Source organism: Vibrio sp. MEBiC08052 (assembly GCF_001506075.1).
Classification (GTDB): Bacteria; Pseudomonadota; Gammaproteobacteria; order Enterobacterales; family Vibrionaceae; genus Vibrio.
The window spans coordinates 2,022,870-2,080,540 of the sequence record NZ_KQ947475.1; the positions used below are offsets into that span (position 1 = coordinate 2,022,870).

The 57,671-nt window shown below is 45.1% G+C and carries 50 protein-coding genes (2 of these 50 cut by a window edge); 10 read left to right on the plus strand and 40 right to left on the minus strand.

The annotated features are described in order from the left end of the window. On the plus strand, positions 1-584 hold the 3' end of the coding sequence (locus tag VRK_RS08805; protein ID WP_059121011.1) for an ABC-F family ATPase. Its footprint begins 1,012 nt before the window's first position; 584 of the gene's 1,596 nt are visible here — the last part of the coding sequence; its start codon lies beyond the left edge, outside the window; its stop codon occupies positions 582-584. A gap of 67 nt (positions 585-651) precedes the next feature. Here VRK_RS08805 and VRK_RS08810 read toward each other — a convergent pair whose 3' ends face one another. From VRK_RS08810 to VRK_RS08850, 9 genes are all read right to left on the minus strand, one after another. Beyond that, positions 652-921, minus strand: coding sequence for a DUF1883 domain-containing protein (locus VRK_RS08810; protein ID WP_059121012.1), 270 nt, complete (start codon positions 919-921; stop codon positions 652-654). Positions 922-1,312: 391 nt separating this feature from the next. Beyond that, on the minus strand, positions 1,313-1,786 hold the full coding sequence (locus tag VRK_RS08815; protein ID WP_059122720.1) for a DUF1203 domain-containing protein: 474 nt from the start codon (positions 1,784-1,786) through the stop codon (positions 1,313-1,315). A gap of 32 nt (positions 1,787-1,818) precedes the next feature. Further along, a complete protein-coding gene (locus tag VRK_RS08820; RefSeq protein WP_059121013.1) occupies positions 1,819-3,255 on the minus strand; it encodes a S41 family peptidase in 1,437 nt (478 codons plus the stop codon). A gap of 225 nt (positions 3,256-3,480) precedes the next feature. Next, the gene (locus tag VRK_RS08825) at positions 3,481-3,978 is read right to left on the minus strand and encodes a DUF6653 family protein (protein ID WP_059121014.1); all 498 of its coding nucleotides are present in this window, start codon (positions 3,976-3,978) and stop codon (positions 3,481-3,483) included. 78 nt (positions 3,979-4,056) lie between these two features. Beyond that, the gene (locus VRK_RS08830) at positions 4,057-5,646 is read right to left on the minus strand and encodes an ATP-binding protein (protein ID WP_059121015.1); all 1,590 of its coding nucleotides are present in this window, start codon (positions 5,644-5,646) and stop codon (positions 4,057-4,059) included. 273 nt (positions 5,647-5,919) lie between these two features. Continuing rightward, positions 5,920-7,227 (minus strand): serine--tRNA ligase, encoded by a 1,308-nt coding sequence (serS, locus tag VRK_RS08835; RefSeq protein ID WP_059121016.1) that lies wholly within the window; start codon positions 7,225-7,227, stop codon positions 5,920-5,922. Between the two features lie 161 nt (positions 7,228-7,388). Next, a complete protein-coding gene (locus tag VRK_RS08840) occupies positions 7,389-8,738 on the minus strand; it encodes a replication-associated recombination protein A (protein ID WP_059122721.1) in 1,350 nt (449 codons plus the stop codon). A 78-nt stretch (positions 8,739-8,816) separates the two neighbouring features. Continuing rightward, on the minus strand, positions 8,817-9,428 hold the full coding sequence (lolA, locus tag VRK_RS08845) for an outer membrane lipoprotein periplasmic chaperone LolA (protein ID WP_059121017.1): 612 nt from the start codon (positions 9,426-9,428) through the stop codon (positions 8,817-8,819). A 143-nt stretch (positions 9,429-9,571) separates the two neighbouring features. Further along, on the minus strand, positions 9,572-10,189 hold the full coding sequence (locus VRK_RS08850; protein WP_059121018.1) for a YecA family protein: 618 nt from the start codon (positions 10,187-10,189) through the stop codon (positions 9,572-9,574). A gap of 140 nt (positions 10,190-10,329) precedes the next feature. On the opposite strand from VRK_RS08850, the gene dusC reads away from it, so the two are divergent. After that, entirely contained in the window at positions 10,330-11,289 is a 960-nt protein-coding gene (dusC, locus tag VRK_RS08855) for a tRNA dihydrouridine(16) synthase DusC (protein WP_059121019.1), read from the plus strand. A gap of 28 nt (positions 11,290-11,317) precedes the next feature. Here dusC and VRK_RS08860 read toward each other — a convergent pair whose 3' ends face one another. The 6 genes from VRK_RS08860 to yfbV all read right to left on the minus strand — a co-directional run bounded on the left by VRK_RS08860 (position 11,318) and on the right by yfbV (position 17,172). Then, on the minus strand, positions 11,318-12,778 hold the full coding sequence (locus VRK_RS08860; protein WP_059121020.1) for a sensor domain-containing diguanylate cyclase: 1,461 nt from the start codon (positions 12,776-12,778) through the stop codon (positions 11,318-11,320). Between the two features lie 207 nt (positions 12,779-12,985). Then, a complete protein-coding gene (locus VRK_RS08865; RefSeq protein ID WP_059121021.1) occupies positions 12,986-13,507 on the minus strand; it encodes a hypothetical protein in 522 nt (173 codons plus the stop codon). A 218-nt stretch (positions 13,508-13,725) separates the two neighbouring features. Next, positions 13,726-14,520: an ABC transporter ATP-binding protein gene (locus VRK_RS08870; protein ID WP_059121022.1), complete on the minus strand. Its 795-nt coding sequence runs from the start codon at positions 14,518-14,520 to the stop codon at positions 13,726-13,728. Continuing rightward, a complete protein-coding gene (locus tag VRK_RS08875) occupies positions 14,517-15,413 on the minus strand; it encodes an ABC transporter permease (RefSeq protein ID WP_059121023.1) in 897 nt (298 codons plus the stop codon). Before VRK_RS08875 ends, VRK_RS08870 begins: the two co-directional genes overlap by 4 nt. A gap of 61 nt (positions 15,414-15,474) precedes the next feature. Then, positions 15,475-16,440 (minus strand): ABC transporter substrate-binding protein, encoded by a 966-nt coding sequence (locus tag VRK_RS08880; RefSeq protein WP_059121024.1) that lies wholly within the window; start codon positions 16,438-16,440, stop codon positions 15,475-15,477. A gap of 279 nt (positions 16,441-16,719) precedes the next feature. After that, positions 16,720-17,172, minus strand: a complete 453-nt coding sequence (gene yfbV / locus VRK_RS08885; protein ID WP_059122722.1) for a terminus macrodomain insulation protein YfbV — start codon at positions 17,170-17,172, stop codon at positions 16,720-16,722. Positions 17,173-17,512: 340 nt separating this feature from the next. On the opposite strand from yfbV, the gene VRK_RS08890 reads away from it, so the two are divergent. Beyond that, a complete protein-coding gene (locus tag VRK_RS08890; RefSeq protein ID WP_059121025.1) occupies positions 17,513-18,709 on the plus strand; it encodes an acetate kinase in 1,197 nt (398 codons plus the stop codon). A gap of 133 nt (positions 18,710-18,842) precedes the next feature. Further along, positions 18,843-20,981 (plus strand): phosphate acetyltransferase, encoded by a 2,139-nt coding sequence (gene pta / locus VRK_RS08895; RefSeq protein ID WP_059121026.1) that lies wholly within the window; start codon positions 18,843-18,845, stop codon positions 20,979-20,981. 119 nt (positions 20,982-21,100) lie between these two features. Here pta and VRK_RS08900 read toward each other — a convergent pair whose 3' ends face one another. After that, positions 21,101-22,048: a glutathione S-transferase family protein gene (locus VRK_RS08900; RefSeq protein WP_059121027.1), complete on the minus strand. Its 948-nt coding sequence runs from the start codon at positions 22,046-22,048 to the stop codon at positions 21,101-21,103. A 514-nt stretch (positions 22,049-22,562) separates the two neighbouring features. On the opposite strand from VRK_RS08900, the gene VRK_RS08905 reads away from it, so the two are divergent. Continuing rightward, on the plus strand, positions 22,563-23,486 hold the full coding sequence (locus VRK_RS08905) for an aminoimidazole riboside kinase (RefSeq protein ID WP_059121028.1): 924 nt from the start codon (positions 22,563-22,565) through the stop codon (positions 23,484-23,486). Positions 23,487-23,542: 56 nt separating this feature from the next. On the opposite strand, the gene VRK_RS08910 is transcribed toward VRK_RS08905, so the two are convergent. Continuing rightward, positions 23,543-25,171, minus strand: a complete 1,629-nt coding sequence (locus tag VRK_RS08910; RefSeq protein ID WP_059121029.1) for a glycoside hydrolase family 32 protein — start codon at positions 25,169-25,171, stop codon at positions 23,543-23,545. Positions 25,172-25,298: 127 nt separating this feature from the next. Further along, positions 25,299-26,285 carry a LacI family DNA-binding transcriptional regulator gene (locus VRK_RS08915; RefSeq protein ID WP_059121030.1) on the minus strand — a complete coding sequence of 329 codons (987 nt, stop codon included), beginning with the start codon at positions 26,283-26,285 and terminating at the stop codon, positions 25,299-25,301. Between the two features lie 270 nt (positions 26,286-26,555). On the opposite strand from VRK_RS08915, the gene VRK_RS08920 reads away from it, so the two are divergent. After that, a complete protein-coding gene (locus VRK_RS08920) occupies positions 26,556-27,995 on the plus strand; it encodes a sucrose-specific PTS transporter subunit IIBC (RefSeq protein WP_059121031.1) in 1,440 nt (479 codons plus the stop codon). 68 nt (positions 27,996-28,063) lie between these two features. Here VRK_RS08920 and VRK_RS08925 read toward each other — a convergent pair whose 3' ends face one another. From VRK_RS08925 to VRK_RS08940, 4 genes are all read right to left on the minus strand, one after another. Continuing rightward, complete coding sequence (locus VRK_RS08925) at positions 28,064-29,338, minus strand: sensor histidine kinase (RefSeq protein ID WP_059121032.1); 1,275 nt, start codon at positions 29,336-29,338, stop codon at positions 28,064-28,066. A gap of 1 nt (position 29,339) precedes the next feature. Beyond that, complete coding sequence (locus tag VRK_RS08930) at positions 29,340-30,014, minus strand: response regulator transcription factor (protein WP_059121033.1); 675 nt, start codon at positions 30,012-30,014, stop codon at positions 29,340-29,342. A gap of 149 nt (positions 30,015-30,163) precedes the next feature. Continuing rightward, positions 30,164-30,952, minus strand: a complete 789-nt coding sequence (locus VRK_RS08935; RefSeq protein WP_059121034.1) for an ABC transporter ATP-binding protein — start codon at positions 30,950-30,952, stop codon at positions 30,164-30,166. Next, positions 30,952-32,007 carry a FecCD family ABC transporter permease gene (locus tag VRK_RS08940; protein ID WP_059121035.1) on the minus strand — a complete coding sequence of 352 codons (1,056 nt, stop codon included), beginning with the start codon at positions 32,005-32,007 and terminating at the stop codon, positions 30,952-30,954. Before VRK_RS08940 ends, VRK_RS08935 begins: the two co-directional genes overlap by 1 nt. A 329-nt stretch (positions 32,008-32,336) precedes the next feature. Here VRK_RS08940 and thiD point away from each other — a divergent pair, with 329 nt between their 5' ends. Next, positions 32,337-33,179 carry a bifunctional hydroxymethylpyrimidine kinase/phosphomethylpyrimidine kinase gene (gene thiD, locus VRK_RS08945; RefSeq protein WP_059121036.1) on the plus strand — a complete coding sequence of 281 codons (843 nt, stop codon included), beginning with the start codon at positions 32,337-32,339 and terminating at the stop codon, positions 33,177-33,179. Between the two features lie 36 nt (positions 33,180-33,215). Here thiD and VRK_RS08950 read toward each other — a convergent pair whose 3' ends face one another. The 8 genes from VRK_RS08950 to VRK_RS08985 form a co-directional block, all read right to left on the minus strand. Beyond that, positions 33,216-34,559, minus strand: a complete 1,344-nt coding sequence (locus VRK_RS08950) for a response regulator (protein ID WP_059121037.1) — start codon at positions 34,557-34,559, stop codon at positions 33,216-33,218. 274 nt (positions 34,560-34,833) lie between these two features. Then, positions 34,834-36,147 (minus strand): sensor histidine kinase, encoded by a 1,314-nt coding sequence (locus tag VRK_RS08955; protein WP_059121038.1) that lies wholly within the window; start codon positions 36,145-36,147, stop codon positions 34,834-34,836. Between the two features lie 44 nt (positions 36,148-36,191). Continuing rightward, complete coding sequence (locus VRK_RS08960) at positions 36,192-37,511, minus strand: ATP-binding protein (protein WP_059121039.1); 1,320 nt, start codon at positions 37,509-37,511, stop codon at positions 36,192-36,194. 8 nt (positions 37,512-37,519) lie between these two features. Then, the gene (locus tag VRK_RS08965) at positions 37,520-38,101 is read right to left on the minus strand and encodes a chemotaxis protein CheC (RefSeq protein WP_059121040.1); all 582 of its coding nucleotides are present in this window, start codon (positions 38,099-38,101) and stop codon (positions 37,520-37,522) included. Next, positions 38,098-38,463, minus strand: coding sequence for a response regulator (locus VRK_RS08970; protein WP_059121041.1), 366 nt, complete (start codon positions 38,461-38,463; stop codon positions 38,098-38,100). Before VRK_RS08970 ends, VRK_RS08965 begins: the two co-directional genes overlap by 4 nt. A 79-nt stretch (positions 38,464-38,542) precedes the next feature. Beyond that, positions 38,543-39,697, minus strand: coding sequence for an HDOD domain-containing protein (locus VRK_RS08975; protein WP_059121042.1), 1,155 nt, complete (start codon positions 39,695-39,697; stop codon positions 38,543-38,545). Positions 39,698-39,707: 10 nt separating this feature from the next. Beyond that, a complete protein-coding gene (locus VRK_RS08980) occupies positions 39,708-40,061 on the minus strand; it encodes an Hpt domain-containing protein (RefSeq protein WP_059121043.1) in 354 nt (117 codons plus the stop codon). 229 nt (positions 40,062-40,290) lie between these two features. Continuing rightward, positions 40,291-41,154, minus strand: coding sequence for an SDR family oxidoreductase (locus tag VRK_RS08985; protein WP_059121044.1), 864 nt, complete (start codon positions 41,152-41,154; stop codon positions 40,291-40,293). A 159-nt stretch (positions 41,155-41,313) separates the two neighbouring features. On the opposite strand from VRK_RS08985, the gene VRK_RS08990 reads away from it, so the two are divergent. Beyond that, on the plus strand, positions 41,314-41,736 hold the full coding sequence (locus tag VRK_RS08990; protein ID WP_059121045.1) for a winged helix-turn-helix transcriptional regulator: 423 nt from the start codon (positions 41,314-41,316) through the stop codon (positions 41,734-41,736). A 54-nt stretch (positions 41,737-41,790) separates the two neighbouring features. Here VRK_RS08990 and VRK_RS08995 read toward each other — a convergent pair whose 3' ends face one another. From VRK_RS08995 to dgcN, 6 genes are all read right to left on the minus strand, one after another. Further along, complete coding sequence (locus VRK_RS08995; RefSeq protein WP_059121046.1) at positions 41,791-43,233, minus strand: efflux transporter outer membrane subunit; 1,443 nt, start codon at positions 43,231-43,233, stop codon at positions 41,791-41,793. Further along, a complete protein-coding gene (locus VRK_RS09000; RefSeq protein WP_059121047.1) occupies positions 43,223-46,378 on the minus strand; it encodes an efflux RND transporter permease subunit in 3,156 nt (1,051 codons plus the stop codon). Before VRK_RS09000 ends, VRK_RS08995 begins: the two co-directional genes overlap by 11 nt. A gap of 3 nt (positions 46,379-46,381) precedes the next feature. Further along, positions 46,382-47,530, minus strand: a complete 1,149-nt coding sequence (locus VRK_RS09005; RefSeq protein ID WP_059121048.1) for an efflux RND transporter periplasmic adaptor subunit — start codon at positions 47,528-47,530, stop codon at positions 46,382-46,384. A 492-nt stretch (positions 47,531-48,022) separates the two neighbouring features. Further along, positions 48,023-48,877: a D-amino-acid transaminase gene (locus VRK_RS09010; RefSeq protein WP_059121049.1), complete on the minus strand. Its 855-nt coding sequence runs from the start codon at positions 48,875-48,877 to the stop codon at positions 48,023-48,025. Positions 48,878-48,891: 14 nt separating this feature from the next. Beyond that, positions 48,892-49,866, minus strand: a complete 975-nt coding sequence (gene dgcA / locus VRK_RS09015; RefSeq protein ID WP_059121050.1) for an N-acetyl-D-Glu racemase DgcA — start codon at positions 49,864-49,866, stop codon at positions 48,892-48,894. Beyond that, positions 49,863-50,870, minus strand: coding sequence for an N-acetyltransferase DgcN (dgcN, locus tag VRK_RS09020; RefSeq protein WP_059121051.1), 1,008 nt, complete (start codon positions 50,868-50,870; stop codon positions 49,863-49,865). Before dgcN ends, dgcA begins: the two co-directional genes overlap by 4 nt. 956 nt (positions 50,871-51,826) lie before the next feature. Here dgcN and alr point away from each other — a divergent pair. Then, a complete protein-coding gene (gene alr, locus VRK_RS09025) occupies positions 51,827-52,909 on the plus strand; it encodes an alanine racemase (protein WP_059121052.1) in 1,083 nt (360 codons plus the stop codon). A gap of 18 nt (positions 52,910-52,927) precedes the next feature. Here the strand turns inward: alr and VRK_RS09030 are convergent, their stop codons facing one another. The 4 genes from VRK_RS09030 to VRK_RS09045 form a co-directional block, all read right to left on the minus strand. Beyond that, positions 52,928-53,680, minus strand: a complete 753-nt coding sequence (locus tag VRK_RS09030) for a LamB/YcsF family protein (RefSeq protein ID WP_059121053.1) — start codon at positions 53,678-53,680, stop codon at positions 52,928-52,930. Positions 53,681-53,732: 52 nt separating this feature from the next. Beyond that, the gene (locus VRK_RS09035) at positions 53,733-54,674 is read right to left on the minus strand and encodes a 5-oxoprolinase subunit C family protein (RefSeq protein WP_059121054.1); all 942 of its coding nucleotides are present in this window, start codon (positions 54,672-54,674) and stop codon (positions 53,733-53,735) included. Continuing rightward, positions 54,667-55,347, minus strand: coding sequence for a 5-oxoprolinase subunit PxpB (pxpB, locus tag VRK_RS09040; RefSeq protein WP_231735754.1), 681 nt, complete (start codon positions 55,345-55,347; stop codon positions 54,667-54,669). The genes VRK_RS09035 and pxpB overlap by 8 nt, the downstream gene beginning before the upstream one ends. 99 nt (positions 55,348-55,446) lie before the next feature. Beyond that, positions 55,447-56,910 carry an EAL domain-containing protein gene (locus tag VRK_RS09045; RefSeq protein ID WP_197413085.1) on the minus strand — a complete coding sequence of 488 codons (1,464 nt, stop codon included), beginning with the start codon at positions 56,908-56,910 and terminating at the stop codon, positions 55,447-55,449. Between the two features lie 637 nt (positions 56,911-57,547). On the opposite strand from VRK_RS09045, the gene VRK_RS09050 reads away from it, so the two are divergent. Then, a protein-coding gene (locus tag VRK_RS09050) for an NAD(P)-dependent oxidoreductase (RefSeq protein WP_059121056.1) crosses the window boundary here: on the plus strand, positions 57,548-57,671 show its 5' portion. It continues 758 nt past the right edge of the window; the window shows 124 of its 882 coding nt (coding positions 1-124); the start codon lies at positions 57,548-57,550; its stop codon lies beyond the right edge, outside the window.

The following is a 57,671-nucleotide window of genomic DNA, read 5'->3' on the forward strand; positions in this document are numbered from 1 at the left end:
TCAATCTAATGGTCGAAGTCGGTGAACGGATTGCCATTATCGGGGAAAACGGGATTGGGAAATCAACGCTGTTGAATACACTGGCAGGTGTTATTGCTCCGATGTCCGGTGAGATCAAATGGTCAGAAAACAATAATATTGGTTTCTACGCGCAGGATCATGCCCATGAATTCAGTGAAGACCTTAGTTTAATGGATTGGATGGGACAGTGGAAAAAAGAAGGCGATGACGAGCAAACCGTGCGCAGTATTCTGGGTCGGATGCTATTTTCACAAAATGAGATTAAGAAGTCGGTCAAAGTCATCTCCGGTGGAGAACAAGGTCGCATGTTGTTCGGTAAGCTGATCATGCAAAAACCAAATATTCTGCTGATGGATGAGCCGACCAACCACATGGATATGGAATCGATTGAGGCCCTGAACTTAGCACTCGAAAACTACCCGGGGACGCTGTTATTTGTCTCTCATGACCGTCAGTTTGTTTCCTCAATCGCAACACGTATTATCGAAATTACTAAAGATGGCGTGCATGATTTCCACGGCACTTACGATGAATATCTGGCGAAACAAGGCCTGATCGGCTAATTTAACTCAAATCACGATGGGAGACTTACGATACCTGTGCTGTAGGTCTCCTGAACAACCCACGGTTTTACAGCGGAATCACCCGCACACTCGACTGGACTGTCCCCGCATAACCCCCCCGATCCACAACTACATGCCAATGCCCCGAATAAGGCACCAGAAACATACTCACCGTATCCGTCATATGGCCGCCATTATATTTATAATTGCGCCGTTGCTTGTATTTTTGAAAATTGTCATTGTCGAGTAAAAGGACATTGGCCGTATTATCTTTCAACGTCACTTCTATTTTCTGGCCTCGTTCACAAATATCAAGATCGTAATGGGTAAATTTCATTATCTCTCCAAAAATACATTTTCGAATCTGTCTTATTGCTCGAAGATATATATTCAATTACTCGATCATATTGAATTTTCAGTCATAGATCACGGAATAAATAGATAATAAAATCATACCTATAGCACAGTCTGAAGTATCAATATTGTTTAATATCTCTCGAAAATTTCTAATTGATATGCAACCCAGTGATAAAAAATGACACTTGTTATTGGATTAATTTCATATTATACCAATTGATCGCGGTTTCAATTCCATATAGAAAATAATGAAAAGGCAGATAGTCTGAGCAGATTTATGTTCAAAGAAGGGATTATATATTTAAAAAATGAAGGGCAATTGATAACTCATTGCCCTTCATTCAGTCATATATCAAATTAAAAATAATCGCTTAAGCCCTAAAGACACTACAGTTAAAGCAACCGGGATTACCGTTATGAATTTGTAGATAGTGCACTTGATCGTTTTTAAAATTATTGCGGATAACGTCTTCCAGAGCGGGGCCTTGCACCGTCTCAGCATGAACCATCATACTGTTCACATCATAAGCTCTCACCGATAATAATCGGGTCTGCAATATTTCAGGAATTTCATTAATCGCCAGTTCAACCATTGTTTTATTCGCCCGAACGAAAATAGGCCCAGTTGCGTGATAAGGTGATTTAACATCATGATACGGATAGTGAATTAAAAGGATTTTCTCACCGACTTCAGCTTCTTGCAGCGTCACTCGACAAGGATAACCCGGTTTTTCATCAGCAGTAAGCCAACAGCCATTCACCTCGGCCAGTTGTTCTTCGTCCATCTGCAAATACTGAGAAAAATATTTCTCATCAAGCGCTTTAATTATAAAATCAGTGTTCATATTCAACTCCATTTAGCATTCATTAACATCCATTACATGAGTCTTATCCAGTTAAAAGCAGCTTCAAGTCCTGTATCGATACCATTTGTCCGATCGCTTTTTGAAAAGAATGAAGTGGTGATTGCCGGTGGAATGCCCACTTGATCATACTCTACCCGATCGGCTGATAAGGTCTTCATATTCGAAATACCAAAACGGAAACCATTGGGCAACGTTTTGCCTAAGCTACCGGATAACATTCCCTGAGTTCTTTCACCGATCAATGTCACTTGATCGGACGCACTTAACATGAGTGTCGATAACTCAGCAGCGGATGCAGTCGTATTACTAATCAGAACAGCAACCGGTTTTCGATAACCCGGAGATTGTGGCTCAAGATAAATTTCATGCTCAGGTTCGAATCCGGCACCGTTACGGGCACTCTTAATATAGCCTAAGGTTTTTTGGTCAACAAAATATTCGGCTAACGCTCTGGCAAGATAAGCATAACCGCCCCCGTTAAAACGCAGATCTATCACCATCCCATCGGTCAATACGAAATCGGCCATAACTTGATTCATTGTTTGTCTGAACACAGCTAAAGTTTCAGCATGGTCATTGCCCGCGACAAAATCACTCCATCCATCAATATACAGGTAACCAATATTATCGCTCTTTCCTTTTCCCCAGATAATATGCTCACCTAAACCACCCGATAGATTCAGTTGATTGGAAATAATAGATCGAATAAGCACCTCGTTATCATCAGTATATTTTTGAATCGCCGTATTTTCAGATTCGGTGAAAGGTGCAACCAGACCATTATCATCGATATATTCTTGCCGTAGTCTGTCGAGTAAAACCGGTCGATCCCGTTGTCTAAACCGAGCCAGTTTATCCTGATCTAATATGTAAGCATGTCCATTCTGTAATGGACCAATCAGTGCTGACATCATCTCGAAAAGTTGCTCCCGTGTTGAATTATCAGACACCTGACCAAGTTCATTTTGCTTCATAAGCGTCCAATCAATCCCGGGAACATCTAGATTGTAATAATATGAATCAAGGGTCTGGATAAACATATTCAAGTTTCTGACCGGATCGTTTTCCGCCGCATTGACAACACTCAGATTGGTAAGGCAACTATTCGGCAACTCAGTCTGTTTCACATATTTGACCGTGTAATCTGTCGGATAAGCATTCAAACCCGGATAAGTAAAGCTGACTAATTGATCACCGACCTGCTGATAATGTTTTTCAAACGTTTCCTTGCTGAATGTTTCTTGATTTGTTAGTACACAGTAATCAGAAGTAAACTCATACTCGGTCACCGAATCAGATATAATTTTCAATGCAGACCCATAATTCTCTGATACCCAAATACTTGGCTCAACCGGTTTATCATCATTTTTATTTTCATTTATCTTATGATTACAGCCGCTTAAAATAAGCATTGATGCAACCACACTGATCTGTATTAATTGTTTCATTTACCACTCACCATTCAGTTATTGACTATGGTGAATAAGTTAATGGATTTCACGTTTTATTTGTGTAGCAACTTGTTGCTCAATTAAGACAAAAACAGACAAATAAAGTCATAATAATATTGAATAAAACTAAATTATCTCAAGTATTGTTTTAGTGATAATTATCGAATTCAGATATAAAATCACCATTTCCTCAGGTTGCTTTATAATAAGAATAGATGGGGTCTACTCAGATGACTGATGTTCACGACTGAAATCACAATATAACCAAACCATACGATCTAAAAACCAACTTTTCGCAAGATAAGTCACCAGTACCGATAAAATACAGAGTTGTATATCGTACTGATAAACGCCCCACCCCGCTAATATCAGTCCGAGCGTAGACGTCAAATGCAGAATCATAAATAGAGGCAATTGATGCGCTTTAGGCAGTGGTTCTTTGTCCCGGTTTAAATAAATCCGTTCTCCGAGTACCGACTTCGTTGCCCAGCTTTGTAACGAGAGTGGTTTCGGAAATAAAATCGGATTTAAAAACATCCACACAAATGCCATCACCAAAACCAGAAGACTCAACCAAACACTCCACTCCCTCAAGAAACCGGCGATAATAAAGAGTGGCAAGACACTATATCGGGTCCAGACACTCCACGGATTGGCATGTCTGTCCCACCCATTGCCATCTAAATGAAATAGTGTCGCTAATTTACGTTCAATGGTCATTTTTCACCTACCTATCAATTCATTATAAAAAATTAATCACACCGACAAAAAAGCGATTCGTTTCCGGCAGAACCATCCTTACGTCCGGTTTGGGAAGGTGAACGTAAATTTCGCGCCTCCCAAATCAGACCGTCCTGCACATACCGTACCCTGATGCCATTGTGCGATATGTTTGACAATCGCTAACCCAAGCCCATGCCCTGAAGCAGCATGACTTCGCGCATTATCCAGTTGTTCGAATGGCAAGAAAATCCGCTCCCAATCACTTTCATCAATTCCGATCCCATCGTCACACACATCAATCACGAACATATCCGTCTCCGCAACAAATGATAAATCCACCAGCACACTGGTTCGGGTATATTTACATGCGTTGATTAACAAGTTACTGAGCGCCCGTTTCATCGCAATCTGATCAATCAGTGCCAGCTTTTCGGTCGCTTCAGGTGCAATTCGCAATTGATAATGAATGTCCGGATAGAGTTGAAAGACACTCACACATTCATCATCAATCAATTGGGCAAGATGATATTTGGCAAAGGAAAGCAATTGACTGTCACCACTATAGCGGGATAACACGATGGTCTGGTTAATTAAGCTATCCAAGTCATCCAGACTTTTAGAGATCGAACTTTGATACTTTTCTTTTTCTATATTGGTCGTTGCGTTAGATAACATCTCAAACGCAAACCTCAGGCGATAAAGCGGGGTCCGCAAATCATGTGCAATGGCATTGGTGAGGGTTCTCTGCCCTTTCAACAATTGCTCAATCCTATCCGCCATGCGGTTAAAAGCATTCCCTAAGGTCGCTACGGTGGATATCTTGTATACCACCGCCCGACTATTCAAATCCCCATTGCCGAATTGCAATGTTGCCGCCAACAAGTTTTTCAAATCCCGCCACAGCGGATAAGTCCAGAAAAACATCCCTGCAGAAATTGAGAGGACAAACACCAAGACCAGCACAATGATGACCGATGGATGAATTGAGGACATCGGAATTAAATTAGCTAAAAGAAACGAGTCTCCATCATTTAGTTGGATATAAAATGTAATTTCATCGGTTGGATTGGTTCGCCAGAAAAAAGAATGTGTCGCGAATTGATTCTGTTCGGTTTGACTGATCTTGATCTGATTTCTTTTGACAATTTGTAAATCAAACGGAAAATTATTTGAAATGTCACGTAATAGTGTCGGCCAATGTTCTCGTTCTGTCGATGCAAACTGTTCCTGAAGCAAATACACAGTCCCTTCTGCACCTCGCCGTATTTTTTCTGCTTCTGAAGAATCAACAAATATTTTTAGGATAAAATGGCTATTGGCAATTTTCTTAATTAAGAATTCAGGTTCTTCATTGAAAAAAATAATCTGATGCTGCTCGATTTCGTCTCGGTTCAATGACCCAAAGTTGGTCTTATTGATATCAAGTAACTGAAGTGCAAAACCGAAATGCTGACTCAATTGTTCTATTTCATCAGGCCAAGTGTCGATCGGTATTGAATCAAGCCGGGACTCGATCAAAGTAAATGTCCCTTGATAGATCCGTTCATAGCGCTGCCCTTCAATATAATTATTAAATGATAATATTGGGTTCAAATCACTTGGATAGAGTAGAAAAAATAAGGGACCGAAGACCAGAATCCATAACCCTAAAAATGACTTTATCATCGAAGTTCACCATTGTTGAGTTATTCATAAAAATACAATTATCTCAAATCGTTAAAATTAAAAATCCATCCCTGAATTTCGCCTGCTCCTATTGGTATATCTAAATAGTATATTCATTTTTTTTCGCTGACTGTGACGATTTGTGACACTGGCCCGCCGTCAGCCAAAAACCGCTATTATGATGAGCAATCCAATTCCGAAAATTACCCATAAAAAAACCGGGATTTGAACGCCCGGCTTTTACCTATGATTCATCATGTTAGTGGAGAATGCTTATCCGATGTGAGTCAGGCCACCCATATACTTGCGCAGCACTTCAGGAATCGCAATACGTCCATCCGCTTCTTGATTATTTTCCAAAATCGCAACCATTGTCCGGCCAACGGCAAGACCGGAGCCATTCAGGGTATGCACCAACTCGGTTTTTTTCTCACCTTTGCGGCGGAAACGCGCCTGCATCCGACGTGCCTGAAAATCCCACATGTTTGAACAAGATGAAATCTCACGATAAGTCTCCTGTGCAGGCACCCAGACTTCCAGATCGTAAGTCTTACGTGCCCCAAAGCCCATATCTCCGGCACACAGAATCACTTTACGGTAAGGCAGCTCTAATAACTGAAGCACTCTTTCCGCATGACCCGTCAGTTCTTCCAAGGCATTCATTGAATCTTCAGGGCGGGTAATCTGTACCAGCTCGACTTTATCAAACTGGTGCATCCGGATCAGGCCGCGGGTATCCCGACCATAAGAGCCCGCCTCAGAGCGGAAACACGGTGTATGTGCAGTCATCTTCAGCGGCAGTTCAGATTCATCCAGAATTGAATCACGGACTAAGTTTGTCAGCGGAACTTCCGCAGTCGGAATCAGCGACAAGCGACGCGGCTCTTCATCACTGACTTTTTCTACCAATGGTTCCGTATGAAACAGATCTTTGCCGAACTTAGGCAGTTGCCCCGTGCCATACAGCGTATCGGCATTGACCAGATAAGGGACATACATTTCGGTATACCCATGCAGATCCGCATGTAGATCCAGCATAAACTGAGCAATCGCCCGGTGCAGGCGGGCAAACTGGCCTTTCATCACGATAAACCGGGCACCGGTAATTTTTGTCGCGCTGGCGAAATCCAGGCCGTCACCCATTTCACCTAAATCAACATGATCCTTCACAACAAAGTCATATTGCTTCGGCTCGCCCCAACGGGAAATCTCAACATTGCTCTCTTCATCCAGCCCATCCGGTGAAGCATCATCAGGAATATTAGGGACAGACAACGCAATATCTTCCAGCTGTTTCTGCACCTGATCCAATTCTGCTTTACGGGCATCTAAATCACTGCCCAGAGAACCGATTTGCTGTTTGATCGCTTCAGCGCCTTCCTTATCACCAGCCGACATCAGTTGACCGATCTGTTTCGAAATGGAGTTGCGAGTGGATTGTAAATTTTCAACTTCGACTTGAATCGATTTACGCTTCTCTTCAAGTTGACGAATGGTCTCTACGTCGAGGGTAAATCCGCGACGCGCCAGTTTTACTGCTGTTTCATCCAGCTCTGTGCGAAGTAATTTAGAATCCAGCATTGCTAATCCTATGCTTAATGGGTTGTAAAAAGCGCTCTGTTCTGTACCAATCAGATGGTCACAGCACAAAACGTCATGAAAATTGACATGCCCAGAACCCTGACAGATAGCCTGACAGATAACCTGAAGCAATTTGGGTATAAGAGATTAACGAAAAGTGGCTATTTTTCATAGCGCTTTCGTGTGCTTTTTGCGTCTAACTCAGCCAGATACTTGAGTTTCTCGTTGATCTTTCCTTCCAAGCCTCTTTCCGAGGGGTGATAATAGCTAGTTCCGGCCATTTCAGGCGGGAGATATTGCTCTCCGGCAGCATAAGCGCCCGGCTCATCGTGCGCATAGCGGTATTCATCACCATAGCCCATTTCTTTCATTAATTTCGTCGGTGCATTGCGTAAATGAAACGGGACTTCATACTCGGGTTCATCACGGGCGTCCGCCAAAGCCTGCTTCCATGCGGTGTACACGGCATTACTCTTGGGGGCACATGCCAAATACACAACGGCTTGTGCTATCGCTCTTTCACCTTCTGCCGGGCCGACACGCGTAAAACAATCCCATGCGGATAAAGCAACCTGCATTGCCCTTGGATCAGCATTACCAATATCTTCCGAGGCGATCGCCAGTAAACGACGGGCAAGGTACAGCGGATCACAGCCGGCAGCGATCATCCGCGCAGACCAGTACAGCGCGCCATCAGGATTTGAACCGCGAATTGACTTATGAACCGCGGAAATCAAGTCGTACCATATATCACCCTTATTATCAAAACGGGCAACTTTTTCCCCTGCAACTTCCGCCAACAAAGATAGACTGATAACCTTGTTACCCGTCGCATCTTCATCGGCCATGTCATATAACAGCTCCAGATAATTCAATGCCATACGGGCGTCACCCTGAACCAATTCAGCCAGACGATCGAGCACCTGGTCCTGAAAGTCAGCGGCAATCCCGCCAAACCCTCTCTCCTCATCGGTCACTGCCTGTTGCAGAGCATCGGCAATATCTTGTGTATTGAGTGAGGTCAGCTTATACACCCGCGCCCGGGAGAGCAGTGCGTTATTGAGCTCAAATGAAGGGTTCTCGGTCGTCGCACCGATAAAGGTGATCGTGCCATCTTCAATATGCGGCAGGAAGGCATCCTGTTGCGACTTATTAAACCGATGGACTTCATCGACAAACAAAATGGTGCGAAAACCTGCCAGTTGATTTTCCCGGGCACGTTCAATCGCAGCACGAATATCTTTCACCCCGGAGGTGACTGCAGACACGCGCTCTACACGCGCATTGGCATAGTTTGCTGCCAATTCAGCTAATGTAGTTTTGCCGGTCCCCGGAGGTCCCCAGAGAATCATCGAGTGTAGATGGCCGCTTTCCAGCGCTCTGCGCAGGGGCTTTCCCGGGCCGAGAATATGTTGCTGACCAATATATTGCTCGATCCGCTGGGGTCTCATCTTTGCTGCAAGCGGACGAAAATCTTCATCCCCTGAAAAATCCAAACTATAGTTATTCACAATGATGCTCATCCGTCATGCTTTGAAGCGACTGCTCTTTTTTGAACCTACCGTTTTTTTGGAACAACTTATTTGAAACTACTGCCGCTGGTCATCCACTTCTACACCCGCAGGAATTTTGAACTGGAACAGATGATTGTCCGGCCGTTTCAGTGTGATATTCTGAAACGAGAATAAACTTTTCTGGCCATCCTGTTCAATCACATCAAACCCTTTGACAACACCTTTTTGATCAATTCGAATATGAAACTCACCTTGTCTGCTGTCTGTTGTCGTCGGCACCAGTGTAAAATCATCGCTTTGCTGCGAAACTCGATAATGTTCCCAGTCCTGTTTTCGGTTTCTCGTCAACAACACAAATGGTGTCTGCTCAGTTGCCTGAGACTGATTATAAATAGACACCTGTTCGACAAAAGGATTGTAATACCAAACGGTGGTTCCGTCAGAGACCAGCAAGTTCTCATCCGGGGTAACCGTCTCCCAACGAAACAGACTCGGGCGCGCAATATCGACTTTCCCTTCTCCCTGAGAAACGACTTCCCCGTCAGGGCTGACAACCTGCTGTTGAAAATGAGCACTGAACCCATCATTTAACGCAAGCCTCGCACTTAATTCATCCTTCGGATCCGCCAGTGCTGAAAAGCTACAGGCCATTGATATCAATAGAAAGAAGGCAACCAGTTTTTTCATGTGTTCTCCGTTGCTGAACAAATGTGAATGATTATTGATGGATATAGACCATTATTTGCGGCTTTTTGTCATGTGTATGTCGAAAAAAAATCTATCAGCCGAAAAATGCAGCGTGACCGGCCATCCGTCACGTTCAATTTAAATCATGCCGTTTTCAAACAACACTGCTTGAATTTTTTACCACTACCGCACGGGCAGTTATCATTTCTGCCGACCGTTTTATAAGGATTGACGCGATGTGACCGGGCGCCACTTTGCTGTTCATCCGCGGCACAAGCCACTTCATGAATCATCATGTCCAAGTGTTCAGCCATTTCTGTCAGATAAGGCGGTACGTCAACCCCCGCATCTTTCATCTGCTGGCGAGTTTCCGCTTCATCAATCGCTAACATCAGCGTCGTCAACAACCCTTGTAACATTCTTTGTGTACCGTCAGATACAGCGACTCGTTGCCAGTGGGGCTCCACTAAAGGCCAGACTCCCATAAACCCTGACGCAAACTCAGCCAATGCTTCGCGGTCAGTCACATCCAGCAAGTCACCAACGGAGTACTGCCGGGCCAGTAATGCTGAATACTGCTGTTGATAATGAGCCGTAAAAGCTTGCTCTGCTGTGTCTGTGAGTTCAGTCACCAGATGAGACATCCATAAATGAGCTTCCAACGGCTGACAAGCCATATTGGCTGCCAGTACCGCACCTTCAATCAGTAATGGCGACTCGTCGCTCGGAAGTTCAGTTATATTCAGCAATTGATAAGTCATGATACATATTGTTCCTGTTTTTCTGTCATCGGCCATTATACCCAGAACGTAAATCAATGACACGCAGCAGAAAGATTCTGGCGTGACATTTGCGACCGAGCCAATTACAATCGCGCGTCCTGATAGAAGAGCGGAAGTTTATGCGTATTGTTCTGGGCCCGATGGAGGGTGTTCTCGATCATCTGATGCGAGAAATACTGACAGACATGAATGATTATGACCTGTGTGTGACGGAGTTTGTCCGGGTTGTCCATCAGTTGCTGCCTAAACACGTCTACTATCGCCTCTGTCCCGAACTACACCACGGCTCCCGCACCCGTTCAGGGGTTCCCGTGAATATTCAATTACTCGGACAAGATCCGGACTGGATGGCAGAAAATGCTGCGTTTGCCGCAGAACTCGGGGCACATGGTATCGATCTGAATTTCGGCTGTCCGGCAAAAACCGTAAACAAAAGCAAAGGTGGCGCAGCACTTCTGGAATTTCCGGAATTAATTTATCAAGTCGTCAAAGCTTGCCGAGAAGCCGTGCCCGAGGAAATCCCCGTTTCAGCAAAAATCCGCTTAGGACTAGAAAACCCGCAAGACTGCTTTGAAATCGTCGATGCCATTGAGCAGGCGGGAGCAAACGAGCTAACGGTTCATGCTCGTACCAAAGCCGGCGGCTACAAAGCCAGTGAAATCAAGTGGGAATATATCCAGCAGATTCGCCAAAAAACCCGTCTACCGTTAATTGCCAACGGCGAAATATGGGATGCGACCGATGCTCAGCGGTGTATTGATGTGACAGGTGTAGACAGCCTGATGGTTTGTCGTGGGGCATTAAATCGCCCGAATTTGGGCAACATGATTAAATACAATCATGCTCCGCTCTCTTGGTCTGAAATCGTCGAGCTCTTGCTGATTTATTCTCGCTGTGAGGTAAATGGTGACAAAAGCAAATACTATCCAAACCGCGTCAAACAGTGGTTTTCTTATCTACGCCAAGTTTATCCTCAAGCGAATGCCTTATTTCGAGAGATCCGGACGCTGACAGCCGTAGAACCGATTGTTGAACGGATTAAACATCATCAATCCGAACAGCCGCGGGAATGGGTGTAAGCTCACTTTCCTGCAACAATCAACACTCTTAGAAAATCAGCTGATTTTTGCCGCTCTTTTTTGCCATGTATAATTTTTCATCGGCTGATTTCAAGATTGCATCAATATCATGCAGCTCACTACAAGCCACAATCTCAACCCCACCGGAAATCGTAAAACCACCTTCCACAACCATCTCAGACTCTTCACTCAGGGCTTCTTTGACGCGGAGTAATGTTCTCCTGAGATGACTTTCACGCTCGGCCGTCAAATACAGAACAAATTCTTCGCCACCATAACGGGCAACCGTATCGGTCGCACGGATATGGCATCGAATCTGGTCACCGACATAGCAGATAACATCATCCCCAACATCATGACCAAAGTGATCATTGATCGCTTTAAAATTATCAATATCAAACATCGCAATCGCCACATAAGACTGATGCGGTGTATGTTCAAGAAAGGCTTCAAATCCACGCCGATTGCGTAGGCCTGTCAATGGGTCTCGAACAGCAAGTCCTTCATAATAACTTTTCGCATGACGGGTATTCATAAACAGAAAGAACATCACTGTTAATACATACATCACAGTGATAAGCACTAATGTCTTCTGTTTCAGACTGACAAACTGATAGATCTCATGCCCCCAATCCATATCGTAATAAATGGCATGATGAAATGAGATTCCCGCATCCTGAAGCGAATAAGGTTGAAAAGCACTTGTTGGCAACGACTCTTTCTGTGTATCAATAAAATGGAGCTTACCCGCAAGACGTTGGTTAGTATTCAACAGCTTATCCAACATGATATTCAATGAAATTACCCCTTCGAACTGATGATTTGAGTAAACTGGCAACATCAAAGAAATGAGGCTTTCAGTCGATTGCAGTTCCTGAAGTACCATCGGTCCACGAACTTTAATCAGCTGTTCTTCGTCCAGATTCTGATATACGTCCCAGTTCGGAGATTGAATCTGTTCGAGCACGTCTGTCGTCACATTAACCGACAGCGTGTCAGGAGAAGAAATGATATAACCCGATGGATCGATATAATGAACGCCTATCAGATAATCATCCAGATCATGAAGCAATGAAATCACCGGTGCCAGTGCAATTCTGAATCCTACTTCGTGATGGAGGGGACTATTTCTGTCACACAGTGTTTTATCGCCAACAATAATGTATTCAAGTGCCCGTATATGAACATCGGAATTTACGCGATCATCTGTTACTGCCAACTTCGGCCGCATATGGCATACGCCATTTACAATCTTTGTCGTATGCGTCAGTATCAGAGATTGACGGACCTTGATGTAATTATTCAAACTATAATCCAAAATGGTCAACATCTTGGATGCGCGAAAGAATTCCCGTTCGACTCTTTCGTACTCTTCACTCAGCTCTCTCTCCAATTGCCTGATATGCCCTTCAAACAGCATACCTACAAGTGCCAAAGCAAAAATGAGTGGGGTCAGAAGTCGCCCTTTTATAGCAAAATGTTTCTTCATTCACAGATATACACTAAGTGATGGCGTTGTTCCTTTAAGCGTAATACAAAGGAGCACTACAGAAATTAGAAAGCATTGACTTATATCAAAATTTGATATGAAAAGATAATAAGAATTGATTTTTGTTATATGAAATTGATAGATATGCTCTGAAACATGCATAAAAAAGTGCGTCGTCTCAACGCACTTTTCTCTAGAACTATCTCATTACATTTCGGTCAAAGTGAGAACATCCTTGATGTTGACATCCATATCTTCCGGATAAATGACATAGACTTGCAACTGATAACGTCCAACAGCAGTCGTATACCCCTCAATTTTATAACCATCTTGCTCAAACTGTTGAATATAATATTTATTACCGGCATGGTAGAAAGTTGATTTTTTATACTTGTCATCGATCAAATGGGAGCTAGGAATCCAGTAAGAATTCACATCGACAGTTGTTTCATCGATAATCTGCACTTCGATGTTATCTTTATCAAACACCATCTTTTTCGTGATGATGTTTCCTTGATCCACTGTCGAATCACTAAATTTCTGAAATTCACTGCTGTCTTCTTGATGAACCAATACAAATCCATCACTGAGTACAATCCGAGTATGGTATGGAGCCGCTGAAATAACATTATCCTGAACCGTCATATAGCGGTTTTGTGAAGAAGTCGCAGCACAACCAGTAAGAATAAAAGTAGCCAATATTAGACACAAAAAGTTTTTCATATTCATCGATATTCCTCATGATAAGTGGGGGCATCATACATGAAATAAATCAACAGATTCAATAAATTATGATAACACTTCCACCATCAACCAAAAATAATGTGAAATATATCAACATTGTGAGTTCTGAAGGCGTTCAGCGTTGTCCGTGATTTGATTTCTGACAACAAAAAAGACGCGCTAACTGCACGTCTTCGTAGTTTAGGCGGTTGGCAGAAACAGGCTCAACTCAAAAGTAAACTATCATCAGCCAATGTCTCCCCTCTGACTTTTGAAAACATGTCCAGCAAATCCGGTACATCCATATGTCGTCGTTGCTCTCCGGAGACATCGAGTACGATCTGTCCCTGATGAAGCATCACCGTTCGGTCACCACAAGCCAATGCATCTTTCATCGAATGTGTCACCATCATCACCGTCAGATTAAACTCTTTTACGATTTTATTCGTCAGCTCAATAATGAAAGCTGCCATACGGGGATCGAGTGCTGCCGTGTGTTCATCCAATAACAATAACTTACTCTCTGCGAGCGTCGCCATCACCAGACTCACAGCCTGCCGTTGTCCTCCGGAGAGCAGACCAATGCTGTCACCGAGACGATCTTCCAGCCCCAGTCCCAAAATACTGATACGCTCCTGAAACAGCTGACGACGCTTGGAAGAGAGTGCATGTTTCCAACTGCGGCGACTGCCGCGCTTGTAAGCCAGCGCCATATTCTCTTCAATGGTCAACGAACCACAAGTGCCCGCCAGCGGATCCTGAAACACACGCGCACAAAAATTAGCACGCTGATCAACACTTCGACGCGTCACATCGATATCATCAATCAACACCTTGCCACCAACCATCGGTGTTTCACCCGTCACCGCACCCAGTAGCGTTGATTTACCGGCGCCATTTGAACCAATCACAGTCAGAAACTGATGTTCAGGCACCGTCAAAGACACCCCTTTCAAAGCACGGTTTTCTAGAATTGTCCCCGGGTTAAAAGTCACCTGTATATTTTCCAGCCGAATCATGCAGCACCTCCGGCCCGGTTCGATTTCATTTTATTCTTCATACGCGGCATGATCAGCGCGATCGCAACCAATACGGCCGTTACAAGATTCAGATCTGAAGCCTGCAAACCAAACATACCTGAACTCAGTGCAAATGCCACAGCGAGACGATAAAGCACCGAGCCAAGAATTACCGCGACCACGGCAACCCAGATACGTCTTCCGGGAATTAATGTTTGTCCCAGAATCACAGCTGCCAGCCCGACAACAATGGTGCCGACACCGGAAGTAACATCAGCAAAACTGTTGGTCTGCGCGAACAATGCCCCGGCAAAGCCGACAAAACCATTCGACAGCGCCAAACCAAAATAAGTATAAAATGCGGTGCTGCCACCTTGAGCTGCCACCATCCGTGCATTCACGCCTGTGGCTCTCAGACCTAAACCAAAATCACTGTTCAGCAAGCGGACAATCAATAAAGCGGTTAGTAACACCAGCACACCAACGACCAATGGACGGATATACATAGGGTCCCCCATCGCTTCAAAAGGCGTCAAAATCGTATCTTCACCAATCAACGCCAGATTCGGACGCCCCATAATACGAATATTGATTGAAAACGCGGCAATCATGGTGAGGATCGAGGCCAGCAAGTTTAAGATACCGAACCGAACCGTGAGAAAAGCGGTCACCCAACCAGTCATCGCACCGGCAATTATGGCTAACCCGGTTGCAATCCACGGATTTATTCCCGCGACAATCGCTGTTGCAGCAACCGCTGCCCCCATTGGGAAACTACCATCCACACTTAAATCAGGAAAATCAAGCACTCGAAACGTCAAATAAACGCCAAGTGCAACTAATCCATAAATCAGCCCTATTTCCAGAGCTCCAAAAAAGGCAAAAGCAGACATTTCGTACTCCCTTTCTGCTTATTTATTTCGGGCTGGTGAGCCAGCCCGTTTATTGTTGTGATTATTTGATACTGGTTGCACGATCCAGAATGGATTGAGGAATCTTGAAGCCCAGCTTATCCGCAACGGTTTTATTCACGACCAGATCTGAACCTTTTGCGACAGTGACATCAATATCTCCCGGCTCTTTGCCGTTCAGAATCTCGGCAACATAATTAGCTGTCTGTATACCAATCTGATAGTAATCGAAACCAAGACTCGCAATCGCACCGCGATCAACATAGGAGGTTGCAGCCCCAAAAACGGGCGTTTTGGCCTGATTGGCCGTCACAATCATCCCTTCGATGGCACTGGCAACCGTATTATCGATTAAGGCATAAATAATGTCAGATTTCTCAACAATACTTTGCGTTGCAGACTGAACATCGGCACTTTTCAATGCAGTCGCTTCAACGAGTTTCAGGCCATTTTCTTTGACACTCTGCTTGAGCAGCTCGATCAAACTGACCGCGTTTGCTTCACCCGGATTGTAGACAACACCAATGGTTTTGACGTCCGGCATCAATTCTTTAATCAGCTCGACATGCTGTTTGACAGGAGACAAATCGGATAGGCCCGTCACATTTTTTCCCGGATGCTGCATGGTTTTAACCAGCTTCGCACCAATAGGATCAGTAACCGCAGTAAAAACGATGGGAATAGAACGGGTTGCGGAAACTAAAGCTTGTGCGGTTGGGGTCGCGATACCGACCAGCACATCCGGACGCTCTCCGACAAACTGTCTGGCGATCTGTACGGCTATTGCTGGGTTTCCTTGTGCGGTCTTGTATTCAAAATCTAGATTTTTTCCTTCAATATATCCTTTCGCTTTTAATCCATCCAGAAGCCCCTGACGGGTCGCATCCAAAGCTGGGTGTTCAACGATCTGTGACACGGCGACTTTTGCCGTTTTCGCCATAATATTAGTTGAGGAAATGAGCGCCGCTCCGGCCAGAACAGCGGTTGCTACCAGTTTTCCTGCTTTCATCGTGACTCCTTAAATCTAAGGCATTAAGTTTTAATGTTGTGTTTAATGTTGTGTTTAATGTATTTGACTTGTTATTACTGCGTTACAGGCTGCAATCAACAACATTATTACCAGCAAGTTACAGTAAAGGGAAGTGTGATTTATACCTTCATCCACTCAGAAGAATAAATAGTGATAGATATATACATAAATCACAATCAGGCAGGGTGCAAATATTAAATATATTTCATAGTCTTTTATAAAAGACTATGAAACAGAAGGCACTTCGATGGGCAGAAATTAAAACCAGCGATCAAGCGCCGATTTATCCAACTGGCGAAATGCTTTATTGAGTACCAGCGCTAACTCTTTATATCTAGGTTTTGCCTTTATGGGTTCTAACGCAAAACCAGTCTCGACAATTTTTTGGTGCAGCTCGCGATACCATCCGGCTAGCGAAGGTGGGAGTCGTGTATTGGCTCGATTGCCTAACCACCAAATCCCCTGCAAGGGAAGGCTGATCGCAAACAGAGCCATGATAATCGCTTGGGGCATCGCTCCGATATTGTGAAAAACCATTTGGGTTAGCACACTAATCGCTGCCACAGCTGGCATGACCTTCACCGCAAAACGAGTCGCTTTGATAATCCTTTGTTCAGGGAACATCGGGGCTAACTCTTTGCGCATTGGCCAGATATCCATGTACTTTTGCCCATCTCTCAGATTATGAATCAATCCTGCGTTATGGCTCATTGGCATTTCTCACTCACTGGCAGACAAACTATAAGAATAATTGAAATCTTCAACTAATCCCGTAAAATCTTGTCCAAAATTAATATTTGTTCAAATTTTTTTGTTATAATGGCCGAACATCGCTATCCTTTGCGCGCCTTACTGTCATTGTTGCCTCGATTTATTATTTAAGCAACTTTGAAACTTACTTTAGGTGATAATAAAACGTGTAACCTTTAAGTCAATCACGATAGGTAGACGTAAGTTGATGTTTGTTTGACCAGGATTAGTTTATGACCCGATTTGTCATATTACTCTTGGAACCGATTTTTATCTAAACCGATTATACAGGTAGTTACTCATGTCAAAGCTAGTTTTAGTTTTAAACTGCGGTAGTTCTTCTCTTAAGTTCGCGATCGTTGATGCAGAAAATGGTAATGAGCATCTCACAGGTCTTGCTGAATGTCTCCACCTCCCAGAAGCCCGAATCAAATGGAAATTGGATGGTAAGCATGAAGCACAACTAGGAAATGGTGCTGCCCATGAAGAAGCTTTAGCTTTTATCGTTGAAACCATTCTCGCGTCTAAACCTGAACTGGCAGACAATCTGGCAGCGATCGGTCACCGAATTGTTCATGGCGGTGAACAGTTTACTCAATCCGCTTTGATTGATGATTCTGTTTTAAAAGGTATTGAAGAGGCAGCCACATTTGCACCACTGCATAACCCTGCCCATGTTATCGGCATTAAAGCCGCACAGCACGCATTCCCAAGTCTGAAAAATGTGGCCGTATTTGATACAGCTTTCCATCAGACCATGCCTGAAGAATCATTCTTATACGCACTGCCATACAAACTCTATAAAGAGCACGGTATCCGTCGTTACGGAATGCATGGCACATCTCACCTGTTTATCACGCGTGAAGCGGCAGAACGTCTGGGTAAACCGGCCGATCAACTGAACATCATCAACTGTCACTTAGGGAATGGTGCTTCTGTTTGTGCCATCAAAAATGGTCAATCCGTCGATACCTCGATGGGGCTAACACCACTGGAAGGCCTTGTCATGGGCACACGTTGTGGTGATATCGACCCAGCGATTATTTTCCATCTGCATGATGCACTTGGCTACTCAGTGAAAGATATCAACACCATGCTGACGAAAGAATCCGGGTTACAAGGTCTGACTGAAGTCACGTCTGACTGCCGTTACGTTGAAGATAACTACGGTACAAAAGAAGATGCAACACGTGCAATGGATGTATTCTGCCATCGTCTGGCAAAATACGTTGCAGGTTACACCGCAAGTATGGATGGTCGTTTAGACGCCATCGTATTTACCGGTGGTATCGGTGAAAACTCAGCGCCTATTCGTGAGATGGTGTTGAATCGTTTAAGTATTTTCGGTATTCAGGTGAACCAAGAAGCGAACCTGAAAGCCCGCTTCGGTGGTGAAGGTACAATCACGACTGAAGATAGTCGAATTCCTGCAATGGTCATCTCTACCAATGAAGAGTTGGTCATCGCTGAAGACACTGCAAAACTCGCAGGTCTGTAATGACACACTGGCTAACTCGATGAGTTAGCCAGTTTTGTTCTGGGGCTTAACAATTTCTATCCGTTAAGCTTTGTTCCTTTCTGCAAGCAAATTTTCATTTGTATTGCAATCGATAGCTAAAGGTACTCTACTCATGTCTCGTACTATTATGCTGATCCCTATCAGTGCCGGTGTTGGTTTAACCAGTGTCAGTCTTGGGGTAATCCGCGCGATGGAGCGCAAAGGTGTTAAGGTCTCTTTTTTCAAGCCAATAGCCCAGCCTCGTCACGGCGGAGACCAACCGGATCTGACTTCAGCCATTTTAAGTTCAAGCAGCGATATCAAAATCGCTGAACCCATGCAGATGTCAAAGGTTGAGACACTGATTGGTAGTGAACAGATGGATGTTCTCCTTGAGACCATCGTGGAAAGATACAATCAAGTGAACAAGGATTCCGAAGTCACTCTGATAGAAGGTCTTGTCCCAACACGGAAACATCCGTTCGCCAATCAAGTCAATGCAGAAGTTGCCAAAACCCTTGGTGCTGAAATTGTCTTTGTCGCCACTCCGGGAACAAACAATCCAACACAGTTGAAAGAACGGATTGAAGTCGCCTGTTCAAACTTCGGTGGCACGAAGAATAACAACATTTCTGGTGTTATCATTAACAAACTCAATGCTCCTGTTGATGAAGACGGCCGCACCCGACCAGATTTGTCTGAAATTTTTGATGATAGTGACCAAGCAAAACAGACTAATCTTGAAGTCATGCAAATCTTCAACTCCAGTCCGATTCGAGTGCTGGGTTGCGTACCATGGCGTATTGATCTGATTGCAACACGTGCCATTGATATGGCAAAACACCTGAATGCAGAAATCATTAACGAAGGTGAAATCAACACACGCCGGATCAGAAGTATTACGTTCTGTGCCCGCTCATTACCGAATATGATTGAGCATTTCAAACCCGGTTCGCTACTGGTGACGTCAGCAGATCGCCCTGACGTGATGGTTGCAGCAGCATTGGCTGCCATGAACGGGGTTGATATCGGCGCTGTTCTCCTGACTGGTGGTTATGATATGCCAGAGACGATCATGAATCTGTGTCGTCCGGCATTTGAATCAGGCCTGCCGATCTTTAAAGCGCAGGGTAACACTTGGCAAACGTCGCTGAACTTACAGAGTTTCAGCCTCGAAGTACCGGCAGATGACAAAGAACGGATCGAATTCGTCAATGAACATGTTGCCAGCCATATTGACGGACCATGGATCGATTCCCTGACTGAAGGCACACAAGGTATTCGTCGTCTCAGTCCACCAGCGTTCCGTTATCAGCTCACCGAATTTGCTCGTCGTGCGAATAAGCGCATTGTGCTGCCTGAAGGTGACGAACCTCGTACCGTCAAAGCAGCATCTATCTGTGCTGAACGTGGTATTGCAGAGTGTGTTCTGCTGGGTAACCCGGAAGAGATCAAACGTGTCGCCATTCAACAAGGTGTTGAGTTGGGTACAGGTATCACCATCATCAACCCGAGTGATGCGCGTGAACAGTATGTCGAACGTCTGGTTGAACTGCGTAAGAACAAAGGCATGACCGAAGTTGTTGCCAGAGAACAACTGCAAGATACTGTGGTTCTCGGAACAATGATGCTGGAGAAAGGTGAAGTTGACGGCTTGGTTTCCGGTGCTGTGCACACAACGGCAAATACCATCCGCCCGCCACTTCAGTTGATTAAGACCGCTCCGAATGCTTCGCTCGTGTCTTCAATTTTCTTCATGTTGCTTCCGGATCAGGTTCTGGTTTATGGCGACTGTGCCATCAATCCGGATCCAAATTCAGAACAACTGGCTGAAATTGCCATTCAATCCGCTGATTCAGCCGCTGCGTTCGGTATTGAACCACGGGTTGCTATGATTTCTTACTCGACAGGAACCTCTGGTCAGGGTGCGGATGTTGATAAAGTTCGTGAAGCGACTCGCATTGCACAAGAAAAACGTCCTGATTTAATCATCGATGGTCCGCTTCAGTACGATGCAGCAATCATGGAAAACGTTGCCGCGTCGAAAGCACCAGACTCACCGGTTGCCGGTAAAGCGACGGTGTTTGTATTCCCTGATTTGAACACCGGTAATACAACCTATAAAGCGGTACAGCGCTCTGCTGATCTGGTCTCGATTGGTCCAATGCTGCAAGGTATGCGTAAACCTGTTAACGATCTGTCTCGGGGAGCACTGGTAGACGATATTGTTTACACCATCGCTCTGACAGCAATTCAGGCGAGCCAAGAATAGAGATAATCTCTGATTCGTAAAACAAAAGCCCTCACTTCAACATTGAAGCGAGGGCTTTTTTATCAGTAATTATTGATGAACCATCTTACGCAACACAGCACACTTGATGTCTGCTGTAATTAATTGAGATGCTCTCTGCCATGCGGAGACAGCAAATCCAGTACAGGGCCGACAGGAACGACTTGAGTCGGATTAATCCCTGTATGGCTGAAGTAATAATGCCGCTTAATATGATAAAAATCGGTCGTGTCTTGGATACCCGGTACTTGGTACAACTCTCTCAGATAACCGGATAAATGCTTGTAATCTGCAATGCGTCTTTTATTACATTTGAAATGTCCGACATAGACTGCATCGAAACGAATCAATGTGGTAAATAAACGCCAATCGGCTTCAGTCAACTGATTACCAACCAGATAACGGCTACCGGCAAGATGTGCATCGATCTTATCCAATTCATCAAATAACGATTCATATGCTTCTTCATAAGCATCTTGAGTGGTCGCAAACCCACAGCGGTAGACACCATTATTCACATTCGGATAGATGCGGTCATTCCACTGATCAATCGCTGCTTGTAATGCTTTAGGATAAAAATCCAGTGAATTACCGGTCAGGTGGTTAAATTCACTGTTAAACATCCGGATAATCTCAGACGACTCGTTACTCACAATGGTATCGGTCTTTTTATCCCAAAGGACAGGAACGGTGACCCGGCCAGTATAATCCGGTTTTGCCCGCGTATAGATCTGATGTAAACGGGTATGACCGAATAGCGGCTCAGGAATCCCGAATGTCCATCCTTCAGACATCATATCCGGACAGACGATCGTAATATCAATATGGTCATTCAACGCTTTCAGTTGACGGAAAATCAGGGTGCGATGAGCCCATGGGCAAGCAAGAGAGACATAGAGATGATAACGGCCGGATTCTGGCTGAAATGCGGCATCAGGATCATGCCTGACCCAATGACGAAACCCTGCGTCCTCACGAACAAAACGCCCTTGCTGGCTCTTTGTATCGTACCAAACATCATGCCATGTACCTTCAATAAGCTTTCCCATAAATCCCCCCTTATCTCTGTGTAAGTGGATTATAGGAAAATACAACCAGATTCAACACTCACCATCTCTGGCTTTCATATTCAAATAATTCGAATAACCCAATATATGACTGCTTACATGTCCATAATACGAATGAAAAATAAATCATTGATCATATAAGCATATTAATCACATCAATTAAAAATACATAAAATAATAAATTAAATAGCGAAATTAAATATAAAAATACTGATTTAAAATAGACTGATAATAATAAAAAAATTACATCTAAAGTAATAAAATAATGATTAAACAATTAGAAAATCCAACTAAACTATCCATAGAAATAACCCTAGTACCACTCTGAGCATTTGCTAAACAAACGAGCGGACAAGGTATCCAGACAACACGACAAAGCCACCACAAGATATTGATAATTATCAATAATATAATGATATCACTGTCATAATAATACGTGATAATATTGATATATTCAGGTAAAATAATTATCGTAAAATACACAGGAGACATCACAGTGAATACGATATGGTTAACCGGAGATGCTGTCGTTGATTTAATCCCTGACGGAGAATCTCATTATTTAAGATGCCCGGGAGGTGCGCCAGCAAATGTCGCTGTTGCTATCGCTCGTTTAGGTGGAAAAAGTGCATTTTTTGGTCGCGTCGGTTTTGACCCGATGGGTAAATTTATGCAACATACATTGACTGAAGAATCGGTTAACACCGATTATTTATTTCTTGATAAAGCACAGCGAACTTCCACTGTCGTCGTTGATTTAGATGATCACGGCGAACGTAGTTTTACATTTATGGTAAAACCGAGTGCCGATCAATTTTTAACCACTGATGATATCCCGCATTTTCAACCCAATGAGTGGTTGCATGTGTGCTCTATTGCGCTGGCAAACGAACCCAGTCGAAGTTCAACACTCACAGCGATTCAACAGATCAAACAAGCCGGCGGCTCATTCAGTTTTGATCCAAATCTGAGAGAAGAAGTCTGGTCAAATCCTGAAGAGATGATTCCCACCGTGATGCAAGTGGTTCGTCATGCGGATGTAGTCAAATTCTCCGCAGAAGAACTGACTTTACTGACGGGGACTGAAACGATTGAAGCCGGTCTGGAAATGTTGGCTGAATTCTCTATCCCTTTGATTGTCATCACATTAGGTGCCGAAGGCACACTTGTTGTCAGTCAAGGTGAACAACTCAAAGTACCGAGCCGTCAAGTCAATGTCGTTGATACCACTGGGGCGGGCGATGCATTCGTTGGTGGCATGCTCTGCCGTTTATCTGAATTCGAACAATGGAAAAACCGGGCAACGATCATTGATGCCGTTACATGGGGGAATTGCTGTGGAGGTCTGGCAACCACACAAAAAGGGGCAATGACCGCTCTGCCTCATCGTCATAAATTACTCGAACTCATTACCGGTTAATGTATTTCAGATAAAAAACGGGTGAAGCTACTGCTTCACCCGTCCCTAAAAAGATGCTATGAACGGTAAGGCGCTGCTGGCGCATGAAGTTCGTAAACCTGTAAATTCACTGTGGCATCTTTTACGGACAGCCGTGTGGCTGGCTCCGGCGTAAAGACGCGAGTCGTCATCACGGCTTCTCCATGATTGATAAAAATTTCCAGTGACGAATTATCAGCCAGAATCTGCAGCGCAACGCTGCCGGAGAATAATTCAACTTCACGAACAGTATCCCCCTCTTCAATCTGAGTCTTTGTACGATCAAGCAGTAAACGATGTTTAATCGGATCAAGATAAATCTCAACATAGTACTGTTCATCTTCAAATAAACGAAGTCGACTGCCCCATTCTAGTTCTGCAAACAGTTCAAACGTTTTGGTATTGAGATCAACAGCATCATTGTCTAACCGGATATCACGTAATTCGCCCCGCAGGGCAGCTAATTCCCGTAACGGATGCTGGACAATCTTGCCACCGACGAACTCAAGTTCACGCAATGCAGTGAGCTGGTGAATCCAACCAGAACGACAAGTCGGATGCTTTAATTCATCCGGTAACCCCATCCAACCACACATCACTCGACGACCATCTGGCGTCTCCATACTCTGTGGAGCATAAAAATCAAAACCATAATCGAGGATCTGCAGTTTCGAAATTGAGATTTCATCCTGCTCATTGAATGATACCTGAGCAATGCGATTCTGGTGCGGTACTGTATTCAGTGCACTTTCGGATTGAATACCTTGCGGTGCAAAGACAAAACAATCTTGGCCATTCAAACTGAAAATATCCGGGCATTCCCACATATAACCAAAATCACCAAGTTCATGACCATACAGATTATCGAATTGCCAATCACGGAGATCTTCGGAATGATAGACCGCTAAACGGCCTTGCATCGCTGTGGTTTGTGTCCCGAGAAACATCATCCACTTACCATTTCGGTAAATCACCTTCGGATCTCGTGTGTGCTCAGTTACGCCCGGTGGTAATTCCCGAATCACAGGACCAATTTTATGCAGCGGTTCTCCCGCTTGTGAGATCGCGGCACACTGCATCGTTTGACGATAGCGTTCTTCACCCAGCCTGACATTGCCCGTATAAAATACCATCAACGCCTTATCCAGACTGACTGCATGACCAGAATAAACACCATGACTATCAAACCAGTCTGACGGTGTCAGTGCCACATCATCCCATCGCCAATTCAATAGATCGTCACTCAGCGTATGGACCCAATACTTATCCGTATGAGCACAGCCAACCGGAGACCACTGGTAAAATAAATGGTACTGCCCGTCATGGAAAATAAATCCATTTGGATCATTCAATAACCCGCGAGGGGGAGCGATATGCCAGGACGGACGGTAATGGCAGATAACGGGTTGTGCCAGATCAATCAGTTGCGTTCTTTGCTGTGCTTCGATAGCTCTTCCCAGACGGAATAAAGCCGCTTCATTCACGACCTCATCAGATAAAGCAGTGAGATGCCATTCTTCTAATACTTTTTCAAGAACAACATCGGCAGGCAGATCCCTAATTGCATCCGGATTTCGGACTGCGAGAGAAACATGATGTTCTGGTAACAGAACCCGGTAGATATTACTGACTCCGCCAGCCAACTCGATGAGGTCTTCTAAACACATGTATCGATAATCCTATATTTTTGGGAACGTTCTCAAAATATAGATCTATTCAAAAAATGCAAGAGAACGCAGTGAATGGGGCATACCAAATTCATATTATGTGAACATCGGCACAACTCTTCATCGATCAACAAGTTTCACGTTTAATATTATCGAAGGTCAACACCATTTTGCTCATTTCTTTGCCATGCCCTTCGATTCGGTCTAATAGCATTCTCGCTGCATTTTCTCCGGCTTTGCCGAAGGCGTAATTAAACGTGGAAAGCGATGGACTACTGATATACGCCAACTCATCGTTTCCAACCCCCAGCACTTTGACCTGCTCTCCGACTGAAATACCCATTTCCCGCATAGCTTTAATCGCTCCGACAGCAATTCGGTCTGTCGCACAAAATAATCCATCGGTTGCGGGATATGTTTGTAAAAATTCACGTGCCAATCGATAACCGGATTCAATCGAGAAGTCACCATGGGCATGAAAAATCACTTGTTGCTGATGCATTTGCAGTGATTTCTCCAAGCCTTGAGATCGGAGCTCATCCACGGCAAGGTCATCCGTTTGTACACCAATAAACCCAATCTGTTGACACCCTTGCGCGAGTAAACGCTGTCCGGCTTCATAGCCAACACGAAAATCATCATGGATAATACTGGGAATATCATATAAGGAACCATCTTGACCAATGAGCACCACAGGTACGGATGACTGTTGAATGGCTTTGATCAGTGGCATATCCAGATGCGTCGCGAAAAATACAATACCTTCAACCCGCTTCTGATTAAAAATCTGGATATACTCAAGCTCTTTACTATGATTCTGATGGGTATTCGCCAGCAGGACATGTTTTCCCGCAGGCTCAAAAATGGCTGTCAAACCATCGACACCCTGTGCTGTTGCATGTGATGAGACCCTCGGTACAATGACACCGATAAGATTCGTTTTCTGGGATTTTAAATCTTTTGCGACCTGATTGACCACATAACCACATTGAGAAACAGCTTCTAATACTTTGATTTTAGTCGCTTCTTTCACGCCATATTCATTATTAATCACACGCGAAACTGTTGATTTTGAAACACCAGCTAACCTTGCGACATCATGTAAACTCGCCATTCCGCTTCCTTATACCTTTGGAATCAATTGCAATTATCCCCAGGTGGCTACAAAAAACCTGGAATAACGTGTCACCTTCAATCGTGACAACGTGATTTTACCCTTGTTTTCATCATAATTCGTCGTCCCATTAGCGATCTGACTCACATAATAGTCCACATGGTTTTGACCATTTGTTAATTATTGACAAAAATCCGAATTGCAAACGTTCCCAAAACATAAAATTATTTATACACAGAATATAATCCAATAACAGAATCGGAGTAAGTTATGGACTATCCAGTCATCGCGAAACAGCTGCTAGAGCATCTGGGTGGCAAACAAAACATCCAGGCATTGGCACATTGTGCAACTCGTTTAAGATTAGCACTCAAAGACGAATCCGTGATTAATGAAGATGCGATTAGTGAAATAGAAGGTGTCAAAGGTCAATTTAAAGTCGCAGGGCAATACCAAATCATTTTTGGTTCAGGAATTGTCAATCAAGTGTATGCAGCCATGTCTGAAGCAACCGGAATGACAGATATGTCAACCAATGATGTTGCACAAGCCGGCGCCCAGAAACAGAATATTATCCAGCGCGCAGTAAAAGGTCTGTCTGACATTTTCGTCCCCATCATTCCTGCGATTGTTGCCGGTGGTTTATTAATGGGGATATTTAATGTCCTCACTGCCAAAGGACTGTTCATTGATGGTCAATCGCTGATTGACGCCAATCCTGGATTGGCTGACCTTGCCAGCATGATCAATACTTTTGCCAATGCACCGTTTGTTTATTTACCTATTTTACTGGCATTCTCCGCAACCAAAAAATTCGGTGGTAACCCATTCCTCGGTGCCGCACTCGGGATGCTGATGGTTCACCCGGATTTACTCAATGGCTGGGGATTCGGTAGTGCATCCGTCCATGGCACAATCCCGTCATGGAATATTTTAGGTTTCGAGATTCAGAAAGTCGGCTATCAAGGCTCGGTACTACCGGTTCTTGTGTGCGCTTTCATTCTGGCGAAGATTGAAAATAACCTGCGAAAAATTGTCCCTTCGGTTCTGGATAATCTACTCACACCGCTACTGTCGCTGTTCATTACTGGCTTCCTCACATTTACGGTGGTCGGCCCGTTCACACGAGATTTAGGTTTCTTATTAGGTGACGGTTTAAACTGGTTATATGAATCAGCAGGCTTCATCGGCGGGGCAATTTTTGGCTTAATCTATGCGCCTTTCGTCATCACCGGAATGCATCACAGTTTCATCGCGATTGAAACTCAACTTCTGGCAGATATTGCGGTCACAGGTGGTACATTTATCTTCCCAATCGCAGCAATGTCTAACGTTGCTCAAGGGGCCGCATCTCTCGCTGTCGGGATGATGACCCGGGATCAAAAACTGAAAGGTATTGCAATCCCATCAGGGATTACGGCACTACTCGGTATCACAGAACCAGCAATGTTCGGCGTCAACTTAAAAATGCGCTATCCTTTCATTGCCGCAATCACCGGTTCAGCGGTCGCCAGTGCTTTCATTACCTTTTTCCATGTCAAAGCACATGCACTGGGGGCGGCAGGTTTACCGGGAATTATTTCCATCAATCCGGCAAAACTCAGCTACTATATAATTGGTATGGCAATTTCGTTTATCACTGCCTTCGGATTAACTTATGCTCTAGGTGTGAGAAATAAAGCAAAACAACAGCCGAAAGCTGTGGCTTAACATGCTCTCACCTCTTTCCCCCCGAGCCCATCAATGATGGGCTTTTTTTTATCTCTCATTGCTGAAATTTATTCACTATCTATCTCAATAGCGGTGAAACTGATATACACATCTCTCCCTGCTGCCAGTTCTTCAACATGATAAGGCCAATGATAATGTTCGATAATACAGCTGGTTAATTGCAGTCCCAAACCGAACCCAAGACTTTCATCCGTTTCGCCGATGGCACTGTAATTTCTGATTTTGACCGTCTGTCCTAACTGAACGATTTCAACTTGACCATGATATGTATGCTGAAAAGCATTCCTGATTAGATTCCCCAATACAATTCTGACCATACCCAAAGGCAGTTGATAACTGGCGGGCTCTGTTTCGATAGTAATATCAATTTCTTTATCACGAACCAGATAATCCAGTTCATAACGGATCTGATGAACTAATTTTTCCAGATCTACCGGCTCCGTCGATAAATTGTCAAACTTACCCCGATTCAGCCAAAGTAGCGTTTCACACAGTTCGGTCATGGTCATCCCCGCCCGGAGAATCCGATCCAGTACTTCCTGTTGCTTTTCTTCCGTCCCCTCTTTTTGCAGGAGACGTTTCATCAACTGACTATTACTTCGGACCACCGAGATAGGTGTTCTCAGTTCATGGCTGGCATGAGATAAAAATTGTTTCTCTCGATTCAGGGTCGTCTGTACCGACTGCAAACTTGAATGAATAATTTCAGCCAAATTATTTAACTCGTTATAGTAAAAATCAGGGGCAGCACGATTGAGATTGCCGGAAGAGAGCTCTTTAGCCCAGCCGATAAGACGCTCAACCGGAATGGCAATCCTATGCAGCAGTACCACCATAATCAATGCAAAGAGGGTAATCGCAATAATGGCGTAAATCATAATGCGCAAATAATAATTTGTATCTGCATTATTTTGCTGAAGATGAGAAACGATATCGGTAAAAACCCAAGAGATATAGAACGTCCCTTGTGGTGCATCGTCATAACGCAATACGAAAACAGCAGCGGTAGGAATATCAAACCAGTTATCCCGCTTGACATATTTGCCAAAAGCCTGATGAGTCTGCAATTTCGGGATATGTTCCCTCACAAGTTCAGGGGTATCTTCCCAACGTTGATAAACAGCAAACCCCTTTAGGTTATTCGGTTGCATCTCTGAATTGGCGATTTCTCGTGCCATCTGAGTCATACTGTAACGAATAGTCACATCAGAACCTTGGATAAAGAAACTTGCAGCTAAGGTAGAAAAAACGAGTACGACCAACGTTCCGACTGAAATCACGGCAAATAAAAAATAGATTTTCAGACTACGACGAATTTGCATGTCAATCTTCCGCCGCTTTGATAGCAAAACCAAAACTGGGAACAGTGTGGATCAGCGGTTTGAAGCCCTCTTTATTGACCTGTTTGCGTAGGTTGAAGATATGAACTTTTAAACTGTTGCTATCGGGTTGTTCGCTACCCCAAACCGTTTGGATAAGTTTTTCCCGGGAAACTGTCGAAGGAGACTCACGCATCAAAACTTCCAGAATTTTGGTCGCTATCGGAGAAAGCTTCAGTAACTCGCCAGCCCGGCGAACTTCTTTACCAGCCAAATCTAACTCCAGATCTTCAACAACCAGTCTGGAAACCTGTCCGCTCTTTCTTTTAGATAAAACGTTCACCCGCGCGATCAACTCTTCCATCTCAAACGGCTTCACCAGATAGTCATCTGCACCTTTCGAAAATCCTCGTAGTTTATCGTCAAGCGTATCCTTTGCAGTCAACATCAGAATCGGGACTTGAATGCCTTGAGAACGCACTCGTTCACAAACAATCAGTCCCTCTATTTTAGGTAGGTTTAAATCCAGCACAATCACATCATATGTATGGCTGGTGATAAGATTGTAACCAATCTGTCCATCGGCTGCATAATCCGCTTCAATGTCCTCAAGCGCCATGTAATCGATGATGGCCGTCGCCAAATCTAAATCATCTTCGACAAGTAATACTTTCAGCATCTGAAATTTTGATCACCCTCTTGCCCGCAATTTTTACCTGACTGCCGAATTATTATTCTGAGCATCATCAGGTCACGTGTGTCAATATCCACACGCAATGTAATAAAATTTTGGTTAAGAGTCGGTTAACTTCATCAAGAAGCTGTACATTATGCCGCTGCGCGATTTACACGACCTGAACGTAATGTCCGTACAAAAGGAATCCCCTGCTGATCATGAGTCACTTCAGCATCCACACCATAAACATCTCGAATCAATTGTGGCGTTAATACAGTTTGTGGACATCCCTGTGCAATAACCTTGCCTTGTTTCAGAACCAGTAAATGATCTGCGTACTGTGCGGCCAAATTCAAATCGTGCAGCACCATCAGAGTTACCCAACGCTGACTTTCCGTCCGCTCGACCAGATGATCCAGCAAGACATGTTGAAAATGGAGATCTAATGCACTCACCGGCTCATCCAGCATTAAAATTTCAGGGCGACGCATCAATGCCTGTGCAAATAAAATCATCTGACATTGTCCACCACTCAGTGTCCGGACATCCCGGTTCGCCAGATGTAACAAACCGATTTGTTCCAATGCAGCCAGTGCATCTTCCAGCATTTGATTATCAACCCGCAGACTCAATGCATCCAATTGACCGAGTAAGACGACTTCAGTCACCGTCAGGCTGACATCAAGTCGAATATCCTGTGGCATGTAACCAAATTGCTGACGCCAAGCCGAAATTTGCTTAGGCTGAAGTTTTTGGTCACCAAACACGATCTCTCCGGACTGGGGGCGAATATCGCCAAACAGGGTTTTCAGCAATGTGCTCTTCCCCGTGCCATTCGGGCCAATGATGACACTTACTTTGCCGGGCTGAAGGCTGAAATCCATTTGATCAGCTAGGGTTAACCCATCAATATTTAAATTTAAGTCAGTCACATGCAGCATTATGAACGCCTTTTACCAATAATGAGCCAGAAGAAAAACGGTACCCCGATAATCGCGGTGACAATGCCAATCGGAAACAGTGCGCCGGGGACAATGACTTTAGAAAGAACCGACGCACTGGACAGTAAAAAAGCCCCGATCAGAAAAGATAACGGCAGGAAGAAACGCTGGTCTTCCCCCACCAACATCCGAGCAATATTCGGTGCAACAATCCCGACAAAACCAATGATGCCGACAAAACTGGTGGCTGTAGCTGTCATGACCGCAACGATAAACAGGGTTTTCAGGCGTAAACGGGCAACATGAACACCGAGACTTTTGGCCCGCTCTTCTCCCAACCGCAGCGCAGTCAGTTTCCAAGAATCTTTCAATAGCAGCAATAAACAGACGATCGTCACCACCGCAGTAATCATCAGATTTGTCCACGTTGCTTTCGAAAGGCTACCAAATAGCCAAAACAGGATCTGCTGGCTCAATTCAGGAGAAGAAACAAACTGGACCAGTGATAACAATGATTGAAACAGGAAAAGTAATGCAATCCCAGCCAGAATTAACTGTCCGGAGGTGATATGACGCATCGTTGCTAACGCAAAAAGGAAACAAGCGGAGAGCATACAGCAAAAAAAAGCACCCAGCGGTACGGCAATGTATGATTCAAGCCCCAGAGAATCCATATAAAGCATCAACGCTGCACCAAACCCGGCAGCAGCAGCCATGCCCAATGTATAAGGGCTTGCCATCGAATTATTCAGCAGCGTTTGCATCTCCGCACCACCAATACCGAGCGAACCACCAACTATCACTGCCATCAGGGCAATCGGCAATCTGAGATTGGTGACGATGACTTGTGTCATCGGATCCACTGAAACGGAAAAACCCAGCCACTGCAATAAGGCGTTACTGACCCGAGAGACGTCAAGCATCGACGGACCGGTGGCAACATCGAGAATAAACGAAACAGCGAGTACAGCCAAAATGGTACCAATGACTGTCCAACGCCGTCTTTCATTGGCTCTCTGTTTCGCAACAGCTTCAAGCATTAAATCGACTTGCATGTTTTAACTCCGGTGACAATATGACCTGAACAGGCCATAACTTCTATCATGAATCGGTAACACGGACAGCAAAATTCCCCCATACCATCATCATAAGCATTCCCCATTGATCTGACTCGAAGCGCGAATCACTGATGATCGGCTTAATTTAGAAAATCAGAAAGATGCTGCATTATATCTAAACAAATATGAGAGTCATTCTTATTTTCAAAATAATGTTATATCTGTCAGCATGAGATGGTTGATATCGCAGCGATTCGATGTTTAAAATCACTCAAACGGCAAAACGACCTCGCTCCTCACAGCACAATTAAAAAGGACACATAGATATGATTTCGTCTTTCCCATCATCGATTCCCGTTGTGCTGACGATCGCAGGTAGTGATAGTAGTGGTGGCGCAGGGATTCAGGCCGATATCAAAACCATCTCCGCAACGGGAAGTTACGCTTGCTCCGTGATTACCGCGTCCACAGCCCAAAACACTCAAGGCGTATTCGATGTATTGCCGTTTCCCGTCAGTCATGTGATACAACAGCTTGACGCAGTGTTTGCAGACTTAAATATTGTGGCCGTCAAAATCGGGATGCTCGCCAATGCAGAAATCGTAGAAGCGGTCGCAAACAAACTTCAGGCAGTTCGTCCCCGCCATCTGGTCATTGACCCGGTGCTGTTATCAACCAGTGGTCGAGCGTTGCTGAGTCAAGCAGCCTTAAAGCCATTACAAGAAATGCTGTTCCCAATGGCAGATTTAGTCACGCCAAATCTTCCGGAAGCGGCTGTACTACTGGGTTATCCGACAACTGATACAGGCGACGAGCCGACATGGTCGCGCCCCGAGATGATCGCAGATTTACAGGGACTCGGTTTACCTGCCATTTTACTCAAAGGGGGTCATGCCGATGATCCGCATTACAGCCAAGACTGGCTGATCACCGCAACAACAACAACGATGTTTAGTGCACCTCGGATTGATGAGAAAAATACGCATGGCACAGGCTGTACACTCTCTTCAGCCATTGCTTCTTACTTGGCCCATGGCTACTCACTCTCTTCAGCCGTTGAAGCAGCTAAAACCTATATTTCCGGTGCCATTCTTCATGCAAGTCAATTGGATGTGGGGCGGGGAAAAGGGCCGTTACATCATTTCTATCTACAATCTTTCGATCAATAATCAATGCGCCCATCAATCACTCAGACGCATCCTGCATCAACCAATATAAACCGTAATCGGCATATTGGTTTGTTTCTCGATCGATTTCAGTCGGGACAATAAAACGGCACTAATAGCGTGTCCTGCGGTGAGCATCAGATTGCCGTTGGGTAGATAGAGATCGCGTTTGATCACCATACCCGGTTTAATTTCACTCAATCCGATACAGAGCTCGACACCTTCTTCAATCCGGCTAGGTTGTTTCAGCATCTCAAGGTAGACATCAACCACCTGAGGATCATACATTTCACCGGCCTGTTGCTTCAGGTACCCTTGCGCACTGCGGGTGGTCATTCTCTTCGGGTTATAAGGTGAAGCAACGTAAAAATCGTAGTCTTTTACCACTTTTATGACTCTGGCACCAATTGGTATTTCCGGCCCTCGCAGATGGTCCGGCCGTCCCAAACCATTATAGAGTTCATCCTGATGACGAATAATTTCGACCAATGGCTCAAAGCGTTTGATCCGTTCGACAATCGTTGCACCGACGACCGCATTTGCACTCGGTGAAATCGGAACCTGACTTTCCGGATCGACTTTGGTCATTTCAATTTCCGAGTCCCGGGCCCCGATCAGACCAATCTGGTGCATGAGGCCACATAAATAAACATGACCGATTTCTGTTTCCGGTAATTTCAAACGTTGCGCAACAGACTTCGCCTGATTGGCAATTCGCTCAGCATGATCAGCAGGGAATCCAGTTCGATGCTGAATAATCGCTGTCACCATACCCAAAATATCTTTGAACGTTTTATTCCGACTTTTCAACAACAATTCTAGCCGAGTATTCGACGTGCTTAACGCTTTAGTTCTTTCTTGGACTTGTAATTCCAACTGATGATTAAAATCGGATAACTTTTGGTTGGATACTTCCAACGCCTGATTCATCGTTTCAAGCTGTTGATTGCGTTCTTCGAGTTCTTGCGATAATCGCTCTTTTTCTTTGGTTAAGCGGAAAAACTCAGCGGACTTAGCAATGATCAGTTTTAAATTTTCATTGTCCCAAGGTTTACTGATATAGGTGTGAATGCCACCGGCATTCACGGCTCTCACGGTGGACTGAATATCACTGTATCCCGTCAGTAGAATACGAATCGCATCAGGCGCGATTTCTTTCGCCTGAGATAAAAACTCAGCACCATCCATCTCGGGCATTCGCATATCGGAAATAATGATTGAGACTTCGCTCTCTTTCAAATACGCCAATGCTTCCCGGCCATCACTAAAACTCACGACATCATAATCAAGACGAAGCACCCGATTAAGCGCTTTCAGAATATCATTTTCATCATCCAATAAGAGCAGTGTCAGTCGCTCCGACGCTATAGCATGACTTTCCATGATGATCGCTCCCGCTTCTGTTAGCTTTGAGAGAACAATATTGTGCTTGTTCTGATAACGTCGGACTACCGACCCCGAATCACGCCAAGAGAATTTTCTCTGTAAGTAATTCAATTATATTATACTTTTCAAGGATTGGTAAAAAATGTACCGGAAGCTGTCATACCAATACTGATTTGGTACCAGAAATTGATCTTGAACTTCCCGTGGCAAGATTTTAGAACCGCACGCTTGTCATCAAGCCCATGAATGCTCATCAGTACATGTCTTGCGCCTAAGGCATACTCACAACACAAGGCAGCCGAATCACGGCCTGAGTCCCTTTGCCTAATTCAGACTCAATCGAGATGAGACCGAGATGCTCTTCAATGATTTCTTTGGCAACAGAGAGTCCTAATCCGGCACCACTACCCACTTGCTTAGTGGTAAAAAACGGTTCAAAAATATGTTGCAAATGTTCCTTGGAAATCCCTTTACCATTATCTTGAATCGATAGACAAAAATTACGCTTTCTCGGCATGAGCACACTAGTCTCATATATCAGCCGGATGCAAATGATGCCATCCGCATGTGTAATCGATTGGAAAGCATTCATAAGCAGGTGGATAAACGCCTGTTGCAGTTTATTGGATTGCCCTTTGACATACATGGGTCGCTCCGGAGTCTGATAATCAACCTTAGCCCGCATCTTGAGTTCACCGAGGATCAGACTCAACGATGAGCTAATCACATCCCGCAGGTCAACTACCCCGACGTTTGAACTGGATACATGGTTATAGACATTCAAACTTGAAACAACATTCTGAATTCGGGTGAGTCCTTCGAGTGTCTCAGAGATGATATCCGTACTATCATCCAGCATCTCTTCTACGGATGTTTTTTGTGATTCAGACAACGTCGAAACAAATTGTTTAAATCCGTTCATATAGGCACTTAACGTGCCTAAATTACTCATGACAAATCCTAAAGGATTATTAATTTCGTGAGCGACACCGGCAGCTAATTTTCCTAAAGAGGCAAATTTCTCTGTCTGTTCGACATCCCGATTGTGATACATCATCTCGGTCGATGTAATATAGGTGAGTGCAATCTTCACCACTTCAATAATGTAGTGCAATGTCCCTAAAGTGTTTTGATGCCACAGCGCTTCAGACTGGGAAGTCAGGAGCATCATGTAGTGACGAGAACGGATCTGAACCGTCACAACCAGCCCTTTACTCATTGTTGGGAAAAAAGGTGCATAGTGTTCAGTCCAGAAACTGGAGAGTTCGAGTCGCTCGATAAAACAAAACTCGTCTTGAGTGAAAGTCGGAAAGAATTGCTCTCGGATCGGACCAGTCAATACCGGACGAGAGCGTATCAAGCGAAGAGAACCCAACTCATGAATAGCGAATAGATAAACGTCCGTATCCGAAAAGGTCTCGCTCATGAATTCCACAAATAGGTCGAGACTGTCGTCCTGAGTCTCCGTGATCAACATCAGCCGCAGGATATCCAAAGCAAGATTTTGTTCTGCACACAACGGCCCTGCTTCAGAGAAAATCACTGGCTTGACTTGAATATCGTTTTCTATTGACGGATGTCCCACATTATCTATCCTTCAGTGTTCAGGCCAAAACCAGAAAACGCGACTCAGCTCGTTGCTTGTTCAACAACTTCATCGGTTGCAGTCACTTCATCGATAGGAAGCTGAATAATAAATTCACTGCCGACCCCTATCTCACTCTGGACGGCAATTGTACCCTTATGCGTTTTAATAATCCCATAAGACACAGACAATCCCAGTCCCGTTCCTGATCCAACGGCTTTCGTAGTAAAGAAAGGATCAAAGATGCGATCCTGAATTTCAGGCGGAATGCCTGTCCCCGTATCACGAATCCGAATTTCAACATAGTGATCATTGGCTTGATGTACGGAGATATAAATCGTCCCTTCCCCTTCAATCGCCTGACTGGCGTTCAGTAAAACGTTCAGCAACACCTGATTGATTTGCATGGGCTGACAATAAACATCCGGAATATCAGCTTGGTAATCTTTTTCAATCGTAATACTGTACTTAATCTCGTTATGAATAATTTTCAGTGTCGATTCAATGCCACTAACAAGGCTGGCATACCCCCACTCCGAACCATCAACATGTGAAAAATCTTTCAGGTTTTTCACAATAGACATCACTCGGGATGAACCTTCCAATGACTCCTGAATTAAATCTGATGTATCTTCCAAAATAAAGCTAACTTGCTGCTGATGTAACACGGCTTCACAATGTTCTGCCAACGCACTATCACCCGCTTCATCAATCATTTCTTTCATCGTATCAATGACTTGAGCCAAGCGTTGAAAGTAATCATGCAAAGTCTGAATATTCGATGTGATAAAACCGACCGGATTGTTAATCTCATGAGCAATCCCCGCTGATAACTGACCGATAGACGCCATTTTTTCAGATTGGATCAACTGCCCTTGAGTCTCTTCCAGTTTCCTAATCAACATTTTCTGTTCTTGATGCTCGATTTCCAACTGTTGTGAAATATTCCGCAGCTGTGCTTGCTGACTGGCTTGAATGGTCACGTCATAAATACAAAGACAAACATGCTCAATAGCACCATCTTCACTATGGATAGGAATCACTTCCAGATTTTGGAACATTTGCTCTTCTTCGCCTGAAACCGGGCGAGAACTTTTGAAAGGTAGGACGTGTGGTTTTTGTTCCCATGACGAAAAACTCGATGACTCAATCACTAATGCAGTATCAACCTTGCGCTTCAGATAGTCAGCGGACTGAGGAAAAAGCGTCAGAATGTTCTGCCCCTGCATCGTGTCACCCGCATAGATCGCCCGTGACTGAAAATATTCATTTGCTTTGATAATCACGTAATCATTGCGAATGATACACAATGCAAAATTGAGCTGGTCTAATAGATCTGACAGCAATAACCGACTTTTAGCCATACTGACTCCTATAATAATTCATCTAGGCGCTCAAGCATCCTGTCTAATTCCCTATCAGCAAAACAGATAATGGTTCTCGCTGCAAACGAATCTTTTTCAATCAGAAACGAGATTTCCATAATCAGAGAAAGTTTCCACTCAGAGACAGGTAAAGGCTGTTTCGAGGGCTCAAATAACACCGGTGGTTGCATTTTAGTTTTGACATCGATTTGTTCACACAAACCCTTGAGGCTTGCCCCAGACAAAATATTTGAGATATCCAGAATACTTTCATCGACATTGATGGAATCGGAATTATGTCCTTTGGCTCGGTTCAGATCCACCACAATCTGTTGACATCCGAGGCGGCTGATCAAAGTAATCAGCTCACCATCCATACCACCAAAAAATGATTGCCGCGTATAATAGTAATCCATCTCAGATTTTTTCAGACGGGCTAAATCTTCATCGGTGGCTAAACGAATATTCGGCACAGAAATCGTGACATGGAGATCCAGTAAGGTCGCGAGCTTATTCGCTGCTCTCCCCATCGATATATTCATAAATTCTTGAAGCGCATCTTGATGATCTGCAGAAAAAACCGTATTCATAGCAATCCTACCCCATGTAATACATGTTCTAATTGTGTTGGGTCTAACGGTTTCTGAACAAATGACGCAGCACCTAATTGTTTTACTCTTTCCTGAGAATAAGGTTGAATATCCGCACTAATCACGATCACCACAGTTTTTGCATCAATTTGATGCAGGTACTCCAAAACCTGAAAACCATCCATTTCAGGCATGGTTAAATCGAGAAACATGACATCCGCTAGTCCCTGATTATAATTGCTGATCGCTTCTTTACCGTTCGACGCTTCATGAATACTCACATCCCACCGTTCAGGTAACGCTCTCATCACTGACTTACGCGACATTTTTGAATCATCTGCTATCGTTACATTAATCGCCATTGGCATCTCCCCTCACATTCAAAAAATTATCAACGCTGTTGTGATATTGTTTATCATCATATTGTTTTTAATCATTTTGTTATGCTGTTTCTAATAATAATGGGATCAGTGTCAACACAACATCACGGACAAAATCGGGCAGTTGCTCAGCGACTTGCTTGAATTGTACTTCTGTCTTGAATTTCTCAACCATATAAGCCAAGCCGACAATGCTGCCATATATGACCGTCTCATTCTGACTAAGAAAATCGATATGGCTCTGAGATAAAATAATGTCACCGATATCAATATCATATCCCCATAGAATCAGCAGATAAGCAGCAGCAACGTGGTGGTCATAGTAACCTTCCTGCAACCCCAAGTATGTTTTGATGTTTTCAAGTGTCGCACCTTCTTCCAGAACGAGCAGTGTGCCGATAGACGTTAATAGACTGGCAACAAACACTTTATCCTGTTCACGACGGGCGAAGTTCATCTCTTTCGCGAGCAACCTCGCAATAGATCCGACCTTCAAGGCTCGTTCTGCGACCAGCTTATGCTGGCTCGGAGAAACCCGGTGATGAGGAATTTGAGTTAATAAAGAAACCGCAATCGTTTCAATCAATGTCGCCCCTAATCGACTGACCGCTTCAGAGAGTGAATCGGTATGTCTTCTGAACCCAAAGTACGATGAATTGGCAATTTGAAATATCCGCGCAACTAACGAAGGTTCATGACTGATAACCCCAGCCATTAAATGCATATCACAATTGGGAGAAGCGATAACATTCTGCAATTCACGAACGGTATTCGGCAATACTGGCAAACCGGATAAAGACCCTAACTTCTGACGACACTCGGCATTAAACGGCATTTTATGCAAGCGTTCTGCACACTGAAATAGGTGTTCAAAATCTTCTTGAGTAAATGGTTTTGGTAAGACGAAGTGGGCATAACCGTGTGCTTTTTGAGGCAATTCTTGCGTTGTATCACCAGTCAACAGCACTCGGATTGACTCCGGCAAATTCATTTTGACTTCATTGAGCAACGCATCGCCACGCTTCTTTGGCATCAATAGATCAGAAATAAAGATCGCCGGATGATCAATTTCAGAAGCTGCCATGATCTCCTCCCACCGCATCGGCTCATCAAGGAGAAGAAACCGCCATTCGGGACGTAAACGACGAACCAGACGGCCAATGGCTTTCAGCATAAATTCATCGTCATCAACACATACAACTTCAAGACTTGCCATAGACCAATCCTTAACTCGCAGAATCCAAATAATGGTTAATCTCTCGTGTCAACTCATGACACCATTGTTCAACCACACTGAGCTGAGTCGTCTGCGCACAAATGTTATTCGCTTCATTAAGCGAATCCGTTTCAATCTTTTGGAGGACCTCAGCCAGCTCATCCGCACCAATAAAGCGGGCTGATGATTTCATCCGGTGAGATGTCATTCTGACATGTTGTACATCGCCTTCCTGCCAATACAATTGCAGTTGGGACAAAGACTCGCCCAGTGACGTTAGATAACCACTAAGCATCTCACCAACATTCTCTTCACCAACCATGTCTGCAACCCTTGCCGGCTGGAAATACTGTAAGTCCGCCATGATCATTCCCCAAGGTAACTGAGCTAAAAATCGATACGTGAAATTTACGAACGCTGTTTTCTCAATGCGTTAGGTTTAGTGTAGCTGATTCTCAGCAACGCGAAGGGCCAAAACAGTGCGCCTGTTAACGAAATCTCAATGTCCTGTCAGGGAGAAATAAAAAATCCCCCGAAAATTGCTTCCGAGGGATAATCGATGCGACAACTATCACAACATACTATCGATACCGCTACTCAGTAATCCCTGACAGCGTCTCTTTAATCGTCACACCAATCGGTGTGCTTGGCCGACCCAGAAGCTGACTGAGATCTATTGATGTACTAAATAGATCTCCCGCAGACGCCCCGATTTCAGAGTTTCCTAACACCATCGGAAGTGGTTCCGGGACACCAGCACTTTCCAACGCGTGAACATAGTCGGCTTCAGACAGATTCTGATAAGCAATTGATTGTCCCGTTGCTTCGGACAGATAATCCGCAAATTCAGCTAGTGTGAAACCATGATCACCGGCCAGTTCGTAGACTTTGCCGGCCTGTCCCTCGCGTGTCAGGACATCCGCTGCTGCTTCAGCATAATCGCGGCGGGGCGCAGAGGAAATACGACCGTCTCCGACACACCCAATCATCATACCCTGTTTCAAAATCGCTGGAATCCCCATGGTATAATTTTCCGAATACCAGCCATTTCTCAAAATCACCGCGGGGAGTCCGGATTCTTGAATCAGAGCTTCCGTCGCGACATGTTCTTCGGCCAACATCAAGGAAGAACGATCGGCATTCAAAATACTGGTATAAGCCAGTAAAGTAACGTTCGCTGCTTTCGCCGCCTCAATGACGGTACGATGCTGCTCAACGCGCTGTCCGACTTCACTGGAAGAAATCAGCAGCACCTTATTCACACCGGCAAACGCCTCACACCATGAGTCAGGTTGTGTGTAATCCGCATACCGGACCTGAACCCCTAGTTTGGCCAAATCCTGTGCTTTATGAACATCGCGAACCACCGCGACAATTTGTGATGCGGGCACTTTCTGTAGTAAAACCTCAATCACGAGACGGCCCAGTTGGCCGGTTGCTCCAGTAATCGCTAACATAATTTCTCCTTTTGCTTTGACTTGTTATCGTCTCTAAATCAACTATACAACCACGGCCATAATGACTATTGAGCATGATGGATTGATTGCTCACCAGGCCGACTGATCCTATAATAAAATCAAAACTAACTTTTAGTAAGTACGCACAAAAAGGTAAGTATGAAAAAAATATCTCAGCTTGAACAATATCAGCGCGGTAATGTCTTTATCGCACAATGTCCGTCCCGGGAGATACTCAACCATATCACCAGCCGTTGGGGGATTTTGGTATTAATTGCTTTGAATGACGGTGCGCGACATCGCTTTAGTGAACTCAGGAAGAGAATTATGGGGATTAGTGAAAAAATGCTGTCGCAGACGCTGCAAACCTTAGAACGTGATGGTTTTCTGACACGGATTGCCCATCCTGTAGTACCACCTCATGTCGAATATCAGCTCACCCCGCATGGCCATACCGTGACACAAAAAGCAGCGGTTCTTGTCGAATGGCTCGAAGACAATATTATCGATATCCAGAGTATTCAACATCAATATGATCAGGCGCGGATGATGTGCGAATCATCACTTCAGGCAAAAAAATAAGCGTGCCGACAGCACGCTTATTCATCACAAACAAGTAATGTTCAGTCTCATCATTTATTGATCAATTGTTTCCAAAACTGATGAGACCTGAGTAGACTTTTGCTGATCAGCGGCACGCCAACCACCACCGAGTGCTTTATATAAATTGACCCGGCTCAGCAGTAAATTCAAATGCGATGCCAGTTCACTCTCCCGGGCACTAAATAATGACCGTTGTGCGTCCAGTAAGTCCATATAACTGTCATTGCCTTTTTCATAGCGCATTTTTGCCAGCTCGTAATACTCTTGGTTTGCAGCCATATTATTCTGCTGAGCTTGCCACTCTTCCAGATAATACGTCTGCCCTAACAAAGCATCAGAAACTTCTTTAAACGCAGTTTCAATCGCCTGCTGATAAGCAACTATCGAGCGCTGCTTCTTAATCTTTGCCACATCCAGAGAGGCTTGATTACTCCCCCAATCGAAGATAGGTAAAGAGATAGACGGTGAAAATTGCCAATACCCCGAATCCGAGTTAAATAACCCCGACAGAGAATTACTGGCACTGCCGGCATTTGCCGTTAAACGAATACTCGGGAAAAATGCAGCACGTGCCGCACCGATGTTCGCATTGGCTGCCTTAAGTGTATGTTCAGCCGCCAGAATATCAGGACGCTTGAGTAACAGCTCTGATGACGTGCCAACTTGCAGCGCTGACAGCATTTGCCCGCTTTCATCAGGCAAACGGCCATCAATGTACTGCATGATCGGAGCACCGACCAGCTGCCGCAACACATTGTAACCCTTCGCAACCGCCAGTTTGTACTGCGCTTGCTTCGCCTGTGCACTATGTAATGCGGTCTTACTTTGTGCGAGCGTCAAGGCATCACTATATCCGGCATCATAGCGCGTTTGCACCAGTGACAAGGTTTCCTGATAGGCATCAACCGTTTCTGTCGTTAATGTCAGCAACTCTTGGTTGGTCAGCAAATTCATGTAGGCACTGGCAATTTCACTAATCAGCGCAATCACGGTACTGCGACGATTCTCATCCTGAGACAGATAACTCTCAAGCGCCTGCTCACTCAGGTTTTGTACCCGGCCAAACAGATCCAACTCATAACTCGTCACACCGACCGTTGCTTTATACTGCGAAGAATATGACTTGCCATTGCCTGTATTTGCATCAGAAAAACGTGTTCTCGAACCGCTTCCCGAGGCGTCCAGCCCCGGATAGCGTTCAGCATCCTGAATTCGGTATGTGGCTCGCAAAGAAGCAACATTCAGCAATGTTGTTTTCAAGTCTTTATTATTTGCCAGCGCTAACTCAATCAGCGATTGTAACCGCTCATCCGGCATGAAAGTACGCCAGTCAGGCAGCTCGGTTTCCGCCGTCTGACTTGCTTCAACACCTTGCCACCCTTGTGTTGACGGGGGTTCTGGCTGCTGATAATCCGGCGCCAGACTACAGCCACTTAAAACAGCAGTCATTATCAGCGGCAGTAACTTAATTTGCATCTGACTTATCCTCCACGGCAGGAGCGGCAGAGAAATCGCCTCTTGGTTTAGTGCGGAACAAACGCATCACCAAGACAAAGAACACCGGAACAAAGAAAATAGACAACACCGTGGCAGACACCATGCCGCCGACAACCCCCCAACCAATCGCATTCCGGCTGGCAGCCCCCGCACCACTACTCAGTGCCAACGGTAAAACCCCCAGAATAAATGCAAAAGAGGTCATCAGAATCGGACGTAAACGCATCCGACAAGCTTCAACGGTTGCTTTGAACAGATCCATGCCCTCATCATATTGGGCTTTGGCGAACTCAACGATCAGAATCGCGTTTTTCGCCGATAAACCAATCGTCGTCAACAGCCCGACCTGAAAGTAAACATCATTCGCTAATCCTTTCAGGGTGGTCGCCAACACGGCCCCGAAAATCCCCAACGGCACAATCAAAATCACCGAGAAAGGAACACTCCAACTTTCATAAAGTGCAGCCAGACAGAGGAATACGATAAGCAAAGAAATACCATACAGTAACGAGGCTTGGGAACCGGACTGTCTTTCCTGATACGAAGATCCACTCCATTCCACATCAAAGCCTTTTGGCAACTGGTGAACCATTTTTTCAATCTCAAGCATCGCCTCACCAGAACTCTTTCCGGGCGCAGCCGAACCTTGAATGTTGACCGCAGGGGAAGCATTAAAGCGCTCCAGTCGTGGCGATCCATAAGTCCAGTACGTTTTGGCAAAGGCGTTAAACGGCACCATGTCCCCCTCGGAATTGCGAACATGCCACAGATCGAAGTCTTCAGGATTCATCCGAAATGGCGCATCAGCCTGAACGTACACTTTCTTAATCCGCCCGTTATCGACAAAGTCGTTCACATAAGTCGAACCCCATGCAGTCGATAAGGTTGAGTTAATATCATTCACAGAAACGCCCATTGCCATCGCTTTTTCATAATCGATATCAATTCGGAGCTGAGCGGTATCTTCCATCCCGTTTGGCCGGACAGACACCAGATTCGGGTTCTTCGCTGCCATTCCCAACAGTTGGTTACGAGCCTGAATCAATGCCTCATGACCAAGGTTGCCCCGGTCAACCAGATAAGCATCAAAGCCACTGGCTGTTCCCAACGAAATAATCGGTGGCAAGTTGAACGCAAATATTTGCGCTTCTTTGATCTGTCCTAAAGCGCCCCATGCTCGCCCGATAATGGCTTCGACGGACTGTGAAGGCTTGGTTCGTTGACTCCAGTCAGTGAGTTTGACGAATGCCAGCCCCATATTCTGACCGCGACCGGCAAAACTAAACCCTGCAACAGTAAAGACCGAGGCCACATCATCTTTTTCATCTTGCAAGAAGTGACCCCGGATTTTCTCCATTACGTTGAGTGTCCGTTCTTGCGTTGCACCGGAAGGTAGTTTAACCATCACCATTAAGACACCCTGATCTTCATCAGGCAAAAATGAAGTCGGTAGTTTGTGCCACAACAAACCTAAGCCACCGACGATTAAGACATAAACTACCAGATATCTGATTTTCTGATGAATTCCTTTTTCGACCGTGCCTTTATAACGCACAGTTCCCTGATTAAACAATCGGTTAAACAGGCCAATCGGTCCGCGTTTTGCCTGATGACTACCTTCTGAAAGCGGCTTTAGAATCGTCGCACACAGTGCCGGTGTAAGGATCATCGCCACCAACACAGACAGCGCCATAGAAGAAACAATCGTCAAGGAGAACTGCCGGTAAATCGCCCCGGCGGCACCACCAAAGAAAGCCATCGGAATAAATACCGCACTCAGAACCAGAGCAATACCAACCAATGCACCGGTAATCTGCCCCATCGACTTACGGGTTGCTTCTAATGGCGATAAACCATCCTCAGCCATCACCCGTTCGACGTTCTCGACCACGACAATTGCGTCATCCACCAACAGACCGATCGCCAGCACCAACCCAAACATCGTCAGAGTATTAATCGAAAAGCCGAAGGCAGCCATGATGCCCATCGTCCCCAATAACACCACCGGTACCGCAATGGTCGGAATCAGAGTCGCACGGAAGTTTTGCAAGAAGAGGTACATGACCAAAAAGACCAGCACGACCGCTTCAATCAGGGTATGAACCACCTCTTCAATCGAAATTTTAACGAATGGGGTCGTGTCATACGGATAAACAATTTTCAGAGAGTTGGGGAAGAATTGTTTCAATTCTGCCATTTTGGCACGCACAGCATCCGCTGTATCCAGTGCATTGGCGCCTGTCGCAAGCCGAATCGCCAGACCGGTCGCCGGTAAACCATTAAACTCAGCAACAGCGGCATAACTTTCACCACCGATTTCAATGCGCGCAACATCCTGCAAACGAATTTGAGAACCATCCGTATCAACTTTAAGCAGAATATTTTTAAAATCTTTTACGCTCTTCAGACGCCCCTGAGCCGTGATCGTTGCAGTCAGTTGCTGCCCTTTCACCGCAGGTGTACCACCCAACTCACCGACGGATACCTGCGTATTCTGAGCTTTAATAGCACTGAGAACATCGCTGGAAGTCAGACTGAACTTATTCAGTTTATGTGGATCCAGCCAGATTCTCATCGCATGTTGCGCCCCAAACACTTGGGTTTCACCGACACCTTGAACACGGCTAATCGGATCTTTCACGTTTGAGACGATATAATCCGCGATACCGGTATTATTCATGCTGCCATCAGATGAGATAAAGCCAATCACCATCAAGAAGCTACTGGTCGATTTTGCAACCGTAATCCCCCGGGTCACAACCGACTCAGGCAGCGACGATTCAACAGCAGACAATTTATTCTGTACTTGAACCTGTGCAATATCCGGGTCTGTCCCCGTCGCAAACGTCAGACTAATAGAAAATGAACCGGACGAATCACTGTTGGAAGACATATACAGTAGGTTATCGATACCATTCATATTTTGTTCGATAACCTGCGTCACACTATTTTCCACGGTTTTCGCAGATGCACCGACGTAAACACCAGAAATGCTAACCGCTGGTGGTGCAATCTGCGGATACTGTTCAATCGGTAAAGTTTTGATGGACAGAACACCGGCCAGCATGATCACGATCGCAATCACCCATGCAAAAATCGGTCTGTCGATAAAAAAGCGAACCATATATTATTGCCCCTGCTCTACCATGTTTGCCGTCACCATCGCTCCCGGACGAATTTTTTGTAATCCGCTCACGATAACTTTGTCTCCGGCTTTGAGACCAGAATCAACCAACCACTGAGTACCGACAATCCGGTTTGTGGTGATCATACGATCTTCGACTTTGTTTTCTGCATTAATCACCATGACATGAGCCTGACCTTTTGCATCACGCACCACTGCAGCCTGTGGGACTAAAATCGCTTTTTCACGATATTCTGTCGGTAGATCAGCTCTGACATACAGCCCCGGCAACAAAGCCTGATCAGGGTTTGGTAGTAAAGCACGCAGGTTTACTGTACCGGTTTTCTCATTCACCGTTACATCGGCAAACTGTAACGTCGCTTCCTGATCAATTTTTGTCCCGTCATCCAAACTCAGTTTAATGCCGCTGAGCTTCTGGTCACTGCCGACGGCCTGTTTCCTCAGTTTCAGGAGTTCATTACTGGATTGAGAAAGATCGACGAACAGAGGATCAAGTTGCTGAATCGTGGCCAGATAGTCGGTCTGATTCGCGGTAACCAGTGCACCTTCGGTCACATTTGATTTACCAATCCGTCCGGAAATCGGTGCTTTAATGTGGGTATAATCTAAATTGATCTGCGCAGATTTCACGGAGGCCTCGGCAGACATCACCGCAGCAAGAGCCTCCCGGTAAGTCGCGCGTGAATCTTCATAATCTTGCTCACTGATCGCACGGCTTTTCACCAATGTCTGATAACGCTCAGCCTGCAATTTTGCTTTTTCTAATGTGGCTTGGGCAGAAGCTAAACTGGCCTTGGCACTATCTAGAGTCGCGTCATATGTTGCCGGATCAATTTGGTATAACACCTCACCTTTTTTGACCTTGCTCCCTTCAACAAACAAGCGTTTAATAATAATACCAGCCACCTGCGGTCTCACTTCAGCCACCCGATAGGCACTTGTCCGTCCGGGGAGACGAGTCGTCAACTCGACCGGCTGATATTGGATCGCAACAGCATCGACCGCAACAGCTTGTGGCTTCTGTGGGGTTGTTGCTTCAGCCTGGGTGCCATCCGGTTGGCACCCAACCAGTGCAAACACCAACCCAAAGGCAACCAATGACTGGCGATAAAGAGGGAAGGTTTTCGTCATGAATTACTCTCCTAAAACTATGCTACTGGCGCTGAAGTAACATTACTTCAGCGCCTCATTCCTTATTCTGTACGTGATTCAGTCATCATTGTGTTCACAGTGACACGGCGAAAAATTTCTACAAACCTACAAATCAAGCAGCATCAATCGTCATTCATACGTATTTGTTATAAAGCCGCTTTATCAGCCGTCACAAATCATACCGTCACCAAATGAGAGAACTAACTATATTCTAGATATTTAACGGGTTAAAGTGTGGTTAATGATGATCAGCTTTTAGACAATTGAAGTTATTAATTTAATATTTTTATCAATGACGATTCATGGTGGAAATCATATCATGCCTCAATCATTGCATCACAACCATCACAAAAGATGGCTAAATATCAATTAGAGATACAAATTAGCTGTTATCAGCAAAGGAGAAACCAAAAAACCCAACCGAGATGATTGGGTTTCTGTGACATGTAAATTTATTTCGGTCAATTTAAATCAGGCATACGCTCTCGCAGTCTGAATATAAATCTCCCGCAGCTTCAACGCCAACTGTCCCGGTTGACCGTCACCGATGGGCTGTTCATCGATGGCAACAACTGGCCAGACAAACGTAGTTGCCGAACTGATAAATGCTTCTTTGGCCTGCAGCGCTTCTTCGATGGTAAACAAGCGTTCTTCAACCCTAACGCCAGTGTCTTGAACCAGTTTCATCAAAGCAGCTCGGGTAATCCCATGCAGGATATCATGGCTGAGTGGTCGAGTGACTAATGTTCCTTCTTGTGTCACGATGTAAGCATTGCTGGAACCGCCTTCAGTCACATATCCATCTTCAATGAGCCACACATCATCAGCTCCCGCTGCGTGTGCTGCATGTTTTGCCAAACACGCCGGCAACAGGCTGGTGGTTTTAATATCCCGGCGTTTCCAGCGGATATCTTCAAATGAAATCACTTTAATGCCGTGCTTCACTTTCGGGCTATCAATCAACTGCTTGGCCTGAGTAAATAAAATCAACGTAGGCTCGATCGCATCTTGATAAGAAAAGTCACGATCCCCTTCATTGCCTCGGGTTAGTTGCAGATAAATGCCCCCTTCAACCAAATGATTTTTTTCGATCAGCGTCTGCTGAATGGACGTCAGTTGTTCCGCTGTAGCTGGCATTTTAATTCCCAGCTCACGACAAGAACGTTCCAGACGAGCAATATGTCCCACATTATCAATCAGTTTGCCGTCCAATACTGACGTCACTTCATAGACAGCATCGGCGAACAGAAAACCCCGGTCAAAAATTGACACTTTCGCTTCAGATTCAGGAACATACGTCCCATTGACATAAACAATCCGTTCCATAAATAATTTTCCCTTTATCCCCATAGTTCCGAACCAAAAGGCAGCATTTGATTTTTTTCAAACTCAAAACCATGTTCAATATCCTGGCTCAGTAATAACGGGCCATCCAGATCAACAACATCAACCCCCTGAGCAACAACAAATGCAGGTGCCATGCTGAGTGAAGAAGACAACATACAACCCACCATAATTTGTAACCCCGCTTCCTGAGCGGCTTGCTTCAACGCCAATGCTTCCGTCAAACCACCGGTTTTATCGGTCTTAATATTAATCATGTCATAGCGACCAATCACACGACTCAGGCTCTGCCGATCATGGCAAGATTCATCAGCACAAATCGGTATCGGCCGAGGCAGTCCATCTAAAACCCTATCTTCATCGGCATGAAACGGCTGCTCGATCATCGCGACATTCAACTGCTCTAACTCAGGAATCAACGCTTGATAGGTTGCAACATCCCAAGCTTCATTGGCATCCAGAATAATCGTTGCCTGTGGTGAACCACGACGAACAGCACGGACACGCTCCAGATCCTCCGGGCCACCCAACTTTAATTTGAGCAACGGACGAAAAGCATTCGCGACCGCAGCCTCTTCCATCTTGTGCGGTTTATCGAGCGATAATGTATAAGCCGTTGTCAGCACACAAGGCGTTATCTGGAGTTGCGACCAAATCGTGGTTTGACTGAGCTTGCATTCCAGATCCCACATCGCACAATCGACCGCATTCCGAGCCGCTCCGGCAGGTAATAAGGGTTGGAGTTGCTGACGGTTAATCCCACATTTGATTTCAGGAAAAATCCCCTCAATCTGTGCGATAACGCTGTCAACAGACTCCCCATAACGGTGGTAGGGAACACACTCTCCCCGCCCGATAAAACCATTTTTTTCAATCTCAACCACGATGGTTTCAGCGGAAGTCTTACTGCCGCGAGAAATCGTGAAACTGCCTCGAATTGGCCAGCTTTTGCGATAGAGACGAATATTCATGAAAACACCGCCAACTGATCAACAATACGTCCGACACCTTGCCGGAAAGGGTCAACCACCGGTAATCCAAGCTGCTCTTCAAGCGTGGCCATATAAGACAATGCTGCCTGTTCATCCAATCCGGACGTGTTGATCGATACCCCGACAAACTGAGCATTCGGATTCGTTAAACGCGCCGTCGTCAGATTGGCAGCCATACAGGCGTCAATATCCGGCAAGGCATAATCCGGCAAGCCTCGCATATGCTGACGCGTTGGCTCATGACACAACACCAGCGCATCCGCCTGAGAACCATGAATCAATCCGGTTGTCACACCGGCAAACGACGCGTGGAATAAAGAACCCTGCCCTTCAATGACATCCCAGTGATCAGGGTTGTTGGCGGGAGATATCGTCTCAATCGCACCAGAAATAAAGTCAGACACCACACAGTCAGCACTGACTCCCTCTCCCGAAATCAGAATCCCGGTCTGACCGGTTGCCCGAAAATCGGCATCCATCCCGCGATCACGCATTTCTTTCTCAATCGCAAGCGACGTATACATTTTCCCTACGGAGCAATCGGTTCCTACGGTTAGCAAACGCTTACCCGTCCGTTTTTTACCATTCGCGACCGGATAAACCTGAGTCGGATAGCGCACATCAAACAGAGCACAATCTTGTTTCTCCGCGCACGCGACCAAGGCGGGAATATCGGTCAATTTATTATGCAATCCCGACGCAATGTCCATCCCAGCTTCTAACGCTTCAACCAGTACACTGATCCATTCATCAGAAATAATGCCGCCTCGGTTTGCAACACCAATCACCAGTGTTTTTGCCCCGGCTGCCACTGCGTCCGATATGCTCATATCAGGCAAACCACAATCGGCATTGCAGTTCTCTAAACGAAACTGTCCGACACAATACTCTGGACGCCACGTCTTGATGCCTTGGGCAACCTTCGCAGCTAATGCATCAGCTGCATCACCTAAAAACAATAAATACGGTTTCTTCAGTTCCATCTCGCAATCACTCCATCCAAGTCAGCATAGATATAAAATGTTCATTATGGGTCAATCATCATTTACAGAGCAAAATACATGACAACATGAAGGAAAGGAAATGAGCAACAAAATCATTTTTGCGCATCATTTTTGAATAAAAATTCAATAATAGAAACATAATGGAATAAAAATTCATTCAATCACAAAATGCGCATATGATAGAAACCGCCAATCCTGTGCATTTTTACAGAGTCTTATTCTAAACCCACTGACTGAATCAGAAAAATGCACGGCCTACACTCCTTTTTCAAATTTATATAATTTTACAGAATCGACCATTTCTCAGTGATTCAAACTATTAAAGTGATCTAAACAAAATCTTACAAATGTGTGATTATAATCACTAAAAGAATGATAATTTATGTATATATCTGTCGCTCCTAATGCCAGAGATGCATTTCAGCGGTGCAATTCGCACTAATTTGGTGCTCTATATCGATATCTTGCCAGTCAAAACAGGTCCTCAAAATAGAAATCACATGATGTTCATTCATGTGTCTGACCGGTAACCTATCGAATTGCTTTCTCATTGCATTGAAATTTAAAACCAAAAAATACAACCTTTACAGCATAAAATGAAAGACCACATCATTACTAACATTGTTAACAACATTTCCCAAACGCATACTGCACATATATGGTTTTCTCACCTCAATACGCAGTCAGAAAGCTTCCCGTAATCTCAAAGCACTGGCCTGTATATTGCTTCGTCTGCCTTGCTGTTTGGATATGATGAAAATCAGCGAACATTGCACAAATCTCATCCGCTGATGACATGCTTGTTGAGTGAAGCGATACGATACGCATTATTAATACGTTAATGATTAATATATGCATTGCCCAAGCAGGCGATATACACTGTTGTAACAGAAAATTAAAGATGATCTCTATGTTTGCCCAAATCAGGAACGATTATGATTACTGCTGAAGCGGTTATTGATTTAAATGCATTAAGGAATAATTTCACCTTATTAAAATCCCACTGTGATAGTGGTACCAAACTGATCGCAGTTTTAAAAGGTGATGCTTACGGGCACAACGCCATCCGAGTCGCACACGCACTACCACATGCCGACATGTTTGCTGTCTCCCGGATTGAAGAAGCGATTGAATTACGCTCGGCAGATATTCTTCAACCCATCTTATTATTGGAAGGTTGCTTCTGCCCGGAAGATCTCCAGCTGGCCGCACAGCTCAATTTCCACACCACGATTCACTGTATTGAGCAACTACGAGATTTCGAGCAAACGCCACTGACGCAACATACCGCGGTTTGGTTAAAGTTAGATACAGGAATGCATCGCCTCGGCGTTCAGCCCGATGAAATCAGTGCGTACATCACGCGCTTGGAAAAAAGCGGAAAAATTGCAGGCGATGTTGGTTTTATCAGCCATTTCAGCTGTGCTGACGACCTGAATTCACATTCAACACTGGCTCAACTTGAACGTTTTAAAGCGCAGACACAAGCGTATCAAGGGATGAAAACACTGGCTAACTCCGCCGGCATTTTGTTCTGGCCAGATGCTCACTTTGACGCTGTCCGGGCCGGGATTGCCTTGTACGGCATAGCCCCGAGTATTGATGAAATTGGTCAGCAACGTCATTTGACACCTGTGATGACATTACAGTCCAAGTTAATTGCTATTCGTCGGCATCAGGCAAACCACCCCGTCGGCTATGGTGAAAATTGGACCTCAGATCGAGATACTTACATAGGTGTGGTCGCAATGGGCTACGGTGACGGCTATCCGAGATCGGCTCCGAATGGAACCCCCGTCTATATTAATGGCCGTATTGTGCCGATAGCCGGCCGGATATCCATGGATATGATCACCGTCGATCTGGGACCGAACGCAACCGATCAGGTTGGAGACTGTGTTGAACTTTGGGGTAACCATGTTCCGGTCGAACAAGTTGCCAAATTAGTCGGAACAATTCCATATGAACTGGTGATTCAGTTGACTCGACGCGTTGTCAGAACCTTTATCAATGAATGACAATCACGACACCGCCATTTACATCGACTGAACCACCGCTGACTGCTGCAACGCCTGACGGATCTTCGCCGCAAATTCAAGTGCATGGGCACCATCTCCGTGAATACAGATAGTGTCGGCTTGAATATCGATCCACTGCCCGTCGGTTGCCCGAACCTTGCCTTGGCAGACCATATCAAGCACTTGAGTTAAGGCCGCATCGTCATGATGAATCAAAGCATCGGAGCGGTCTCGTGGTGTTAACGTACCGTCCGGCTGATATGTGCGATCCGCGAAAACTTCATGAGCCACACGCAACCCTTCGGTTTCTCCGGCACGAATCAGCGCACTGCCGGATAATCCATACAATACCAAAGTCGGATCAACATCCTTCACCGCCTGCGCAATTGCGGCTGCCAGCGACGTATCCTGAGCGGCCATATTATATAAAGCGCCATGTGGCTTTACATGGTGCAAATGTCCCCCGGCAGCACGGACAAACCCGTACAATGCCCCGATCTGGTAAACCACCATGTCATAAGCTTCCCGGGGGGAAATCGCCATCGTCCGACGACCGAATCCAGCGAGATCCGGCAATCCCGGATGTGCACCGATCGCTAAACTTTTCTCTAATGCATGTCTGACCGTCTCACGCATTACTCCCGGATCACCGGCATGAAAACCACAGGCAATATTCACTGAACTGACATAATCCATCAATGCTACATCATTACCGAGTGAATACACCCCGAAGCTTTCTCCCATGTCACAATTCAGATCGACTCTGTTCATATTGTCCTCACAGCTTAATTCGGTTGATGACTTGAATCCTTAGTCTTCCCGTTCAGTAAGAATTCAATGCCAGTGTCACACGTTGTAAATAACGATCCTGAACTTCGGCAGCCATGTGGGCCTCAGCCAAAGAGACTGGCTGAAAATACACCTGCTCCCCCGGTCGCAGTTGACCTAAACGCCACAAATCACTGTCAATGACGACAGCCATTCTCGGGTAGCCCCCACTGGTCTGCCCTTCAGCCGCCAGAATAATCGGTTGCCCATCCGGTGGCAATTGAATCACGCCAGGGAAAACCGCATGAGACACTAGCTTGATCTCAGATTGCGCCTCAATCGGCGGACCTTCGAGTCGGAATCCCATCCGATTACTATTGGAACTCACTTGCCACGCGGTGGTGAAAAACTGTTCTTGAGCATAGAGAGAATAGTGTCCGAATTCCGGTCCGACACAGACACGAATGATCGCATCGGAAACCGGCAGTAAAATACCAAAGTGCTCATCGGGCAACGCATCATGGATGTGGCGGTTTTCTCCTACAGACAGCCGATCACCTTTGCGCAACGGCCGTCCATCAACACCGCCGAAACCCGCCTGTAAATCGGTTGCAGCAGCGCCCATCACCAGCGGCACATCGATCCCCCCTTGAACCGCAAGATAAGCACACAATCCTCGCTTAGGCATGTAGAGTTTTAATTGCTGTCCGGCGTAGGCGCGATAACGCCACCCCGGATAAACTGGGAGATCATCGCATCGGGCAAAGCAATCCGCTCCGGTCAGCGCAAAACAAACATCCGTCTGAAAGAGAAACGTACTGGTCCCGAACATGATTTCCAACCCGGCAGTATTATCGGGATTACCGACCAATCGATTGGCAATCGTCAGCGCCAGAGCATCGAGCGCACCAGCACGGGATACCCCTTGATGACGAAATCTCTCACGCCCTAAATCCTGAACACTCATCAGCGGGCCGGTCTGTCGCACTTCAATCACAATCAACCTCCGCAACGGTGAACGTGACCCTATCCCCCGGTAACCAAAAAGAAGGTTGCGCACGTTGTGGATCAAACAAAACTACGTCTGTTCGTCCAATCACTTGCCAGCCTCCGGGAGATGCATTGGGGTAAACTCCGGTTTGAGCACCACCAATCGCGACGGAACCCGCTGGAATTTTTGTTCGGGGTGAGGCATGTCGGGGCGTATGCAGCGCTTCAGGTAACCCACCAAGGTAAGCAAAACCCGGCTGAAAGCCTAAAAAATAAACGCGATATTCCGCCTCAGTATAAAGACGAATCACCGCATCAATATTCAATCCGGCATGATCCGCAACATGCGCCAAATCAGGACCATTATCACCGCCGAATGTCACGGCAATTTCTAGTTGCCGTCCGTCGGTCAATACCACGTCGTCGGCAGCCCAGTAATGATGGAATAGCTCGCATACAGAGTCATATTCATCCGGCTTGTTGTCGGTTATGTATGGCTGAACACGAACCGTCAGGTTATTCATACCGGGGACAACATCGACCATTTCCGGTCTGGTTCTCAGTTGTTCCGCGATTGCCCAGATTTTCTGTTGCTGAGGTAACGTCACCGGATCCGGTGCCTGAAGCACATAGCTATGCTCTCCTAACCGGTAAATGTCAATCTGTCCGGATTCTCTCACTCAAACCTCCCTCCATGTTAGTGATGTCGGACATGACAGAATCAATACGATAACACTCAAAACCAGACCGTGAATGGGCCTGATTTTGGTATGTTGGTCTTATATGATGTTTCTGACCGAATGGCGATGAATAAAAGCTTTAATCTCCTCAATCGGCATCGGTCTGGCGTAATACCATCCCTGCCCGATCACCGCGATATCTCGTTTACGCAGATAATCAACCTGTTCGGGGGTTTCAATCCCCTCCAACACAATCGTGACATCCTCAAAACCTTCCAGCAGATCTAACATCATGTTAACGGTTCGTCCAGCAATCGTGTCAGTCCCTAACGCACTGGTAAACATCCGGTCAATTTTAATCTCATCCGTATAAATATCACTGAGCCACGACAAATTCGAATATCCTGTCCCGAAATCATCAAGCGATACTCGGAAATGACGCAGTCGGAGCGAATCACACACAGAAACAACATCCTGACAACCAAAGGATGAGCGCTCGGTAATTTCAAACATGACCTGATTCACATTGACTGAATACTTGTTCACGATTTCAGTCACGCGTTCAATGAAAGGCTCGGTCAGGTACTCATCCACAGCCAAGTTGATGCTCAAGGTGTATTCCGGATACTTTTGTAACACTCGCGCCATATCTTGAATCGACTGCTCGACAACAAACAGTGTCAGTTGGCGAATCTGCTTCGTCTGTTCCGCCAAAGGAATAAAGACCTCTGGACTGATATTCCCCAACAGTGGATCATGCCAGCGACATAACACTTCAAACCCTTGGATCCGTTCATCTTTGAGCACAAATTTAGGTTGATATACCAATGAAAGTTGCCGATGTGCAATTGCCCTACGCAATCGACTCTTCAACTGTTTATCCCGGGAGGCGGGCATTCCCCATGCTTTATAGCTGAGCAAAATAAACAGGATAACGACCACAAAAGAACTCAGGGTCGGACCATTCAAAGCATGATAGAGAAAAGGATGATTATCTCTGACCAATACGCAGAGCGACGGTTTATTGCTGCACTTTTTTTCAACCAGCAAACGGGACAAATGCCCGTCCGGCTGAATTTCCGGTAACGTCGTATCTCCCAACCGTTCAAAAACATGCTTCAGGCTAGCGCTGCGGATTTCAACCGTGTAATTGGTCGAGATTTCAAAGCCCTCAAAGGCTCGGGGAGCTGTCATTGCAATGACATTATCGCGAAAAGTCAGATCAATCGGAAGATGAGTCGGTGAGGGTTCAAACTGGTAACGTTTCACAAAAGAATAGCCATTCGACATATATTGTGCTTCAGGCAGCCGGAGTGGCCTATCTAATTTTTTGAGCGTCAGGCATTGAATCAGGCCACCGTCAATCCGGCCAATATCGGCAATGAAATGGTTGATATGCAGAATATCCTGCATTAAATGTTCATCTTCCAGACTACATGGAACCGTATCACTGTCAGCCAGCAACTGTATCGCCTGCCTTAATTGTATTGCAATTTGGCTTGCATGACTGAGAGCAAGATAAGCCACACTTTTCATTTCTTCGCGATGAAATGTCGTCATCATTATCTGCGCAAAAATGCCAAGAAAGAGGATCGTAAGAAAAATCAATTGCACCGGTTGCCTCAAAGCTGAGGCATATGATCTGATTTTGCTTGTTTTATGCAGCTTGTCGGATGGATGTTCTGCCATATAAAATCCTAGTTTGCGACTTCCGTACTTAGGTAATACCAACCGAGTAACCCCCGACTCAATGCAATCATCATACTGATTATTTCCGTACTTAATGACAGTTTAGTTCACGAAATTCAATACAACCTATACCGGATCATCATGAGATGACTGGAAATTATTTTACAACTCTATACCAATAATGTTCATTATTTGAATCATATGCACGAAATCACTGAGTGATCTCTCAGTTTCTCTACTTTTAACATTATCTCTTTTCATCAGAGGACGCTCACATCATTAACGATAGAATCGGACCTCCTCGATTGCTGGATTGGGTGTTCATCCGTAATGAAACGATCCACACTCATTTCAGAAGCAATCATTTACAAACACCAATTGACATATGTCAATAAGGTCATTTATAGTCACTATCGTTCACAAAAAATTACATCAATTCGCTTGTATCTATTACCAGAATTAGACAAACACAATGACATATATCAATTATCTTATAGCGTAAGGAGCATTCATGAATATTACCAATGTTGCATTTATCGGTTTAGGCGTAATGGGATACCCGATGGCTGGTTATCTTGCCAAGGCCGGCTATCAAACTCACGTCTATAACCGAACGCACACCAAAGCGGAAGCTT

Coding starts and splice junctions, on each gene's coding strand:
- VRK_RS08810 (WP_059121012.1), bottom strand. CDS start 921: ATGAAATTTACCCATTACGATCTTGATATTTGTGAACGAGGCCAGAAA.
- VRK_RS08815 (WP_059122720.1), bottom strand. CDS start 1,786: ATGAACACTGATTTTATAATTAAAGCGCTTGATGAGAAATATTTTTCT.
- VRK_RS08820 (WP_059121013.1), bottom strand. CDS start 3,255: ATGAAACAATTAATACAGATCAGTGTGGTTGCATCAATGCTTATTTTA.
- VRK_RS08825 (WP_059121014.1), bottom strand. CDS start 3,978: ATGACCATTGAACGTAAATTAGCGACACTATTTCATTTAGATGGCAAT.
- VRK_RS08830 (WP_059121015.1), bottom strand. CDS start 5,646: ATGATAAAGTCATTTTTAGGGTTATGGATTCTGGTCTTCGGTCCCTTA.
- serS (WP_059121016.1), bottom strand. CDS start 7,227: ATGCTGGATTCTAAATTACTTCGCACAGAGCTGGATGAAACAGCAGTA.
- lolA (WP_059121017.1), bottom strand. CDS start 9,428: ATGAAAAAACTGGTTGCCTTCTTTCTATTGATATCAATGGCCTGTAGC.
- VRK_RS08850 (WP_059121018.1), bottom strand. CDS start 10,189: ATGACTTATCAATTGCTGAATATAACTGAACTTCCGAGCGACGAGTCG.
- dusC (WP_059121019.1), top strand. CDS start 10,330: ATGCGTATTGTTCTGGGCCCGATGGAGGGTGTTCTCGATCATCTGATG.
- VRK_RS08860 (WP_059121020.1), bottom strand. CDS start 12,778: ATGAAGAAACATTTTGCTATAAAAGGGCGACTTCTGACCCCACTCATT.
- VRK_RS08865 (WP_059121021.1), bottom strand. CDS start 13,507: ATGAATATGAAAAACTTTTTGTGTCTAATATTGGCTACTTTTATTCTT.
- VRK_RS08870 (WP_059121022.1), bottom strand. CDS start 14,520: ATGATTCGGCTGGAAAATATACAGGTGACTTTTAACCCGGGGACAATT.
- VRK_RS08875 (WP_059121023.1), bottom strand. CDS start 15,413: ATGTCTGCTTTTGCCTTTTTTGGAGCTCTGGAAATAGGGCTGATTTAT.
- VRK_RS08880 (WP_059121024.1), bottom strand. CDS start 16,440: ATGAAAGCAGGAAAACTGGTAGCAACCGCTGTTCTGGCCGGAGCGGCG.
- yfbV (WP_059122722.1), bottom strand. CDS start 17,172: ATGAGCCATAACGCAGGATTGATTCATAATCTGAGAGATGGGCAAAAG.
- VRK_RS08890 (WP_059121025.1), top strand. CDS start 17,513: ATGTCAAAGCTAGTTTTAGTTTTAAACTGCGGTAGTTCTTCTCTTAAG.
- pta (WP_059121026.1), top strand. CDS start 18,843: ATGTCTCGTACTATTATGCTGATCCCTATCAGTGCCGGTGTTGGTTTA.
- VRK_RS08900 (WP_059121027.1), bottom strand. CDS start 22,048: ATGGGAAAGCTTATTGAAGGTACATGGCATGATGTTTGGTACGATACA.
- VRK_RS08910 (WP_059121029.1), bottom strand. CDS start 25,171: ATGTGTTTAGAAGACCTCATCGAGTTGGCTGGCGGAGTCAGTAATATC.
- VRK_RS08915 (WP_059121030.1), bottom strand. CDS start 26,285: ATGGCGAGTTTACATGATGTCGCAAGGTTAGCTGGTGTTTCAAAATCA.
- VRK_RS08920 (WP_059121031.1), top strand. CDS start 26,556: ATGGACTATCCAGTCATCGCGAAACAGCTGCTAGAGCATCTGGGTGGC.
- VRK_RS08925 (WP_059121032.1), bottom strand. CDS start 29,338: ATGCAAATTCGTCGTAGTCTGAAAATCTATTTTTTATTTGCCGTGATT.
- VRK_RS08930 (WP_059121033.1), bottom strand. CDS start 30,014: ATGCTGAAAGTATTACTTGTCGAAGATGATTTAGATTTGGCGACGGCC.
- VRK_RS08935 (WP_059121034.1), bottom strand. CDS start 30,952: ATGCTGCATGTGACTGACTTAAATTTAAATATTGATGGGTTAACCCTA.
- VRK_RS08940 (WP_059121035.1), bottom strand. CDS start 32,007: ATGCAAGTCGATTTAATGCTTGAAGCTGTTGCGAAACAGAGAGCCAAT.
- thiD (WP_059121036.1), top strand. CDS start 32,337: ATGATTTCGTCTTTCCCATCATCGATTCCCGTTGTGCTGACGATCGCA.
- VRK_RS08950 (WP_059121037.1), bottom strand. CDS start 34,559: ATGGAAAGTCATGCTATAGCGTCGGAGCGACTGACACTGCTCTTATTG.
- VRK_RS08960 (WP_059121039.1), bottom strand. CDS start 37,511: ATGGCTAAAAGTCGGTTATTGCTGTCAGATCTATTAGACCAGCTCAAT.
- VRK_RS08965 (WP_059121040.1), bottom strand. CDS start 38,101: ATGAATACGGTTTTTTCTGCAGATCATCAAGATGCGCTTCAAGAATTT.
- VRK_RS08970 (WP_059121041.1), bottom strand. CDS start 38,463: ATGGCGATTAATGTAACGATAGCAGATGATTCAAAAATGTCGCGTAAG.
- VRK_RS08975 (WP_059121042.1), bottom strand. CDS start 39,697: ATGGCAAGTCTTGAAGTTGTATGTGTTGATGACGATGAATTTATGCTG.
- VRK_RS08980 (WP_059121043.1), bottom strand. CDS start 40,061: ATGGCGGACTTACAGTATTTCCAGCCGGCAAGGGTTGCAGACATGGTT.
- VRK_RS08985 (WP_059121044.1), bottom strand. CDS start 41,154: ATGTTAGCGATTACTGGAGCAACCGGCCAACTGGGCCGTCTCGTGATT.
- VRK_RS08990 (WP_059121045.1), top strand. CDS start 41,314: ATGAAAAAAATATCTCAGCTTGAACAATATCAGCGCGGTAATGTCTTT.
- VRK_RS08995 (WP_059121046.1), bottom strand. CDS start 43,233: ATGCAAATTAAGTTACTGCCGCTGATAATGACTGCTGTTTTAAGTGGC.
- VRK_RS09000 (WP_059121047.1), bottom strand. CDS start 46,378: ATGGTTCGCTTTTTTATCGACAGACCGATTTTTGCATGGGTGATTGCG.
- VRK_RS09005 (WP_059121048.1), bottom strand. CDS start 47,530: ATGACGAAAACCTTCCCTCTTTATCGCCAGTCATTGGTTGCCTTTGGG.
- VRK_RS09010 (WP_059121049.1), bottom strand. CDS start 48,877: ATGGAACGGATTGTTTATGTCAATGGGACGTATGTTCCTGAATCTGAA.
- dgcA (WP_059121050.1), bottom strand. CDS start 49,866: ATGAATATTCGTCTCTATCGCAAAAGCTGGCCAATTCGAGGCAGTTTC.
- dgcN (WP_059121051.1), bottom strand. CDS start 50,870: ATGGAACTGAAGAAACCGTATTTATTGTTTTTAGGTGATGCAGCTGAT.
- alr (WP_059121052.1), top strand. CDS start 51,827: ATGATTACTGCTGAAGCGGTTATTGATTTAAATGCATTAAGGAATAAT.
- VRK_RS09030 (WP_059121053.1), bottom strand. CDS start 53,680: ATGAACAGAGTCGATCTGAATTGTGACATGGGAGAAAGCTTCGGGGTG.
- VRK_RS09045 (WP_197413085.1), bottom strand. CDS start 56,910: ATGATGACGACATTTCATCGCGAAGAAATGAAAAGTGTGGCTTATCTT.